The following is a 57,671-nucleotide window of genomic DNA, read 5'->3' as shown; positions in this document are numbered from 1 at the left end:
CTTCTTGATGTCCTGGCACGAGAAATCCGAGAGGCAGGGTGATCCGGATGTCAGCTGTCCTGGGAATGGGCGCAGAGGTTTGGGGTAATCTCTTGGGTGATTAGGAGGTTCCTCTCCCGGCCTCCTTAGAATGCGCGACTCATTTTATTTGGGGTTCTTGTTATTTAGGGTTCTTGGGAAGCGGGTCTGGGGATGATATGTTGCTTCGTTTGGTTGAGCGTTGCTGAATTGCTCTACCTTCCTGAGTGGATAAATGAATGCTCCCATAACATGGGCTCTCGAAGGGGGCTGTTCATGAAGTCGAATGGAACGGGAGAGTTTTTGGTGTGGAATGAAATGGGGCTTTTAAACTAAAGTTTTTTCTTTATTGGAGAATATGAAATGAAAAACGTAAAGATTGGCGTAAAGATTTTTATCGTTGTAATGGTGAGTGCTGTTGGTCTTTTTATTGTTTCGTATTCTGATTCTGTAAACCTAAGACATTCTATGATTGAAGAGCGAAAGAATATGGTTCGGCGGGTTGTCGAGACGGCCGTCAGTGTTGCTGACCATTATTACGAAATGGCTCAAGATAAGAAAATCACTGAAGAAGGCGCCCAAGAGGCAGCGAAGGATATAATAAGGTCCTTGCGATTCGGGGATGGAAATTATTTGTTTGCCTACGATTACGATGGTGTGACGGTGATCCATGGAACCAGGAAAGAGCTGGAGGGGAAGCAACGGCTGGAAGAAAAAGACGCAACGGGTTTCGCTTTTATCAAGCATCAGATTGCCAATGCCCAAGCGGGAGGTGGTTACACCACCTATCGGTTTACAAAAAGCGGTGGTGGCGATGCTTTGTTTGAAAAAACGTCCTATGATGCGCCGTTTACACCCTGGAGGTGGGTCATCGCGGCGGGTGTCTATATGGATGACATTGATGCTGAATTCCGAGAAAAACTTCTGCATTCACTCCTCATCAATGCGAGTGTCGTTGTTGTTCTGGTATTGGTGTCCCTGTATCTTGGGAAGGCGATCACGGGACCCATTTCCCAGATGGTTGTCTCCATGGGGAAACTGGCCGACGGTGAATTGACCGTCGAGGTCGAAGGCGCCGACCGTCGGGACGAAATCGGCGCCATGGCCAAGGCGGTTCAAGTCTTCAAGGACAACGCCATCGCCATGGAACGGCTCCGTCAGGAAACCGAGGCTGCGGCAAAACGCACCGCCCAGGAGCGACGTCAGGCCGTTCTGGAGATGGCCGACGAATTCGAAAATCGCATGAATGGCATCGTGCGGGACGTGAATGACCAAGCCTCGTCATTGCAATCAACTTCGACGGAACTGACGAATTTAGCCGCGGGTGTCGCCGGTCAGTCTGGGCATGTCTCCCATGCGGCGGCCAATGCGAGCGGCGGCATTCAGATCGTTGCTGCGGCCGCCGAAGAATTGGCGTCCTCCATCAAGGAAATCAGCACCGAAGTCACCCGAGCTGCGGACATGAGTGGAAAAGCGGTCGAGGAAACCCGTCGAACCAGCGAGATTGTTGGGGGGTTGACCGCAGCGGCAAGCAAGATTGGGGATGTGGTCAATTTGATCACGGCGATTGCCAGTCAGACAAATCTTCTGGCGCTGAATGCGACCATTGAGGCGGCGCGCGCGGGAGAAGCCGGTAAGGGCTTTGCTGTGGTCGCCAACGAGGTGAAAGCGCTTGCCAATGAAACGGCCAAGGCGACAGAGGAGATCGGTCAGCAGGTCGCGTCCATTCAGGCGGCCACGGGCGAGGTGGTGACGGCGATCGACGGCGTGTCTGGAACCATCTCGGGGATCAATCAGGCCGCGACAACGATTGCTTCGGCGGTTGAGGAACAGGGCGCTGCCACCCATGAAATCGCTCGAAACGTCCAGCAGGCCTCCGATGGAGCCCAGGAGGTGACGGAGGGGATCTCAGGAGTCCAGCGCATGACCGATGATACCCAAAGGGGGGCGGATCAGGTCAGTGTCGCGGCCCGGGACCTTCAAGAACAAGCAAAAAATCTCAATGATCGGATGCACGAGTTCATTCACCGTATCCGCGCGGGGTAAACGCGGATCATGGCTCCTCCCTTGTTTTGGAGATCGGGAACCCCTGCGTCTTTCCGGCATTGAGCTGGCATCGGGCTCGGTCCGCCAAGACTTCGGGTTGGTCCCGCCAAGAAACTCTCTCCATGAACAGGAGTCCGGGAGTCATGAACAGCGTTCCGCAAACCTCCGCCTGCGTCGGCTTATCTAAAGAGGCCGTATCCCAAGAGGCCATCGATCTTTATGATGCCTTTACCCATGACCGCCTCGATCGGCGGAGCTTCATGGAGCGTATGGTCACCCTGGCCGGGGGCACGGTTGCCGCCGCCACCCTCATTTCATTAATCGCGGCGAATCCGGCCAAGGCCGCCATGGTTCCCGAAGGGGACAGCCGTCTGGAAACCGGTCCCCTGTCCATTGAGACCTTCAATGGGCCGCTGCGGGCTTACATGGCCAAGCCAAAGGTCATCGCTGAATCGATCCCCGTGGTTCTCGTTATCCATGAGAACCGGGGGCTGAACCCCCATATCGAGGATGTGGCCCGGCGCTTGGCCCTGGCGGGGTACATCGCCGTCGCTCCGGATTTTCTGTCTCCGCTGGGCGGCACCCCGGGTAATAATCCAGACTTGGCTCGGGACATGATCGGCCAACTCGCTCCCGATACAACCCTGATGAACGCGGCGAGCGCGGTCGGCTTTGCCCAATCCATGGCGGGAGCCAATGGGAAGGTGGGGGCCGTCGGCTTCTGTTGGGGCGGTGGTCTGGTCAACCGCTTGGCCGTCGCTGCGCCGGACCTGGATGCGGCGGTGGTCTATTATGGGCGTCAGCCCGACGTGGCGGATGTTGTGACGATCCGCGCGCGTCTGCTGTTCCACTATGCGGGCCTGGACGAGCGCATTGGCGCGGGTAAGGCGGCCTATGAGACGGCCTTGAAGAACGCAGGAAAGCCCTTCACCTCCTATGTGTACGAGGGGGTGAACCATGCCTTCAACAACGATACCTCCGAAGCCCGCTATGACAAGGCCGCAGCCGAATTGGCCTGGTCCCGCACCCTTGAGTTTTTGGCAGCGAATTTGAAGGGCTAGGGGGAGCCTTAACGGGAACCTGTGAACCTTACGTCCTTGTCACTTGACGGCGACCCGGGAACCTAGCCTAGTTTCCGGGTCTTTATTTTATCGATGGCGGGTGGACATGACGAAGACGCGACAGATTGTCGTGGTGATGGTGCTCCTGGCTGCAGTGGCTGGGGTCTTCTATGGCGAAGGTCTGTTGTTCCCTCAGGGGGACGGCAAGGCCGCGTCCCGGGCAGAACGGCCCATTCCCGTCGAAACGGTGGCGGTGACGACCACGCGTTTGGCCGATCGGGTGGAGGCGGTGGGGACCACCCGCGCCCATCTGGCCGTGGATATCGTGCCGGTGGCCGATGGCCGCGTTACCGAACTGGCTTTTGCTCCGGGAGCCAGGGTCGAAGCCAATCAGGTGCTTGTCCGGTTGGATGATGGGGCCGAGCAGGCCGACCTGGAAGAGGCCGAAGCCGCCTTGTTGCAGGCCAATCAGGCCCTCACCCGGGGCCGGGCCTTGCGGTCGGGGAAGAATATCGCCCAATCCACGGTCGACGAACTGGCCAATGCACAGGCCGGTGCCCTGGCCCGGGTTGATCGGGCACGGAAGGCGCTGTCTGATCGGGTGATCATTGCGCCCTTCTCCGGCGTCGTCGGATTCCACGAGGTGGAAGTGGGGGCCCGCGTCGAGTCCGGCCAGATGATCACCACCCTGGATGATCTGGCGGTGGTTGAGGTGGATTTCTCCGTGCCCGAGATCCATTACGGCGATTTGCACCCGGGTCTCGCGGTTCGGGCGACGACCCAAGCCTATCCGGATCGGGTTTTCGAAGGGGTTGTGGACCGGGTGGATACCCGGGTCGGGGACGTCTCCCGGGCGTTCCGGGTCCGGGCCTCCCTGCCCAACCCGGAGGGGTTGTTGCCTTCGGGCCTGTTTGTGAACGTTGATGTCATTTTGACGGAACGCGATGTGCCCACCATTCCCGAGGAGGCTATCCTGGCCGAAGCAGCGGGCAGTGTGGTTTTCGTGGTCAAGGACGGTCGGGCAAGCCGCCGTCCCATCGTCACCGGAGCGCGCGCCGACGGTCGGGTGGAAGTGCGTGAGGGATTGGAGGAAGGCGAGGACATCGTCCGCCTGGGGATTCACCGCATGCGGGATGGTGTTTTGGTGTCCCGTGTTGGCGAGACGACACCCAAGGGCTAGGCGGCGTCTTGAGGGGCGTGCAGCGACCCGGCGAGAGATACTTTTAAAAAGGCGGTTACCCCGATGGACTTCAGCACGTTCTTCATTCGGCGTCCGGTTTTCGCCACGGTTTTGAGTTTGCTGCTGGTGGTCATGGGCATCGCCGCCATGACTCGATTGCCCATCCGGGAGCTGCCCGATATCGATTCTGCGGTGGTCACCGTGACCACCATGTACACCGGTGCCGCGCCGGAGATCGTTGATACGGATATCACCGAAGTCATCGAAGGGGCCGTGGCGGGGGTCTCCGGCGTGCGGGTCATTACCTCCCAAAGCCGCCGGGGGCGGTCGCGCACGGTGATCGAATTCGAAACCGGTGTACTGGTGGACGATGCCGTCAATGATGTGCGTGACGCCGTGGCCCGGGTGCGCGGCGACCTGCCCGACGACGTGGACGAGCCCACCATTGCCAAAAGCGATACCAACGCCGATCCGGTCATGCGGCTGACCTTGACCAGTGATCGACTCTCCCAACTGGATTTGACCGATTACGCGGACCGTTTTGTTGTGGATCGGCTCGCCACGGTGGATGGTGTCTCCCAGGTGGATCTGTTCGGCGAGCGGGTTCAGGCCATCCGGGTCTGGCTCGACCGCAGGGCCCTGGCCGCCCGCCAGTTGACCGTCCAGGACGTGGAGGACGCGCTGCGCCGGGGCAACGTGGAATTGCCGGCCGGAGAGCTGGAAAGCACCAACCGCCTGTTCACCGTGCGTGCCGATACCCTGCTGAGATCGGCCGACGAATTTGCCGGAATTGTCATCCGAATGGTGGACGGCTATCCGGTGCGTGTGCGCGACGTGGCCAAGGTCGAAGTGGGCGCAGAGAACGAGTCCACCACCGTGCGGGCCGAGGGGCGTCCGGCCGTCGGCCTGTCGATCCTGCGCCAATCCCAGGCCAATACCGTGGCCATTTCCGACAAGGTCCGGGCCGAGGTTGCGGCGATTCAATCCGGCTTGCCCGATGGCATGTCCCTGGAGGTGTCCTCGGACGACGCGATTTTCATCAATCGCTCCATTTCCGAAGTCTTGATGACCCTGGGCGTCGCCGGTCTGGTGGTGGTGCTGGTCAACTTCGCTTTCCTGGGCACGGTGCGCGCCACCCTGGTTCCCAGTGTGACCATCCCCGTGGCCGTGATCGGTACCTTTATTGGCATCTTGGCGCTCGGCTTTTCCATCAATATCCTCACCCTTCTGGCCCTGATCCTGTCCATCGGCATCGTTGTCGATGACGCCATCGTGGTGCTGGAGAATATCCAGCGCCGTATCGAGGGCGGAGAGTCGCGCCTCGCCGCTGCGGCCCTGGGCTCCCGTCAGGTGACCTTCGCGGTGATCGCCACTTCGCTGACTCTGATCGCGGTTTTTGTGCCCATTTCCTTCATGGACGGCACCGTGGGACGGCTGTTTACGGAATTCGGCTTTGTGCTGGCCTGCGCCGTGGCCATCTCCACCCTGGTGGCTCTCACCCTCTGCCCTCCTTTGGCGGCAGGCCTGTTGAAGGAAGGCAAATCCGAGGGATGGTTGGCACGCAAGTTGAACCGGGGCCTGACGAGGCTGACCAATGGCTATCGCCGGGCTTTGGCCTTCTCCCTGGACATGCCTCTGGTGATCCTCACCCTTGGTCTTCTGTTCGGCGGGGCGTCCTGGTGGCTCTATCAGCAACTTCCCCGGGAACTGACCCCCCGGGAGGACAGGGGTGTCTTTTTCGTCAGCCTGTCCGCCCCCCAGGGCAGCACCCTGTCCTATACGGATGCCCAGGTTCGTGAGGTGGAAAAGGCCATTCAGCCCCTGGTGGAGGATGGGGAGGTCCAGCGCCTCTTCGCCCTGGCCGGAAGTTGGAATCGGCCTCACCGGGGGTTCGTCGTGGCCCGTCTGGACGACTGGGAAAACCGGACGCGGAGCGCGTCGGACATCACCACCCAGTTGCGCCGGGATCTTGCGGGCTTAACCGGGGCGCGGGCCACGCCCATCGTGCCTGCGGGCCTGGGCTTGCGGGGAAGCCGCACCCCGCTTAAGGTGGTCGTCGGTGGGCCGGATTATGATCAGGTGTTGGTCTGGGCCGAAGCGATCCTGCGCCGGGCCGAGGCCAATCCGGGTCTGGTGGGGCCGGACATCGATTTCGAGAAGAACCAGCCGCAGTTGTCCGTCCACCTGGATCGGGCAAGGGCCAATGACCTGGGGATCGGCGTGGAAAGCGTGGGTCGCACCCTGCAAACCATGCTGGCCTCGCGCGAGGTGACCCGCTTTGTCGACCGGGGGCGGGAATATCCCGTGATTCTCCAGGCTCGGCCGGAGGACCGGCGGACTCCGTCGGACCTGTCCAATACCTTCGTGCGGGCGGGCCGGTCGGGCGATCTGGCGCCCTTGGACGCCGTGGTGACCTTGACGGAAACGGCCAGCGCGCCGGAACTGAACCGTTACAACCGTATGCCCTCCATCACCATCGAAAGCGCCCTGGCGCCGGGGTACGATCTGGGGACAGCCATTGATTTCATGCGCGGCGTTGCGGCGGAGACTCTGCCGCCGGAGGCCCGCCTGTCCTTGGCCGGCCAGTCCAAGGAGTTCCTGGAGACCTCCAGCGGCGTGGCCTACACATTCCTGTTGGCGGTGGTGATTGTCTATCTGGTGCTGGCCGCCCAGTTTGAAAGCTTCATCCACCCCTTCATCATTCTCCTGTCGGTGCCCCTGGCCGTGTCCGGCGCCCTGTTCGCCCTGTGGATTTCAGGAAATTCACTCAACGTCTATAGCCAGATCGGCATCGTTTTGTTGATTGGTCTGATGGCGAAGAACGGGATCTTGATCGTGGAGTTCGCCAATCAGCTCCGGGACGAGGGCAGGACAACGCGGGAGGCTATCCTGGAGGGCTCGGCCCTGCGCCTGCGTCCGATCCTGATGACGGTGGTCTCCACGGTCCTGGGGGCGGTGCCGCTCGCTTTTGCCACAGGGGCAGGTGCGGAAAGCCGGATCGCCATCGGTATGGTGGTGATCGGCGGATTGGGGCTGGCCTCGATCATGACCCTGTTCCTGACACCGGTGCTCTATGACCTGTTGGCGCCCTATGCCCGCTCCGCCGGGGCGGCGGGGCAGGCCTTGGATCGGGCACTGGCACGCGCAAAGGGCATCGACGAGGTCAAGCCAGCGGAATAAGGGGCGATCGTCGGGTGCTTCATTGGATTGTTTAAATCACATGAGCTGCCCTCACGGTACACGACAGGGGGGGCCGTTACGGGGCTTTGCCCCGTTCCCCACTGGGGCCGAAAGGCCCCAGACCCCAGGTCATAAAAAAAAGGGGGGGGTGGGGGCATTGGCCCCCAAATGGGCTTGGGCAATCGCCCAAAAAAGTCGAATCGATTTAGGGCGGTTTGATCTAGTCCATGTCCTTTGGGCCGTTTAATTCCCCAACCAACCGACGGACTGCTTCGGCCATGGCAAGGGTCGCCTGAGTGGTTGCCCGGTCCCGGGGCCAAGCCAGCGCGATGGAGCGGGTCAGGGGTGGGTTCCCCAAAGGGCGCTGGACAAACCGTCCCTCGGCGAGTTCCCGGGGGAAGGCAGAGGGGGCGTGGATGACCATGCCCAGGCCAAGTTCCGTCAATTCCGCCAGAACCCGCAGGGAGTCCGCCTCGATCCCCACATTGAGCGAAATCCCATGGCGGAAAGCAGTTTGATCCAGGATGGCCCTTAGGCCGTGACGTCGTCCCGGCAGGATGAGCGGTAACTCTGCCAAGCCATGCAAGGGCAGGGGAGGGGCCCCTGGGCCATGGGGTACTGGTCCAGGCGCTGGGGGAACCAGGTCCGGGCGGCCAATAAGGGCAATGTCTTCTCGGAACAGGACCTCCGAACGGAGGGATGGCCCCTCCGTCCCCGCATAAAGGAGGCCAATGTCGATCCATCCGCTCCTGAGGCCGTCTTGTATGACGCCGGACAACTCCTCGACGATGGACAAGGCAACCAGGGGGTATTTCTCCCGGAAGCGAACCACGAGGCGGGCGGTGAGGGCTGTGCCAACGCTGGGTGGCAGGCCCAGAGTGACCCGTCCGGTGACCTGTCCCTTGCGGTTGAGCAGGGCTCGGCGGGCACTGTCCACCTCGTCCAGGATCCGGTGAGCGCGGTCGGCCAGGAGAAGCCCGGCCTCCGTCGGCTCCGCTCCGCGCCCAGTCCGGTGGAGCAGGCGTTCCCCTAAAGACTCTTCCAAGAGGCGCATGCGGCGGGAGAGAGCGGGTTGGGTCACGTTTAACCGCTCCGCTGCGGCGCTGAAGCCGCCGGTTTCCACGATCAACAGAAAGGCCTGCAAGTCCGGAATGTCCATGGGGTAAGACTACCATCGGGATTTACGGGAGAGATATAAGGAAAAAGCATATCTGATAGTTGGGAAGTTTCTTTGCTTTATGGGTGGATCAAAGCCTAGGGTGAACCATCGTTTTTTCCAGGAGCAGTTGTCCATGTCTGCCCAAGAGGGGGCTTCCCCCGTTCTGTCCGCACCCGCTGCCAGCCCTGTGCCCTTCGATTGGGCCCCTTGGATGGTGTTCATCGCAACGGTGACCTTGTCGTTTAAGGGAATCGCGGTGAAATCCGCCTATGGGACGGGGATGGGGATCGCCATGGTGGTGGCGATGCGCTTCGTCTTTTCCGTACCTCTGTTCTGGGCAGGGGAGCGGTTGATCAATCGAGGCAAGGTTTTGGCGCCCCTGAGTTGGGCGGAAATTCGCGCGACCGCAGGGGTTGCCTCCCTTTTCGCCATTGCGACCATCTCGGATCTGAGTGCGTTGAGTTTCATCGATGCCGGGGTGTCCCGGGTGATCCTGTTTACCTTTCCCGCAGTGATTTTGATCGCCAAAGCCATTGAGCGCCGGTCTCTGCCCGAAACCCGACATCTGATCGCGTTCATCGTCACCTATGGCGGGCTGGTTCTGGTGATCTTGCCCGGGCGGTTCGAGATGGCCAAGGGCCTGTCCTGGGAGGGCATTGCGCTTGCCCTGGTTTCGGCCTTGACCTACGGGCTGTTCCTGACCCGCACCCAGTCGCTGACCAAGCGCATGGGGTCGGCCCGGTTCACGGCCTGGTCCAACACCTTTGTCGTTCTCTATGTGTTGCTTGCTGCCCCCTTTCTCGGGGGCGGTTGGGACCTGCCGTTGGCGGGTTTGGGCTGGTCTCTGGTGAATGCCATTTTCTGCACGGTGGTCCCCTTCTTTCTGTTATTCGAGGGCATCAATCGCTGGGGTGCTGAAAAGGCAGGTCTGCTCGCCTTGCTGGGGCCGGTGATCACCATGGTCTTTGCGTGGTGGCTTTTGGGCGAAACCGTCGAGGTGCCGCAGCTCGCGGGCTTTGGGGTGGTTCTCTTGGGGGTAGCCACCCTGCAAGGGACAGACCGGGTGATCCTAAGGGCTTTGCTGGGCAGCCGGGCTTCGGTGTGAAAGCAAGCTGGGCCGGAGGATCTCTCCCCCGGCCCGTCACCTCGTTGTCGTCTTCCGCATTACCCGATCATGCTGCGCAGCATCCAGGCGGTCTTTTCATGGACCTGCATGCGCTGGGTCAGCAAGTCGGCAGTCGGCTCGTCAGCCACCTCATCGGCCAGGGGGAAGATGGAGCGGGCGGTGCGGACAACCGCCTCCTGGTCTTTGGCCAGCTCGCGGATCATGTCCTCAGCCGTAGGGACCCCTGTCGCTTCCTTGATCACGGTCAGTTTGGCGTATTGGGCGTAGCTGCCTGGCGCCGGGTACCCCAAGGCGCGGATTCGCTCGGCCACCAGATCTACGGCCAAGGCCAGTTCTGTATACTGGGTCTCAAACATCAGGTGCAGTGTGTTGAACATTGGTCCTGTGACGTTCCAATGGAAATTGTGAGTCTTCAGGTAGAGGGTATAAGTGTCTGCCAGAAGTCGGGACAGCCCCTCGGCGATGGCTTGTCGCTTTTCATCTGCGATGCCGATATCGATGCTCATGCCGTTCATACCTTTTGATCCTTCCTCTATATCTTCATGCCGAGGGTCGGCTTGTTTGGGACGCCCCTCGTGCTGTCGAAAGACATAGTCTCAAGAAAATAAAGAGTATTCAAACCGATAAAAAAATATTAAAAGTTCGAAAATATCGATTAAACTCTCCTTTGCCTTTAACCATGGCCTCTCCTGCGTTTTGGGATCCACTGGCTTTAAGAGGCGTTGGTCCAAGCACCGGGTTCGAATCCCGGCCTCTATTGTGACCGCTAGATTGGACTCCGGGATGAAAACCTTACCAACACTTCGTCAGCTTCGATATTTGGTAACCGTTGCAGAAACCCATCATTTCGGTCAGGCTGCTGAAATTTGTGCGGTAACCCAGTCCACTCTGTCTGCGGGAATTCAGGAACTGGAGGGGCTTCTGGGAACCCGCCTGATCGAACGTCGCAGCCGTCGGCAGGTGGTCTTTACACTTCTGGGGGAGGATATCGTTGAACGGGCGCGGGCCTTACTCGCTGACGCCGCATCCCTGGTAGACGCGGCCCAGGCTGGGGCCCAACCCCTTGTCGGGGACCTGCGGCTAGGGGTGATTCCCACCATTGGCCCCTATGTGATGCCCCGGCTGGTGCGCCAGCTTCGGGAAGGCTATCCGGACCTGAAGCTGTTTCTGCGGGAGGAGCAATCGGCGACTTTGATGGAGATGCTCAATGCCGGGCGGTTGGATGTTGTCCTGATGGCCTTGCCCTATGCGGTTGGGGAATTGCCCCGGGTCGAGGTCGGCGAGGAGGATGTGGTGGTCGCAATGCCCGATGGTCACCCCTTGACGGAACTGGAGTCCGTGCCCTTGGATCGACTGGACCAGGAAACCATGCTGATGTTGGAAGACGGTCACTGTCTGCGGGATCATGCCATGGAGGCTTGCCGCCTCGCCCGCTCCCGGGGGAACGAGGCCTTTCAGGCGACGAGCTTGTCGACGTTGATCCAAATGGTCGCGGGAGGGATCGGCTTGACCTTGGTGCCGCGCATTGCTGTCCCGGTTGAGGCTCGCCCCGGTTCCGGTGTCACAGTGCGCCCCCTTCAAGGGGCCCGGGCGGCCCGAACTCTGGCCCTGCTCTGGCGACCGGCTTCCCCTCGGGCAAGAGATTACCGTTTGCTTGCCACCGTCATTGAAATTGTCACCGGCGAAGCTTTGGCCGAGGCGGATACTGTGCTGTCGAACCTGCTGGAGCAGGGCGTCTTAATTTAGGTTTACGAATGGGGCTGGCGGGGTGGTGGCGTGATTGGTGGCGTCGCAGGCCGCCGCTCCTGTTGCGCCAACCGCATAGGTCAATTGTCCCCACTTCCACAGTCTGATAAACGTCAACAGGCTCTAGGACGGAGAACAGTCGAGCGTGTTGTCGGTGACGGAGCGGAGTGCCCGGCAGGCGTCGAGCATGGGGCCACTGCTCTCCTGTTTCACCGCTTCCCGAAGAGCCCGTTCGATATCCTTGGGCTTGAGATCCGGGCGCGCCGACAGCAAAAGCGCGGCCACTCCGGTCACATGGGCGGTTGCGACCGAGGAGCCGGAAACATAGTGGTAGTCCTTGTCCGGAGCCGTGCTGATTACGTCGATGGACGGCGCGGGAATACAGTGGTCGTCGCCCAATCCGGCACCGATTACCCCGGACATCGAGGCCGGGAACGCGGCAGTTTCTCCCTCTCCCCGCGCGGCGACGATGAGAATGCCCTTTTTGATGGCCGCGTCCACGAGCTCTGCCAGGAGCGGATCCGGTGGACCACCAAGGCTCATGTTGATAATCGGGATGTCGTTCAGGACGGCGAAATTGAGCGCTCGGGCCAGGGAGAAGCTGTTGCAGCGGCCTGGCTCCCCCGTGTTCTGCCAGCAGGCGCGCAGGCCGATCAATTCGGCCTGCGGCGCGACGCCGACCATGCCAATGGCATTTTCGGCGTCGGCGGCGACGATTCCCGCGATGGCGGTGCCATGGGCCTCGGCTCGTTCCTGCCGACCGTCAGCCACAAAATCGCGAAGGGAGTCCACGCGACCCAGGAGATCCGGATGATCCCGGTCGATGGTGGAATCCACAACGCCAATCTTGACCCCCGATCCCATGGAAAGACGTTGAGCCGCCATGGCGTTGATTTCGGTCAGGGCGGTTTGGGCAGGAAGCAAGGGATCGGAGTAGTGGGGGGCCACGTAGGTCTGGAAATCACGTATCCGCTGTACGGTTCGGATCAGTGTATCGCCTTCCATACGGGTGATCAGGCTATCCACGTTGCTATTGGCGGCCGCCCGGACCACGAAACAATGAACATCAATGGACCGGAGGGGCCATTCCGCAGCGAGTGTGACGCCGAAGCGTTGTTCTATGGTCCTGGCCATGGTCGCGAGGGTGTCGTTGTTCGCCATGGGGACGGTGAGGATCAGATGGGTGGTCGAAACCATCGTTTCTGCCGGGGCAAGAAGCGGATTGTCGGCTCCTTGGGCGCGCGATTGGGGAACCGGTCCCAGGAGGGACAGCAGGGTGAGGAGCAGGGCAAGCAGGCTTCGGGTCATGGTCACTCCTCCGGGGCGGCGAAGAGGATTTCGGGCAGGGCCATGAAGGCTTCTGCAGCCGCTTTCGGGTTCCTGTCGGCCCCAATCCTGGCAGTATAGACACCCGACTGGGAGGGGCCTGCCACAAGTGTCAAGCCGTGTTCCGTCAGAAGTGCCTTCAGGCGATCCGGCGGGAGATCGGGAGTGGTTTGGAACTTGATTGTGTCGCCAGCGGTCGTCGAAGGGCTGGTCAGCGTGCGGAAGCCAGTTTCCACCGGCTCGCGGAAAACAACGAGGACCAGACAGGCCGCTGCGACGGCTCCGGCCAGGGACAGACCACCCCGGACGCCGCCAAACCAGCGGAACCGATCGGGTTGGGGCGTCCGCACGCGTTCATCGGCCTTGATTTGGTCGCTCAGCTTAGCCCAACTCCGGACCATGGCCTCCTCGGACACGTTCTCGGTGGCGACATGTTGGGCCAGACACCGTTGCCGGGTCACTTCGGCGGCGCAGTCCGGGCAGGTCTCGATATGACGCTTGACCGTCTCATGTTCCTCGGGTGACAGAGTGCCGTTTACATACCAGGGGATCAGGCCCCAGACGATGGCGTGCGTGTTGTCCGACAAGGAGCTGTGAGTCTCAGGCAACGGCATTCTCCGAAATTTGGTATGCTTCGTCCGATAGCATTTCCCGTAGACGTCGCCGTGCCGTCATCATACGCGTTTTAACGGTACCCACCGGGCACTCGAGAATCTCGGCTATCTCTGTGTAGAGATAGCCATTGTAGTAGGTTAGTTCAACAACGGCCCGTAGTTCCGGTGTCAACTGATCGAGGGCACGGGCAAGGTCGTTCTGATGCATCACAGCCTGGGCTGTGTCGTGGCCGTCATCAATCAGGCCTTCGTCCAGTTCCACGTCGCCTTTGCGGCGCCCCAGGCTCTGCCGTTGTTTCAATGAAAGCCGATAGGCGATGCCGAAGATCCAGGATGACGCTTTGGAGCGCCCCTCGAACCGGTCGGCGGTCCGCCAAATGATCATCAGGGTATCATTGGCGATTTCCTCGGCCGCTTCGGGACTGCCCGTGATGCGTTTGGCGAAGTGCATCAATTTCGGAAAATACCGCCGATGGATCTGTTCGAAGGCGGCGACATCGCCCCGTGCAACGGTGGCGAGCAACGCCTCTTCCGACTGGGGGGGCGTGTCCTTCTTCCAGGGACGGATCGACTTGAGTATTCGCATCCTGAACGTTTACCTTGCTGTCTTCGTGATTGAGTGTGCCGAAACCAACAAAGGGTTCATCGATCTAGAGTGTCTCCGAGATCAAGTTGGGCCATTTCTTGGGCCAACTTGATCTCGGAGACACTCTAAAATCTATATAACGAGAGTGAAACTGGGCCAGCTTGATTCAAGCTGATCCCGTTTCACTCTAGACTAAATTTTTGAAATGCATCGATCCAGATTGGGAAACCCACCCGGACCGAAGCTCATTATCTGCCTCCCCTGAGATCATCATGGGGGCGGAGGATTCGGCTTGGTAATACCAGTAAATATCATTGGGATCTTCCCATGTCACGGTCCAAGGACAAGGTTTGAAACCATATTTTTGAAATTTGTAAACACCTTGGAAGAAAAGTGTTGGATTTAAGATAATAAAATTTATTGGATGTGATCTGTTGGGAGGTAACGAGTACTATGGGATTTAGTTCTTTTGTCCAGATTGGCGCCATTTGATGAGATGTATGATGTGGGGGATGTCTTCCGTGGCGATTGGACGGGGATCGGGGAGAAGCTCGGCGGCCCGTCTTTCTGGACGGGCTTTGGGGCGGGCATGGGTGGTGTTATACCCAGGTGCGGTGAGTTTGGCTCACCGCACCTGGGAAGCGGCCAAGTGGCCGCCGCGCCTTATGGCGCGTAAATGCCCGCCTGGCGTTTGAACGCAAGAAAAGCGGCGGGGGAGCAACCGGGGCCCCAGAATATCCGTGCGGGATCGACGGAAAAAGGTCCCCCCCCGGTTGGTGGGGTCTCTTTTGAAGCCACGTCGCGCCGTCAGCTACAGGCGCAGGGGGAGCACATATCGAGGTATTCGATGTCCAATCCCTTGCGCAGGGACGCGTTCAGGGCCAGGACCACGTTCAGGAAGGGGGCAATGGCCAGTTTGGGCGGAGAGAAATTTGACCAAGCGAATGCTTTGTTCATGGATCCCACCAACCTCTCCCCAAGCAGGATGTTCTCGAGCGGAGGCAGGGCATCCAGCTTGGCGTATCGAGCCAGAAGAGGCAGGGCGAAGGGGATGGGGATCCGTTTCCACAGGGTCAACATCAGGCTAACCTGATCCAGGGTGGTGGGAGAAAAGGCATCCCCCCCGAAGGCTTCCTCGATGGTCGCCAGGGATTCCAGGACCATGGCGAGTTTGGTCAGGAGCGGCAAGGGGATTTCCAGTCCCGGCGGCGTCAGCTCAGCCAGGGGGAGCAGCCGACTTTGCAGCATGGGCACGATGCCCGGGTCTCCCAGGGGGAGCAGATCCAGAGACTCGGCCATCTCCATGATGGGGGGCAGATCCAGAGTCTCGACCAGCTCCATGATGGGGGGCAGCCCCAGAGTCTCGGCCATCTTCATGATGGGGGGCAGTCCGTTCAGCAGTTTCGCCATGCGGACATGGAGCGGCGACAGCGCGAAATCCATGGTGTGGATCGGCGTGAGGGGTGGCAGGGGTGGTGGATCAAGGGGATCGATGCCAAGCGCTCGCAGGTCGAGGACCAGTCTGGCAAGAATGCTGTACTCGATTAAAGGTTGTATTTTAGGCTTGGTCAGCCAGCCCAGTTTAGGCCAGAGGTTTCGGGTGATACTATCCGCTGCGATCTCCATCTCCATTTCCAGCATGGGGATGTCGTCGAGGGTGAAGGTGCCGCTCATCATGTTGATGGTCATGGCGATGTTCGCCAGTGCCCCGCTGGGGAAGCCGATGTCCGGAAGCATCACCGGATTGAAGCCGCTCTCTATCTTTACGTCCAACTGGTTTTCCAGCGCCGGCAGGGCCACCGCAAGGTGCATGGCCTCGGGAATTTCGGGCAGTAGCGGCGCCGCGCCCGGGAGAAAGTGGGAGCGGGCTGCGTCGAGGGGAACTTCGCAGAAACAGGGCATGCCTTAAACCTCCACGGCGATGACGGAGACGTTGTCCGAGGCTCCGCCATCCAGGGCGACGGCCAACAGGTCGTCGGCCAGGGTCTCTATGGGACGGGAGGACAGATAGGCGCGCAGGGTTTCCGTATTGGCGTAGTGGGTCAGGCCGTCGGAACAGAGCAGGAAGCGGTCTCCGGGGCGGATGTCACCCCGGCGCTTGTCGAGCTCCAGGTCCTCGTCCACGCCGACGGCGCGGGTGATCTGGTTGTTCTGGGGGTGGTTTTCCACCTCGTCCCAGGTCAGATAGCCCTGTTCGACCAATTCTCCCACCACCGAGTGATCGACGCTGATCATGTCCAATACACCGTCGCGCAGGCGGTAGAGGCGACTGTCGCCGGCCCAGAGACACATGAAATGGGCGCTCGACAGAACCAGGAGAACCACCGTGGCGCCGATGACGCCGACGCCGCGTCGGTCGGATTCCTCCAGGATAAGACGGTTCGCTCCGTGGAGGGCCTCCCGGGTCGCGCGGGGAATGTCCTCCGGCGCGAGGGGGTCGGGCAAGCTGTTCAAGGCGCGGACGACGGTTTGGCTGGCGAAGTCGCCTCCGGCGTGACCGCCCATGCCGTCGGACACCACCCAGAGGCCCAGGTCAGGGCGGCAGAGGATGGCATCCTCGTTGATCTTCCGCGCAAGCCCCACATGGGTGACCGCACTGTGGCGTCGTCGCGTCTTTGGCGAGGAGAGGGGCATGTCAGGCATCTCGACGGATCAGGCGTGGAGGTCGAAGAAGGCACGGGCGGTGTCCGGATCTTCGGGCAGGCCCTGGGGGAGGAGAACACGGTCCTCTTCCCCGATGGGCGCGACCCAAAGCGATCGGGTGGCGCTGGCGTCCAGGGCCGCGAAGTTTCGCGTTGAGCCATTGGCGTCGGCGTCGGCGTCGGCATCGGGGCCCGGATCGGATCGCGGAAGGCCCGCGAGTGTTTCCTTGAGCAGGGTCAGGGAGGTTCCGTCTTCCAGCATCATCAGCGCCGCGTCCTCAAGGGCGTCGAAGTCCGGCGAGGCACCGTGGTAGGCCTGTTTGACCGGGATGTTGCCGAGTTCGGCCGCGAGGCAGAGTGGAAAGCGCCGACCGACCCGGTCGACGCTGGGCATCATGATCCCGGCTACCGCATGGGGGCCACAGGCACCCGTCGGGAGGGCAAAACGCCAGATGGGCGCGCTGAGGTAACAGTCGTCCCAACGGTCACCGAGAGTTTCGGCGGCGGTCGCCAGCAGGGTCCGCATCCAGCGGTCCCAGCCGGTCATGAAGGCGGGGGACAGGCCGGAGCGGATGAAATCACCGACGCAAGGAACCTTGCCGTACCAGCCGTAAGAGAGGCCATTGGGCGTCATAGGGACCTCGGGCAGGAAAAGCTCTTCAGCGCCGGAAGGGTGAAGGGGTTCAACGCCGATCCGGCCCGAAGCTGGAAGGAGGCAATCCGTCCCCCCAAGTTGAAGACAATTTCGCTTCGGTCCGAGACATTGGTCCGTCGCGACTCTGCGGCGTCCAGCAGGCGGAACCAGGCCCAGGGACCGTCCCGTTGGATGCTGTTGGCCACGTCGGGGCGCGTTGGCGTCACGGCGACCCGAGTGCGGCCTCCGGTCTTTCCCGGCCAGGTCAGTGGGGTCACTTCCGGCGGCCCATGGGCATAGGTGACCGGTTCGCCATCGACTTCCAGGACCACTTGGTCAACGGTGGCGTCAAGGGAGAGGGGCTTGATGTCGAAGGTGATCGAAGGGGGTCCCGAGGACAGGAAGAAGCTGTCCCGGATGTCCGCGGCTTTCTGGAATTGCGCGATGACGGCGTTAGAGATGCCGATATCGGCGCCGTTCACCTGTTTCAGACGCCAGGGATTGCTGGTGGTATCCACGAAGGGAGCGAGGTTTTCCTTGAAGAAGCTGTCGATCAGTCCGTCAGGAGCGAACAGACGGCCAAAGTCCCGCAGGGTCACGTCCGCTTGGGCTCGCCGGTCAAAGGGATAGCGGCCCGACAACGCCTTTTGGCAGAAGGACTGAACCCCGGTCTGCCACTTGGTGTTCAACTCCGCCCGGGCTCCGCCCACGGTGGCGCCTGAAGAGCTGTCCACCACCTGAGAGGTCCAGCGCCGCAGGGGATTGGGGAGGCGGGTGATGGTGGCTTGCAGTTGATCGGCGGCGCTGGCGCCCTGGCTGACTATGGCCGTGCCCGTGTTCTGTCCCAGGGACAGGCGGTTCAATTGGTTGAAGACGTCGTTCATCTGGCGCAGAACGTCATCCAGTTGGGAGGGCGCGCCTTTGACGCCGTCCACCAGATCGTGGAGCGCCTGGAACCGGGATTCAACGAACTGTCCGGGAGGAGGGGTGTCCTGAGAAGCCAGACTCTCGGCGGGGATGGCCGAGGATAGGGCCTCGACAATGTCCGCTTGCTGGGAGTTGAGTTTTGAGACGGCCTCGTCGCGCAGGATGCCCGTGGCGGCGCCGCCGACATTCTTGGCGACTTCCTGTTCCCCGGGCAACTGGGTCAATTTCGTCTCCTTGGACACCGCCGTCAGAATGTTTCGGATCGGCGAGGCCGGGCCCGAAAGTGTATTGATGGCGTCCCTGGCCTGTCCCAGGCTGTCCATGGGAACGATGTCGAGATCAGCGAGAAGTTGGTCATAGCGGGTGACATAGTCGTTTTCGTAGAGAGCCAGGATGTCCCGCTCCAGACGGTCCAGTGCCTCTGGTGTCGCCGGGGTGGCAGCGGGACCAAGGACCAGGTTTTCCTGCTTGGCCTGATCCTCGACGGTGCTCAGGCGCGGCAGGAAGTAGTCGTGGAACCCCTTGTAGGTATAGACCCCGTCGATCCCGTCGCTCAGCGGTTTGCCCGAGGGGCGCGTCATGACCCGGGCGACTGCGGGGCCACCGACATCCGTTATCCGAAAGGGAGGCAGGGCGCGAGCGGATGGCGCGGTGACGATGCCCTGGTAGATCCGCTCGGCCAGCGGAGTTTCCAGCAGGAGTCCCCGAACCTGGGCGATCAGGGGACCATTCAGGTCGATCCGGCGCATGGGCTGTGTCAGCATCGCGTCCAGGTGTCGGGCGAGATCGGCGCGGAGTTGGTCCTGCTCTCGCCCCGGGAAGGCCAAGCCCCAATCGGTGCGCATCCATTGGGAGACCGTATCGACGTCCATGGGGGCCTGGAGACCGAGTATGAGGTAGACGCGCAAGGCTTCGAACAGGAACGTCTTGTTGTTCAGGTTGGCCTGCATCTGGGTTTCGAGACGGAACAGCAGGCGGGGCAGCAGCATGGCGTTCAGGGCGCCGCGATAGGCCTGGGCTCCCTCCGTGCCGATCACGTCGCCTTGGTACAGGCCATAGGTCAGGGCGAGGGGCGGGGCCGGATCGTCCGCGGACGGGTTGCCGGGCAGGTCGCGCAGGGCGTTCAGGGCGGGCACCACGGCGGGCAGGTTGTCGTCGGCGATGGGGCTGGTCGGGATGTCGCGGGAGAGGGCGCGGAAGGTTTCCACCTGGCTCCGCGCGTCGGCGATCAGGTCAAGATTGCCGAGATAGCTGTTGGTCCACAGCCCCAAGGCGGCTGCGAAGATCAGGACACCGGCGGCGATGGTCCCGCGCTTGATCCAGCGGTAGCGTCGCTCCACGGCGTCATCGGCGGAGACAAGGCCGGATTCCTTGAAGATCACGCCGGTCAACAGGCGGGTCAGGAAGAAGCTCCGCCCCTGCCCCCGGCCCGTGCCGATGGCTTGGCGGCCAATGCCGAAGGTTTTGGACATGCCCATCATCAAGCGGTCGATGGGCGTGCCTTCCTGCGTGCCGGAGGTGAAATAGACCCCGCGGAGAAGCTGGCCTTCCTCGTAGCGATTTTCCTGGAAAATGTCGCTCAGGAGGCTTTCGGCCAGGCCACGCAGTGAGGCAAACTGGGCGGGAAAGCCCGCGATCAGGCTGCGTCGCTGGAAGTCGATCTCCGCTTGCATGCGCTCCAGGCTCAGGCTGGACAACTGGTCGACCAGGGCCGTGAACTCCGTCGAGAAGCTGGCGAGTGGGAGAGCCTCGCCGTTCGACGGATCCGGAGGAAAGGTGAAGCCCCAGACCTGTTGACGCTCCTCCGCGCCCAGGTTCTCGAAGAATTCCTGGAACCCGGCGATCAGATCGGTCTTTGTGAACAAGATATAGACGGGAAAGCGCACGCCCAGCCGCTCGCGCAGTTCGAGGAGGCGGGTCCTGATGGCTTTGGCATGCGCTTGGCGTTCCCGCTCATCCTGGGTGGAGAGATCCGACAGGCTGATGGCGACGACGGCGCCGTTGATCGGCTGACGCCGTCGGTACTTCTTCAATATGTCGAGGAAGCCGGTCCAGGTCTTGGCGTCCACGTCCTTGTTGCTGTCTTGGGTGGTGTAGCGCCCCGCCGTGTCCAGCAGAACGGCTTCGTCGGTGAACCACCAGTCACAGTCGCGGGTGCCACCGACACCGCTGACGGCTGTCTTGCCCATGCGTTCCGCCAGGGGGAAACGCAGGCCCGAATTGATGATCGCGGTGGTTTTTCCGGAGCCGGGCGGGCCGATGATAATGTACCAGGGCAGTTGGTAAAGGGGGCGGGAACCGAAGCGACCGCCGAGCTTGGAGCCGCGCAGAATGCCCAGGGCCTCGGTCATGCGCGCGCTCAGGTCGGACAGTTCCGCTTCCACCATGTCGCTGTCGCGCGTTTCGGGGGATGTCGCCTGGGCTGTCATGGCCTCGGTCATGGTCCGGTCCAGGGAGCGTCGGCGGAGCAGTATGACGAGGATTGCGATGGTCGTGATCGCGGCGATGGCGGCCAGGGCGATCAGCCGCTCCGCGATTTCGTCAAGGGGGCGGACGTCGCCGAAGGCCAGTAAGGGGCCCAGATACCAAAGGGTCCCTGCCAGGATGAGGCTGAACAGGATCAGCAGACTGATGGGGCTGAGCAGTCGGGATCGGATCATGGGAAACATGGGTCAGCCTGCCTTCACTAGAATGACTTCGATGCGGCGGTTCTTGGCCCGCCCTTCGGCTGTATCGTTGGAGGCGATGGGTTCCTTGTCGGCCCGCCCTTCTGCCGAGATCCGGGATTTGTCACTCAGGGACGCGGAGATCCGCTTCATCACCGATTGGGCCCGGGCGAGGGACAGCCGCAGGTTCGAGGGGAAGCGCGCCGTGTTGATGGGGACGTTGTCCGAGTGACCAGCGACGATGATGCGTCCGGGCTCGTCGTTCAGGGCCTGGGCGACCCGATCCATGATGTCCTCGAACCGTGGAGCCAACTGGTCGGAGGCGGAGGGAAACATGCCGCTGCCGGTGATGCGGATGGTCAGGGTGTTGCCCTCGCTTGCGACACTGACCAAGCCTTCCTTGATCTCGGGCTGAAGGAAGGCGGACACCGCTTCCACGGTATCGACCTGGGCGGGCGAGGGTGCCGCAGGTGGCGGAGGCGGAGCCGGACGGTCAAGTTCGATCTGCCCTGCGAAATCCAGTGCGGCGATCTGGTCGCTCAGGCGACCGGACTCTCCGTTCAGCAGGATGGAATAGGTGAAGAAGGCCAGACACAGACCGGCCAGGATAAGGCCACCGGTGACCCAGAGCGGGGTCCAGGCCGAAAGCAGCCGGTGGGCGATGTCCATGCCTTTCCAATGGGGGGACAGGCTGGGTTCGGCGGGGCCGCGATGGGTGCGGATCAGTCGGGCGAGGTTGTCCCGGACGGAGAGATGCTTTTCTGTTCCCCGTTCGGCGACGCGCAGACGTCCTTCAAAGCCGAGGCTGAGGCAGACATAGAGGAATTCGAGCAGGTCCCGGTTCTGGGAAGGGGTCTGCTCCAGACGGGACAGCAGGTCATAGAAGCGGTCGCCGCCATAGGTTTCCTTATGGAAGGTTCCCACCATGCTTTGTTGCGTCCAGATGCTTTGTCCGCCCCAGGGGGTGTTGAGGACGACGTCATCAATCGTGGCGCAGATGGCGTAGCGGGCGACCCGCAGGTTTTCCGCCGGAATGCCGATCCGTAGGGCCTCGTTCACGAAGGCCTGGATCTCGGAGACGACGCTTTGGCGCAGGGCTGCCGGATCGGAATGCTGGGCTCGGTTGCGGATCCGTCCGACCAGGGAGAAGAGGGACGAGGCGGCGGCATTCAGTGGGTTCAGCCCAGCCGTCGCGCTCTCCAGCGGGACCGTGGATTGGCCGGAACGGGTGGATTGGGCTGATGGGGTGCGCGCGGCTGGGGGGGGCGCCGCCGAGGGGGAGGTTGGCGGCGGCATGGGCGGCGTGCTGGAGGAGACCGCTCCGCTCGGGGGAGGCATCGGAGTAGGCACCGAGGAGCGGCGGCCCGCCGGGTTTGGCCGAATGATTGTCTTGTCGGTATCGAAGGGTTCGGCGAATGGATCGTCGGATGACATCGGTCGCTCCCAGGCGGGGCCAGATCGCGGATCAATCACGACAGGCCGGCAGGTCGGTTAAAGGCGTCTACATTTGATGAGTGCGCGTGATCGTGGATTTGGTTCGCCGCGCTCATGCCTTTCTGGGCCTTACTCTCTAGAGTGAAATGGGATCAGCTTGGAACAAGCAGGCCCCATTTCACTCTGATTCTATAAGTTTTAGAGTATCTTCGAGGCCAAGTTTGGTCGCGAAGCGACCCAACTTGATCTCGGAATACTCTAGCGGATGGCCCAGAGCTCCATGGACAGGTCCGGGAAATCGCCGGAAACATGGACAGCCAGGCCGCCGGAGGTGGTCAACTGTTTCCAATGGGGGCTGCTGGTGTCGAGTTCGAAGTAGACGACGCCCGAGTGGTAGGGGACCTGACGGGGAGCCACGGGCAGGGGACGCAGGCCGATGCCCGGCAGGGCTGAGTTGACGAGCTGGCGGATTTCCTCCACCGAGCCCAGTTTGGCTTGGGTAGGGAAGTGGCGTCGCACGTTTTCCAGGGGAACGCTGGCCTTGGCCGCGAGCACAAAGGTGGCGCTGGCCAGCAGCCGCTTGTCGGAGATCATCGCCACAGAGACCCCGTACTTGCGCGGTTCGATGGGGATCGCCACCGCGTTCTGCTCGAGAACGGCGCTCAGGTACTGGCGCAGGGAGCGGAAGACCGGTTGGAACACATTGGTCAGGTCGTGGTGACAGTAGGCCGGGAATTGGGGGACCTGCTTCTCCGGTGTCATGAAGGTGGCGAGTTCGCCCGCCAGACCGACCAGAAACCGGTAAATCTCCTGGGGGTGCGCGTTCTCGATGGCCAGTAGGTGACGGACCACCGGCAGGTTCCGGTTCACGGCGATAAGCAGCAGGAAATCGGAGATCTCGGCAACCCCCTTGGCGGCCCCGCTTTGATTGAGCCGTCCGGCCAGGGCCTCGGCCCGGTGGCTCAGCAGGCCTTCCAGCTCGCGCAGGAAGCCGGAGAGCGCCGGGGCTGCGCGGACATCCGTGCAGGCGGGAATGAAGGCCCGGTCGAGGACCACTTCCTTGTCCTGGCGCACTTCGATAATCCGGGCGATGGGAATGACGATCTGGTCGGACAAATCGTCCAGGTCCAGGGCAAAGCGCAGGCGTAGCTTGCCCACGGCCATCTGGACCGCGCGGCCATCGCGGCCCATGGTGTCGGTCACCTCGATCTCTTCCAGGTGGTATCGCGTGGTGCCCTGGGTGGCGCCGCCCAGGTCGACCTCCACGGCGCCTTGACGGCGGATCGGGATGGCGAGATAGACCACAGTGTTCTTTGCCCCCAGCGGGACGTCGAGCGCGGGTGGATGCTCCTCGGTTTGGGGTACGCGGAAGGTCGCCCCATCCGGGGTCAGACCGGCGCAGGACTTTAGCGCGATTTTGCCGAGCTTGAGGAGCTCCTCATCGAGGGCTAGGTTGCGCAGGCCCCAGACATAGGGCGCGACCACCGCGCTGACACCGGCCACCAGGGATTCGACATAGCGGTCGTGCTGTTGGAAGTGGTGCGGCTGAAGGAACAGGCCTTCCTGCCAGATTACCTTGTTTTCCCAGGACACGCTCGGAATACTCCCCTCGCTGACCGGAGAGGGTCAGCGGTTTCTAGAGAAATGGAGGGGCGCGTCGAAACGCGCCGTGCTCTCGTTAGTGCGGGAAAGGAGGCTTTTGGTTTTCCAGAAAGGACGATTAGGCCAAAAAAGTTCATCCGGGATTTTCTGGGACAGACCGTCGCCTTTCCGGTTCTCTTTTGTCGTCATGCCCGTGAAAACGGGCATCCAGAGGGAGACCACGCGGACTCCTTCTGATCCCGGTTGCCCCCCCAGAAAAAGCGCCGCTGCCCTTCTACTGGATCACCACCCTGTTGCCCGAGAGGGTGACTGTCACCGGATTCCGGGCATTTGGCGTGAGCGGCCGCAGGGCTTTGAAGGTGGCACCGTCGATGGCGCGGAAGGCCGCAACCACGCCCACCGCTGTCGGATTGGTGGTGAATTTCCGGCTGTTGGTGACGGTCCGCTCCGGCGCCAGCTGGAAGGTGTCGACGGCGATCAGATCCGGGCCCAGGGTGGCTTCCGGGGAGTCGAAGAGGGCGAAGAAGTCCCCGGTTCCGAAGCCCGCCGGAGAGGCAAGGTAGTAGACCTTGACCTGGGCGGGCGCGCCGCCGTTCATGTCGCTTCCGCCTGTGATGGTAAGGTTGACGCTGGTGGGCGGAGGAGGCGGCGCGGCGCATGCGACCAGGAGAAGCAGGCTCACGATGGCGCCCGGCAGGGATTTCCAGGACATGGCTTTTCCTTTCAAAGCTTCTTCAATTGGTCTTCGTAGGCCCGCGCGAATTCTCGTCCGAAGGTCGATTGGAAATCATCCTCCGTTTCCCGCGCGATCCGGGCGTAATGGGTCTCGAAGGCTTCCCAGTAGCGGGCCTTTTTGCCGCCCAGCAGGCCACCAAGGGTGGATCCGGTTTCGATCCGGGCCGACAGTTTCCGGGGATCGAGCCGAACCAGAAGGTCCTTCAGCGCGGCTTCCATGCCGGACATCATCGCCACCTCGTGGGCGCGGATGTCGTTCAAGGCTTCGGTCGCGGCCGCCTCGGCGTCGAGGTAGCCGCGGACATTGGGGCGGATCATCATTTCCACTGCCTGTTCCGGGCTGACGGAGAACTTCAGGGGATTGTTGTTGCCTGAAGTGATCATGGTCCGGTCCATGCGCATCTCGCTTTTGATCGAGGCGCGGGCGATGAGGATCTCCCGCATGCCTTCGACCATGGTGGCGAAGACCTTACCCAGGCGGGCCATGGTCGCCTCCATCTCCTCGGGCGGGATGTCCAGATGTCCGGCGCCCGCTGCGGCGAGAAAGGCCCGCGCGGCTCTCTCCGCCGAGGCGGTTGGTCGGGACGGTGGCGTGGGATCGCGGACTGGGGTCGGGGTGTTTTCCTCCGGACGGGGCAGGGGCTCGGGATGGGGGGGAGGCGGAGGAGCCTCGGGCGTGGCGGGAGACAGCAGATCGTCCCAATCGTCCGGGATGATGGATGAATGGACCGAGGGAGCCGAGAAATGGTCCCGTTCGGAGGTGGTGTGGTCCGATGCGGTGGGGGCATCGCGGGTCGGGTCCATGGCGAAGGGATCGTCACCGAAGGGGGGGCCGTTCTCCGGGAACGGGCTCCGGTCCCCGGAAGAGCCCAGGTTTCTGGAAGGGCCCAGGTCGAAGGAAGAGGTTGGCGAGCCGGAGCCGGTCGCGAGGGGGTCGTCCGGAATCGTGGGGCGATCCCAATTGGGGCGTCCGCCGGAGCCCTCCTTGGACGCCCCCATGGGCGTGCCAAGGAGGTCATCCCAGGCGCCGGTCGCGCCGGCAAGGGGGTCGCTCAGGTCCTGATTGTCCGGCGTTCGGGGAGAAAAGGGGCCGACGATCCGCTCCGCCGCCGCGGGGGGGAGCGGTTCTGTGGTCTGGGGGATCGCCGTCTGGGAGGCGATCTGGACGACCAGTTCGAAGGATCCAAGCTGGATCACATCTCCGTTGTTCAGGGGCGTGGGGGTGCCGCCGAGCGGGTCGGATCCGTAGTTGAGATAGGTGCCGTTGGTGCTGGTATCGAGAATGACATAGTCGCCCCCCCGGTCTTCCAGGACGCAATGGCGTTTGGACAGCATCCGATCGGGATCGGGCAGGGTCAGGTCGTTTTCCTCGCCCCGTCCAATGGTCAGGACGCCGTTTCGCATGGGGATCGAAGCGCCGCCAGTGGGCAGGGGACCGGAATTCAAAGGGCGCAGGCTCAGACTCACAGGGTTATCCTCCGACCAAAACGGTGGGGCATCCCATGACGATCAAGCCGCCATGGCCGCAGGTATCGGTCATGCGCGCCTGGGGCTTCTTGCCCGTCAGGACCGTCATGGACCCCTTGGCGACGAGGTCCGGAGGACCGATGCAGACGGCCATGGCCGTTGCGGTGGCTGCGGGCATCTTGCCGATCAGAACGGTGGGAACGGGCGTGATGATGGGCCCGCCCACATGGGGGATGACAGCGGTCACCATGGGGCAAACGTGATTGTCGCCGACGCGGGCGGCAGGAAGGGTCATGGTGGCGTCTCCTGGTTTGGAGAGTCGGATGGGACGGTCTGGGGTGGGGCGACTGCGATCCTGCCGTTGCCGCCCCTGGCGATGTCCAGGGCACGGGCCAAGTATAGCGGGCCGCGCGTCTCCATGGGGTTTTCGTCCTGGGTCTCGTCTCCGCCCGCTTCGTGGAACAGGGCGGTCAGGACCATACCGAACACGGCTCCACCGACGGCGCCCGGGGGGGCCTCGTAGTCGTCCAGTTCCCCAGGACCGAGGGTGCCGTCGGCGAAGGCTGCAGCCATGGCGCAGAGGGTGGTTTCGTCCTCGTTTCCGGCTGCGTCCAGGGCCTCGCGAGCCCGGGCGCGGGTTTCTATGCCAGGACGAAAGACCCAGGCTTCGGCGGCCTGTACCGGCGCGGGGAGGGCTGTGCCCTCGGGCAAGGTGTCGCGCGCCGACAGGCAGGCCCACCAGGTGGCCTGCCGCGGCGGCAGGGCATGGGCGAGCAGCTGGAACATGTCGAGCAGGGCGCCCTGGTCGTCCAAATCCTGGAGAACCTCGGGAATGGAGGCGCTGGCGGGGGCGTTGATGCGAGTCTGAAGCACCACGTTGCCCTTGGCCAGTATCTTGGCTGCGGGTACGTCGGGAAGCTTTTTCAGGCCGCTGAAACGGCTCGTCTCGTTCATCGCGTCCGTTCCTAATTGATCATCGTGATGGCGCCCTTGACCATCAGGACACCGGAGGATTTGACCTCCGTCATGCCGCCGCCCTTGAGGGAAGCCTTGCCCTTACCTTCCAGCGTGAGTTGGCCGTTGGCGGTCAGCTTGGCGCTGGCATTGGCTTTGAACTCGAGCTGGGTGGAGGAAATCGTCACCTTTGTTGGCGTCATCTCGATCTTGGAGCCGCCGCATTTGATCGTGACCTTCGAGCCCGCCGTGATTTCCAGCGTCCGCCCCACGTCGATGTCATAGTTTTGGGAGATCTTGTCCGTCTTGCTGGCCTTTACGGTCAGGCGGTCGTCATCGCCAATCTCCGTTGCACGGCTCTTGGCGATGGATTGGGTTTCCTTGCCCATGGCGACCGTGAAGCTGTGGTCGCCCGCGCGGACGGTCTCGGTTTTGTCGCCGTGGATGGTTTGCTTGAAGGTGCCGCCCTTTTTGTGCTCCAGGCCAACGGTGATTTCGGCGTTGTTCTTGATGATCTGCTTGAAGTCCCGTTCGGATTGCAGGCGGACGAACTCGGCGTCCTTCTTGTCCTCGAAAACCAGTTCGCTGAAGCCGCTCCCCCCCTTGGAACTGTTGGTCTTCAGACCGCTCAGGGTCTGCTCGCGCGGGAGGGGGTAGGGGACCTTGGTGTCCCCGTTGTAAACCATGCCGGTAATCAGCGGGCGGTCGAGATCGCCGTTTTCGAATTGCACGACCACTTCCTGGCCGATCCGAGGGACGCCGATCATGCCCCAGGTCTTGCCGCTCCAAGGGACGGCGGTGCGGATCCAGCAGGAAGATTGGTCGTCGCGTTGCCCTTGCCGGTCCCAATGGAACTGAACCTTCACCCGGCCATATTCGTCGGTCCAGATCTCCTCGCCCTTTTTGCCGACCACGACTGCGGTCTGCACGCCCGTGTGGACAGGGCGTGGCGTGACCTGCGGCGCGCGGAATGGCGCGTCGAAGGGTTGGGTTTCGAAAAAGCAGCGATACATGTCGCGGGTGTTGGATGTGTCGAAATCCAGGGTCGGCCCCAGGATCGCGTTGATGTACTCGCGATCTTCCACGTCCGCGTCGATCTGCACCTGGTGTCGGGCGCCGATCACCAGGTATTCCGCGTTCTCCACTTTGCGTGGATGCTTCTTCATCTTGAATTTGCCGCCGACGGTCATCTGGCGGACATTACATTGCCCCTGTTTGCGCTCGGTTTCCGCCGCGAAGCCCTCGACCATCACACGGGCGTGGTGTTCGCCGATGGAGGTGTCCAGGTGCCGCCCCGGATATTCATAGACCTCGTATGTTTTGTAGGCATGCCGCCCCTGGGGCTTGGCCTTGGCCGAGCGCAGGTCCGATTTCGGCTTCTCGAAGTCGTAGTCCTGCAAGGTGACCTTGCCGGTGCGAATGGTCTCCTGTCCGCGCCATTCGAAGATGTGGTCATCCTGCCGCCGGAAGTGATCTTCGCGGAAATAAAAATCGATCTCCCGGCTATCCTCGATCGCTTCGTGAGCGCTGGAGTCATCTACCAGTACCAGCGTTTCCTTATCCTTTTCATGGCTGTGGTAGTAGTAAATGCCTTCTTCTTCCATCAGGCGGGATAGGAAGGTGAAGTCGGTTTCCTGGTACTGCACGCAATAGGTCCGCTTGGGATATGTGTGCTTTGTCTTGTCCCTGTAATCGGCGAAGCCGTGTTGGCGGAACACCTCCTTGATCACATCGATCACGGATTTGTCCTGGAAAATCCGGCAGTCGGAGGCGCGGGTCAGGAACCAGAACCAGGGACGGACGGTGGCCCGGAAATATCCCCGGCCCGCATGGGACCCCAGGTATTCGGCGGAGACGCAGCGGCCCTGGAAGTACCGGACCTTGTCCTTGGGAGCGTCCACGTCCAGACGAAGGCGTTCTCCCACGACCTTGCGCAAGTCGAGATCCATGTCCGGGGACATGAACTCGATGGTCGTCTCGAAAAGCTGACTCAGGCCATCGTTGACCTGGGCGCGGATCAAGAAGCCTTTCAAGGCATTGGGAAGCTCCAATCGGGCTTGTCGTCCCTTGAGCGTGATGTCGTCGGCCATGAGCGCGTCTCTTTCCTTTAAGCAACTTACGCGATCGCGGGCGGGGGCGCGGGTGCGTCGATGGTGACCAATTCGTCATGCCGCGTCAGCCGTTCAATGATGCCGGGGTGAATACTCCAGAGAGAGCGGATGCCTTGGTTGTCGGGGAGAGCCGCGGTCAGATCGAGCGCCGAGGCGAAGCGGATACAGTGAACCGGTGTGGGATAGGCGGCGTCGGCCGCCAGCAGGGCGTCGAGATGCCGTTCTCCTTCGAGCAGCCAGTGGGAGTCCCCGACTTGGGCGAGAATAATCGCGTCATCGTCCAGCATCACAGACCCTCCAAAAGTGCGGCGAGCTCCGGGTCCATCTCGTCGTCCGATCCGTTCTCATCCTCGTCCTCATCAAGGCTGGCCAACAGGCGGTCCAGAGCGTTGTCCTCGTCGTCGCTATCCGTGTCGTCCGGGTCGAGATCCCCATCCTCATCCTCATCGGTGTCGGTGTCGAAGTCGAGATTGATATCCTCGTCGTCGTCGCCCGAATCGAGGTCGATATCCTCGTCCTCTTCTTCTTCGTCGTCGCTGACGTTCAGGCTCTTCAGGGCCTCGCCGGGCTTGGCTCGGAGTCGATCCCTGTTTTCCGGGTCGGCCAGGCCGAAGCCTACCTGTGTGCCCATGGCCGCCTTGCCCGTTCCAGAGGTCAGGGCCCAGGGACCGGCGAGCATGTCGCCGCTCAAAGCCTGGAAGGAGCCTTGGCGCACCTCGGCCCGCCCCTTGACGGACAGGACCGGCATGAAGCCCCGGGCGACCACGTCGGCGGTGGTTCGGGTGTTCAGCAGGCGTTCGGTGCAGGGCAGGGCGATCTGGTCGCCGTACTGGTCGACCATGGTGTGGATGGGGATGTCCCCCATGCCCATGATCTCGCCCAAGCGCATGTTTTTGCCGTCGCGGACCACGGTCGCGGCCATCAGGGTCGCCGAAAGGATCACGGGATTGGCCCAGAGCATCCCCTTCAGGCCCTCGCGCAGGGTGAATTCCTCGAAATCGAAGGGATCCACCGGTTCGCCCTTGGCGCCGTAGGGTTGACGCAGCAGGAAGCGGGGGGCGACGAGGCCCGCGTAGGCGGCCTCGGGCAGGCGTCGCATGGCATCCCAGGCTTTGGCCACCAGGGGATGGCGTTCGTGCTTGGGTGTCTTCAGGAACTCCGGGGTGATGGCGGCGACGAAGGGGGCGTTCATCCAGTCGGAGATCTTGGCCATCCGCGCCAGGAGTTCGGCGTGGGGAGGTGTTTCCTCCAGCGTGTAGAGGCCGAAGACGGCAGAGAGAGGGCCTTGGGAGTCATCCAGACGAGGCTCCTCGGCGAGCATGCGGAAGAGCCCGCTTTCCACCAAGTCGTCCTGGGCGGCCAGGTCGGCGGCCCATTCCTCCGCCGAGACGTCATAGAGGACGATGTCCATGCCGCCGCTGGTTTCCACGCGGCGCGCCAGGAATTCCAGGGAGCGCCAGGTGGATTCCACCGCCTGGAAGTCGGGGTGGTGCAGGATGGCACGCATGGCGCTGGACAGGGCCTCGTCCAGCGCGGCGAGGAGCGAGCCCTGGTCCGGATCTGCGGCGGCCTGGATATGGGGTCCCACGATCCGGGCGATCAGATCGTCGGTGGCGCCGGGCCGGGCGACCTGTCCCTTGATGTCTCCGATGAGGGTTTGGAAATCGCTCAGCTTGCGGTTGGCGGGGACGGTGCCGCCCTTGGCCCGGTGGCGGGTGGTCTTGCCGGGGTGTGGGTGCATCCCGGCCCAGGCGCGCGTCTCGGCGATGGCGCTCTTGTCGCCGCGGGCGACCCGTTGGCGTAGGGCTGCCAGATCTTCGAACAGCGCCACGTTTTCATACAATTCGTCGGGGTGGAGATCATCCAGGCTGGACAGCTTCACCTCGATACCTTCGCCATCCTCGCCGATGGGCAGGACCAGTGTCGTGGCGAAGCGGGCGATCACGTCGTCGAGGGTGTCGATGTCGAACTTGATCGCCTTGCGCCGGGCCAGCGCGTCGCCGATCTCCAGGTCCCCTCTGCTGGCGCGACCCGTGAAGTCGCCGAGTAGGGCGATGCGGAATTTTTGTCGCGGGGAGTCGCGGTCTTCCGGACGGTCGAGGGTCAGCACGCCGAAGGGCTGGGCGGGAGGCTGCCGGTTTTCGTCCGGATCACTGTCCTCGTCATCGGAGTTGAGGAGGGTGTCGAGGTCGATATCGTCGCTTTCTTCCTCGTCGTCGTCCTCGTCATCGGAGTTGAGGAGGGTGTCGAGGTCGATATCGTCGCTTTCTTCCTCGTCGTCGTCCTCGTCATCGGAGTTGAGGAGGGTGTCGAGGTCGATATCGTCGCTTTCTTCCTCGTCCTCGTCGTCGGAGTTGAGGAGGGTGTCGAGGTCGATATCGTCGCTTTCTTCCTCGTCCTCGTCCTCGGAGTTGAGGAGGGTGTCGAGGTCGATATCGTCGCTTTCTTCCTCGTCCTCGTCGTCGGTGTTGAGGAGGGTGTCCAGGTCCACATCGCCGCTTTCTTCATCCTCCTCGTTGTCGACGGCGAGCTGGGTGTCCGGGACGGTCGTCTCCCCATGTTCGGTTCCGGACGGTCTGTCGTTGACCAGGAGCGCGTGAAGATCCACGTCGCTGCTCTCTTCGGTCGCCTCGGGGATAGGGGTGTTTCTCAGGCTGTCAAGGGCGCCCTGGACGTCCTCGGCTTCGTCCCTGGACTCTTCAACGCGGAGCGCGCGCAGGCTGTCGAGGACCTGAGCATGATCCCCGTCCGCAGGGCCTTGGGATGAAAAGATCCCGGTCAGGGCGGCGAAGGAGGCAGGGTCCTGGATCAGCTTGGCGATCAGATCCTCGGCTCCGGTCTTGCCATCCATATAGGTCGCCAAGTGAGACAGGCGGGTCCGGGCCTCCAGCAGTTTGCGCAGCGGTTCCACCTGCTTGGCGATGGCGGCGGGGGAGAAGTCCTCCAGGCTTTCGAATGTCAGATCGACGGACAGGTTTCCCTCGCCGGTTAGGGTATTGGCGACCGTGAAGGCGGCGCGGGGCCCGATCGACTTCATGCGGTCATCGAAGTTGTCGACGTCGATTTCCAGGAACTTGCGGTCCGCGACCGAGGGAAGCGCGGCCTGCGACTGACCGGAGAGGTCGGCGAGAACCCCCATGACGAAGGGCAGCTCCACTGTCTTCTCGGCCCCGTAAAGCTCCACGTCGTATTCGATCTGAACCCGGGGCGCGCGGTTCCGTGCGACAAATTTCTGACCACTGTTCGCCATGTCGATTGTCCTCGCGCCGACTGAAGGACGCGCCAAGAGGTTTCGCTGCTGTCAACGGTTGGTGCGGCAAACGGGCCGGGAGGTTCACGGCTACGGAAAAAATTCGTCGGGATCCCGGATGGCGGGCCCGCTCCCGCGCCCGGTGTGACGATTTGTATTTTTCGACTGAACCAAACCGGCAGGCACCGGCACTCATCGGTGAAACAAATGAGGCCTAAGGGCGCGAGTGGTCGCGCTTGCGTCGGCAACCGTGAAGGAATGAGACATGAATGAAGTTACTAAAATCACGATTCCTGAACTCTATAAGATGTGGCAGAAGGTTAAGAAAGACGCTCAGGGCGCGGCAAAAAAGAAAAAGAAGGAGGACGCTTTCACCGAGCTCATGAAAGAATTTGGGTCACGTCTGGAAACGCTGCTGAAGGAATTTGCCGAATCGTATCCAAATTCTGGAAAAATGAAAGAGAAGAGGAATAAATCTCTTGATGAAATAAAAAAATACAAGAAAAAGATCGTGGATTATAGTAAAAGTAAAAAACTTGAAAAGGATGTTCTGGTTATTCTTGATGATGGTCTTCGTGATATTGAGTATAAAATGGACGCTTCATTGTCATTGGTCCAATCGGCGGTGGAGAGCGGCGGCGATGTCGCCATGAAACAGGCGATCAAGGCATCGAAAAAAACGAAGTTCTCGCCGTTGATCCTGTTCCAGCATGACGATCTGAGCGACGTGGTCATGAAGATGAAGCCGAAGGCGAAAACTGTTTTCGAGATCGAGAAGCTCGAGATCGAGGCCATTCTTGATGACGAAAAGATTCTGCAGAAGATTGGAGACGGTGATCCCTACATAGCACAGAAGTGCAAGGACGCAGGAAACTTCAAGCAGCTCGTGACCGACATCGCAAATGCCTATGAGAAGGCGGCTAACAGCATCGCCAAGGATCCGACATCGGCTGACAAAGCCAAACAGGTTTTCAGCGACGAGGTTACGCGGGCTACTCAGAATGCGTGTGAGCGGGCGGCTGGTGAGTTGAACCGACTTGAAGGCGTGCGCGTGAACTATCGCAATTACAAGATCGAGAGCCGTGTCAAACTCGGTGCGACGGTCGCAGGCACAGGCATCGGCGTGGCGTCACTGGCTCTCTCGCCGTTCACTGGAGGGGCGTCGGTCGTCGCTGTAATCGGTGTGGCCAAGGGTTTGCGTTCGACATTTGATCAGACTAAGGACCTTCGGTCGGAAGCGGAGCAGGTCGCTAATCGTATCTCCGAAAATCTATACCATCTGAACTCGCAATATGAGAATCTTTCGCGTAATAATATTGGCGCGGACCAAGTCTTGCGCACCACGATCAACGCATTGTTGCCGGGTTCTCTCAACACGATAAAGGGCCTTTCAAAGGACTGTGACCTGCTTGACAAGAAAATCGAGGGCCTGGAGATGGCTGCCAGAAATACGTCTCGCAAACTGGATACGCTTCTCAAGCTTCCAAAGGCCCTGGATAATGAAAACGAAAAATGGACCAAACGGAACGAAGGGAAAATATGGGGGAGGTTGCGCACGAGCCTTAACGCTCTCAAGAAGAAGAACCAGAATACTCCGAATGACGTCAAGGAAATCATAGAACGGATCATGGAGTACAACAGTCGGGTTGAGAAGGCGCGCAAAGAACACGGGGTATTGGCTAAGCAAGTTAAGATCTTGTCCGATCAGGAGCCGACGGGGGCGAAATTCGCCGAGGTATTCGTGGAACTGAGTGCTAGCGTCGCCTTCCTGGCGGTCGGGTGGAAAGGCGCTGTTGGGCTCGAGGAAGCGGCCGACAAGGCTCTCAATTATTCCGGCAACTTGATTGCTACTTTAGAAGGTGTGGAAGCTGCCTGTAACAACGTGCAGGAGGAGTTGGACAATCAGCGCAGATAGAGGGGGGCGAGCGGAAAAGTGGGCGCCGGTTTTTCGGTCTACTCGATGCTCAACTTGTTGACTCTAGAGTGAAATGGGATCATCTTAAGTCAAGGTCGCCCCCTTTCGCTCTCATACTATTAGTTTTAGAGTATATTCGCGACCAAACTTGATCTCGAAGATACTCTAAGCCGCGCAGATCTCGCGATCGTCATGGGCCCGAATGAGGTGTTTGATCCTTGCTCGGGTCCTTTTGGCGTTTGGTGGGTGGAAAAAAAACACCCGCTTGACATCCATCGAGCGGGGCTTCAAGAGACTGGATCAAGAATCTGGAGCGGTGCTACAGCCCTTCGGCAATGGATTGGATGTCGTCCAATTTGCTTTTGATGCCAAGGTATACCCCTTGACCGAGGACTGGTCCCACCATGCCGGAGCCTTTTTGTATGAGCTTCCATTTGTCCGGCTCGGATTTTTTTATCTCCGTGAGTGCCTTTGTGACGGTCTCTTTGTTTTTCTTGCGAATATCCAGGCTGTTTTGAAGAGACTTGTTTTGGTCGATGCCGTCATTTGTTCTGCTTTCCAGGGCCTTCAGGGCCGCCGAGATGATCATGTCCGGTCTGGAGCCACTTTGTTTCCGCAAGTCCTTGGTCCTGTCCAGGATTTTGTCGAGTGTTTTCCCGAAGTCGCGGGATGCTCTGTCCAGTGCCTGAACCTGTTTGTCGTATTCACCGATGTCTTTCATGACGTCATCGATGGTGGCGAAGAAATCTTTACCCAGAATCTTGTTCGGATCAGGTTGTGTGCCGTCCTTGGCGCCGCCCGACATGAGGCTTTTCTTGTTGTCGGCGTAGCGCTTGCGAAGCAGGTCGAGAGATGTTTTGAAGGACTTCTCCAGCGTTTCGGCGGCCCGCGCGGCCTTGTGGATTGCCTCGTACCCCCCTTTGGCATCGCGGATGCTTTTCAGGAGCTGGGTGGTGGAAAGGGCTGGGGCCGCCTCGCCTTCATCCTGTAAGAGGTCCGCGAAGGACTTGGTCGTATCAAGGATGATTTTGGCATCCCGCTCGGCAAGCGTGGTTTGTTCTTTTTTGAACCCGGTCCAAGTGGCGCGGACCGCTTTCTCGGTGTTTCCGGCGACGGCCCTGAACATCTTTTGGTAGTCTTTCTCGAGTTTCTGGATGACGGCCTTCTTCTTGTCTTCCGCCACCCGATCGTATTCGATATCGGCCTTTTGCAGGATGTTGACCAAAGCGGGCACAAGTTTTCCGTATGCGCTGTCCGCGGCGCGGCTCAGGTCGTCTTGTGCGGACTTGTCCGCCGAGAGGACTTGATGGGTCTCCTTGTCGACTTCCAGCGTTACGGAGAAGTCGAGCGCCTTTTCCAGATGAATCTGCTTGGTCTTGGCTTTTTTTCTGACCTGGCTGCTAACGTCTCGTGAAAGGACGGGCCACGTGGGCATAGGTCAAGTCTCCCGCATGCGAAAAGGTTCTAGAGTGAAACTGGATCGGCTTGAGTCAAGCTGGCCCCGTTTCACTCTAGCTGAAGGCGTAGGTGAACTCCCCCGCCGTCACATCGACGGTGATCCGTTCGACGGTGGCGCCATCGAGCATGCGGGTTAGAAACTCCGTGGAAATGGCGGGAAGCATGGTGTTCGTGACAATGGAGTCGATCATGCGGCCACCGCTTTCCAGTTCCTGGCAGCGGGAGACGATGGTTTCGATCACCGCGTCGGAATAGGTGAGGGTCGCGGCGTGGGTGTCGGTGACCCGCTTCTGGATCCGGCCCAGTTGCAGGCGGGCGATCTCGCCGATCATGTCCTCGCTCAGCGGGTAGTAGGGAATGGTGACGAGCCGTCCCAGAAGCGCGGGAGGGAAAACCTTGAGCAGCGGGTCGCGCAGGGCCTTGGCGATCCCTTCGGGGTCGGGCATCAGGTGCGGATCGGCGCAGAGGTCCATGATCACCTCCGACCCCACGTTGGAGGTCAGCAGGATCAGGGTATTGCGGAAATCGATCACACGGCCCTCACCGTCTTCCATGACGCCCTTGTCGAAGACCTGAAAGAAGAGTTCGTGGACGTCCGGATGGGCCTTTTCCACCTCGTCGAGCAGGACCACGGAATAGGGCTTTCGGCGCACGGCCTCGGTCAGGACACCGCCCTCGCCATAGCCCACGTAACCCGGAGGGGCACCCTTCAGGCTGGAGACCGTGTGCGCTTCCTGGTATTCGGACATGTTGATGGTGATGACGTTCTGTTCACCGCCATACAGGGTTTCGGCCAGGGCAAGCGCCGTTTCGGTCTTGCCGACGCCCGACGTTCCCGCCAGTAGGAAGACGCCGACGGGCTTGGAGGGATTGTCGAGCCCAGCACGCGAGGCCTTCACCCGCTTGGCGATCATCTCCATGGCATGGTCCTGGCCGATCACCCGCTTGGCCAGATGGTCGGACAGGGTCAGCACGACGCGGATCTCGTCCTTGACCATGCGGCCCACGGGAATACCGGTCCAATCGGCCACCACGGAACTGACGGCCTGGGCGTCGACGATGGGCAGCATCAAGGGCGTTTCTCCCTGGAGCGCGGCCAGTTCCGCCTGTTTCGCGCGCAGCTCGGCGAGGGTGGCGTCGCGCTCGGGTCCGGACAGAGCTTCCGTTGTGCTGTCGCTGTCCGAGGCGTCGCTGTCCGAGGTGTCGCCTTCCACGGGAGCGCCACCCGCACGCAGTTGGCCGCGCAGCGCGAGGATGTCCTCGACCAGGGCCTTTTCTGCGGTCCAGCGCGCGGTCAATTCATCCAGGCGCTCCGTTTCCGCTGCCAAGTCTGCGGTCACGCGGGCTTGGCGGTCGACCACATCGGTCCCCGCCGTCTCGTCGCGGGCGATGATGTCGCGTTCCGTGTTCAAGGCATCGATGCGGCGCTGGCAATCGTCCACCGGGGCGGGGACGGCGTGCAGACTGATCGCCACCCGGGCGCAAGCGGTGTCAAGCACGCTGACCGACTTGTCGGGGAGCTGGCGCGCGGGAATATAGCGCGCCGATAGCTTCACCGCTGCCTCCAGGGCTTCGTCCAGGATCTGGACCTGGTGGTGGCGCTCCAGCATGCTCGCGGTGCCGCGCATCATCAGGACGGCCTTGGCCTCGTCGGGTTCGGCCACTTGAACCACCTGGAAACGGCGGGTCAGGGCCGGGTCTTTCTCGATGTGCTTCTTGTACTCGGCCCAGGTGGTGGCGCCGATGGTGCGTAGGGTGCCCCGCGCCAGGGCGGGTTTGAGCAGGTTCGCGGCGTCGCCGGTGCCTGCGGCACCTCCCGCGCCGACCAGCGTATGGGTCTCGTCGACGAAAAGGACGATGGGTACGGGGCTGGCCTGGACCTCTTCGATGACGCTTTTCAGGCGATTCTCGAATTCCCCTTTCATGGAGGCGCCCGCCTGCAGCAGGCCCACGTCCAGGGAGAGGAGGCGCACCGCGCGCAGGGCCGGAGGGACGTCGCCGCGGATGATGCGCAGGGCGAAGCCCTCCACCACTGCGGTCTTGCCGACCCCGGCCTCGCCGGTGAGGATCGGGTTGTTCTGGCGCCGACGCATCAGCACGTCGATGATCTGGCGGATTTCCTCGTCCCGTCCGACGATGGGGTCGATCTCGCCCGCCCGCGCCTTTTCGGTCAGGTCCGCACAGAATTGCGCCAGGGCCTGACCGCCGCCCAGTTGGGGCGCCATGGCCGCCGACTCCTCGCCGGGGAGCGATCCGCTCCCCTGGGCGGGCGCGCCCTCCTCGGGCGAGCCGGAGAGGATATCGGTGAAGTTTTCCGACAGATCGTCGACCCGGACCGCGCGGAATTGCTGGGAGATGCCGTCGAGCAGGTGACGCAGGTTGGGTGTTTTCAGCATGCCGAGGATCAAATGGCCGGTCCGCACCTGAGTGGCGCCGAACATCAGGGATCCATAAACCCAGGCCCGTTCCACGGCGTCTTCCAGATGGGAGGACAGGTCCGAAATGGCGCTGGCCCCGCGGGGCAGGGCGTCGAGCCCACGGACCACGTCGGCCGCCACGCGGGCGGGATCCAGGTCATAGTGTCGGATAATCCGGTGCAGGTCGCTGTCCTGGCCTTGCAGGATCTGATGAACCCAATGGACCAGTTCCACGTAAGGGTTGCCGCGCATCTTGCAGAAGACGGTGGCGCTTTCGATCGATTGATAGCCCAGGTGGTTCAGTTTTCCGAACAGGGCGACGCGGCTGATCTCGGACATGGGTTCGTTCCGTTTCCGAGAGTGAACCTGGATCAGCTTGGGTCAAGCTGGCCCCGGGTCACTCTGATTCTTTAAATTTTAGAGGCGCTTCGAGATCAACTTGGGCTAAGACTTGGCCCAAGTTGATCTCGGAGCACTCTCGGGCTCACAAAGGGTGGGCGACGGGTGCCGCGAGGTGGAGGTCGTCGGCGTCCCTGTTCGGACGTCTTCCGATCCAGGTGGTCAGTCCCAGTTGGCCGCCGGATCCCAGAACCGTCGGGGGGACATCGGCGGCGCGCAGGACCAGGTTCGCCTCCCAGTCCAAGGTGTCGCCGACGACGTTGCGAATGATGGCGGTCAGGCGCTTGTGACTTTGGCCACCGGGCAGGAGACGGGTATAGTCGGCGAGCGATAGGGGGCCGATACGGATCCGGAACTTGGCCTGACGGGACCAGACCTTCTCGCCCAGGCTGGCGTTGCTTCCCAGCGTGGCGCCGCCCAGGGTGCCCCGGTCGTGCGGTTCCAGATGGAGCCAGCTTCCCACGAAGCTCTCGATGGAGATCTCGGCGCGGAGGAAGCGGGCGAGGATGGCGCGAAGCCCGGCCTCGCTCCGGGGCGCCGCTGCCAGCAGACCGGCGAAATGGCGCTTGGCGACGTCGGGCATGGCGTCCCGATCCTCGAATTCCTTTCCCGCCACCCCGGCGAGCGCATCCAGCTTGGCGCCGAAGGGGTCGTCATCGGGGCGGTCGAAGGAGGGCGCAGGTTCTCCCGTGGTCCAGGCGCGGTAGAACAGCGACATCATCCTGTGGTGGAAGACATCGGCGAAGGCCGTCAGGGTTGGGTCGCGGTGGTTCCGCTGGCGGTCCCGGGCGTATTCCGTCAGGTGCAGCGGCAGGGCCCCATGGGGGCCGAACAGGCCGAAAACCTGCTGGGTCAGTGTCTTGTGGCCGCTGCGTGGATCCTTGGCGAAGGCGGTGATCGCCGAAGTTGGGAAGGCCAGTTCCGGGGCCTGAGCCAGGCGCACCGGATCTTGGGACGGTCGGGTGGAGCGTCCCAGTCGGGGATGATCGGCGTGGGCCGCCTCGATGATCCGAAGGGCCTGGAAGATGTGATGTTGGCGCGGGCTGTTCTCGAGAGCCTGGAGGTGGCTCAGATCAGAACCCGTCGCCCGCTTTTCGCTGGCCATCGCGCGATGTCCCCTCGGAGTTGGGAGTGAATGACGGTTTCGGTGAAGCTGTTCAGCGCCACGTATTTGGCGAAAAAGGCTTCCAGGACGGCACCCAGCGGATAGCAGCCGGTCCCTTCGAAGAAGCTTTCGTCGAAGCCCACCCGCAGTTCCAGGCCCCGCACAGCGGTCGACAGGACGCCATCGGCCATGCGCCGCACGATGGGGCGGGAGGTGACGGAGACCAGGCCTTCCACCTGTTTGGCCAGGACGGCGTCGCCCTGGGGGGCGTAGAGGCCGATCAACTCCCTCAGGGCAGCGGCGCCGGTGCCGCGATCGGCGTCGGTGATGGACAGGTAATTGAGACTGAGATGGCTGATCAATTGCCAGGCGCGATTGCCCTCGGCCAGTCCTTGACGGGGGCGGGTGGGGGGGACGATGGCGCGGATCTCGGAGACGGGGCCGCCTTCGGGCAGGGTGAAATCCGTCTCTCCGCCGCCGATGGGGATCAGCAGGGGCAGATCCCGGTTGGTGCACAGTGCGGTGACCGCGAGTTGTTTGATCGTGGCGGGGTAAGGGGCCTCGTTTCGATCGCTGAGGGACAGGTGAATCTCCGTGCCGAGATAGGACGTTCGTCCGCCCTTCAGGCGCTGCTTCTCCGACCGTTGTCGCAAGCGGCGGCGGACGCTGTAGTAGGCGTTTCGGGTCTCGCCGAAGGGGGTGAAGTCCTGGGCGCTGTAGAAGGGGTGGAAGGCAATATCGTCCGCCCCGTCCTCGCCGATGCCGATGACCTCCTCCAACTGACAGATCTCGTAGTCCAGCGGCGCGGTGCGGTCCACGGTCACATGGTGGTCGACGGCGGTTGCGGCCACGGGAACGCGGTCACAGCGCTTGCGGAACAGGTTCACCGCTGGCACGGCGTGCAGGTCGAAACTGTGTGTGCCAACGGATTTCAGAGCCGCATATTCCTCCGACAGCAGGATATAGATATCCAGGTCGTTGCCCGCCGCGCGTCGCACGGCCGGTCCCAGACCGGCCAGATCGATGAAGAAGAAGCGCTGGGGCATGGCGAAGTATTCCTGGAGCAGGCGATACCCTTCGAAGGACTGGCCGGGGACGGGCAACAGTGCTTCCTCCGGCTCGAAGCCGCGCGGGTGAATCCCCTTGCCCAGCCTTTCCGACCAGTCCTCACGGCGGTTGGTGGAGCGTCCGGCGAGGCCGACGGACCGGCTCAGGATTGCTTCGTACAGGCGCCAGGGCTCGGCGCCGGTGCCGGATAGGTGAACCGTCAGACGGTCGAGCGACAGGTCGTTGATCGGTCCACCGCCGGACCGGCGCAGACGAAGGCGCAGGGCGGCCTTGGCGGGTGTGTTTCCGACCAATCCGGCGGAAACCAGTTCGTTTCGCCCTTCCAGGTATTCCGCCTCCGCCAGCTCGATGGGCCAAAGGGTGAGATCCTGGGACGTCGTGAACTGGCAGGCGGTCTGTTCGCCGTCCAACAGGCGGCTTCGCAGGGTCGAGCCCCGGGGCAGGGTGAAGCCGTCGTCGATCCCCCCCTGGGCGGAATCCGGTGTCACATGGGCGATGGTCATGGAGGGCGTCGGCGCCAGGAAATGCGGGTAGACAATTTCCAGCAGGTTTTGAGTAAAGACCGGATATTGAAGGTCAAGTTCGAGTTGGACGCGTGCAGAGAGGAAGGCGAAGCCCTCAAGCATGCGCTCCACGTAAGGGTCCTGTACGTCGAGTTGCTTCATGCCCAGGCGCGAGGCGATCTTGGGGTAGGCCTCGGCGAACTCGGCGCCCATTTCACGGACGAAACCCAGCTCTTCCTCGTAAAACTTGAGTAGTCGCGTGTCCATGTCCGTTGGCCCTATCGGTTCACGGTGATCGCGCCCGTGGTCACGTCGAGCGCGGTGCGGAGGTAAAAGTCGACGGGCACGGGGTCGGCCCAGAGCTCGCCGCGGATATCGAAGGAGATGAGCGTGCCCGTGCTCGCCTCGTCGGCTCGTATGGTGACCTCAAGCGTGCCGGGCAGGATACGGGGCTCGAAGGTCTCGATGGCGCTGTGGATCGACCGCTGGATCGCCAGCACCCGACTGCGGGTGCGGATCGAGCCGGACAGACCGGGGAGGCCATAGTTCACCACAGATCGGGCCACGTGGGGATAGAACTCCAGGTCGTGTTCCGTCTCGATGTTGGCAGTGTTCAGCAGCCAGGAGAGGTCCCTTTGGACAATCTCCCTTAGGTGGGCCAGATCGATGGTCCGGCTGGCGGCGCTGTCCGTTCCATTGTCGGGGGCATTGTCGGTCAACCGGTCGAGGAGGGACGGCTGGAGCCGCTCGGCAAGCAGACGGTCGGTCATGGCTGGGCAACCCGTCGTTCGGTGCGCTCCGGTGTGATGGAGGGCGGTTCGGGCGCCGCCAGTGGCAGGCGCCCGGAGGGAAGGACGTTCCGGTCCTATTTGACTTCGTAGATCGCCTTGTTGAGGACGCGGCTCCACTTGGTTTCGCCCTTGTTACCAGGTGCCTTCTGCATGGTTCCCTTGGCGGATTGCATGGAGTACTCGATCTTGATGGCGCCGTACTGGAAGACGATTTCCTCTTCCAGGACGTCGTCGCCATCCGCCCCGCTCCAACTGAAGTCCTGGACCATCAGGAGTTTGAAGTGGAACATCATGAAGGTCTTGCCGGACCCTCCGGAGCCACCGCCGGAGCGACGCAATTCAATGAAGGCCTCGTCGAAGTGCGTGCCCATGCAGAGGTTTTCAAAGATGGCGCAAGAGGCGGTGTCGGTCCGCTTGGTGATCTTGAATTCCTTGAAGGTGGCCTTGCCCGCACCGGCACCGCCGGTGTCGGAACCGATATTGATGGTGTTCTCGGCGCCGAAGTCGAAACTACGGAGCTCGAAGGCGCCCTTCTTCTTCATTGCGTCGTCTTGGGTCTCGCCGGAGATCTTGGACGAGTCGTTGAAGTACATGAAAGCGTCAAAGGCCATGGTGGAAGTCCTTTAGCGGCAGCGTTTGAAACAAAGGTTGGGGAGACAGGGGGACAAGGAGGGCGCGGCGCGATGGTCCGCCCGGCCTCGACCCGCTAGAGGAAAACTGGATCAGCTTGAGTCGAGCCGATCCAGTTTTCCTCATTCCGCTCTAGTTTTGGCCCCTCTGAGAGGGCAGCTTGGAGACGAGGCGAAGGGAAACGGAGAGCCCTTCGAGCTGATAGTGCGGACGGAGGAAGAACTTCGAGGTGTAGTAGCCGGGGTTCCCCTCGACCTCCTCGACGACCACTTCGGCGGCGGCCAGGGGGTGACGGGCCTTGACCTCCTCGGGGGAGGTGTTCGCGTTATAGTCCACGTAGGTGTTGATCCAGTTTTGCAGCCATTCCTGCATCTCGTCGCGTTCCCGGAAAGAGCCGACCTTGTCGCGGACGATGCATTTCAGGTAGTGGGCGAAGCGGCAGGTCGCGAAAAGATAGGGGAGGCGCGCGGCCAGATTGGCGTTCGCCGTGGCGTCCGGGTCGTCGTATTCGGCGGGCTTCTGCAGGGACTGGGCTCCGATGAAGGCCGCCATGTTGGAATTCTTGCGATGAATGAGCGGCATCATGCCGTTTTTCGCCAACTCCGCTTCCCGCCGGTCGGAAATGGCGATTTCGGTCGGGCATTTCATGTCGACCCCGCCGTCGTCGGTGGGGAAGGTATGGGTCGGCAGTTCGTCGACGATGCCACCGGATTCCACGCCGCGGATGCGGGTGCACCAGCCATATTCCTTGAAGGACCGCGTGATGTTGCGCGCCATGCCGTAGGCGGCGTTGACCCAGCAGTACCGGTCGGATCCGGCCCCTTCGGTGTTTTCCTCGAAGGCGAATTCCTCCACCGGGTCGGTCTTCTCGCCATAGGGGTGACGACCCAGGAAGCGGGGCATGGCCAGACCGAGATAGCGGCTGTCCTCGCTCTCCCGCAGGGCGCGCCAGGCGGCGTACTCGGGGGTCTGGAAGATCTTGGTCAGGTCGCGGGGATTGGCCAGTTCCGACCAACTGTCCATTTGGAAGAGAGAGGGATCGGCGCCGGTGATGAAGGGCGCATGGGCGGCCGCAGCCACCTTGGACATTTCGCTCAGCAGTTCCACGTCGCGGGGGCTGTGGTCGAAGTGGTAGTCACCCACCAGGCAACCGTAGGGCTCGCCGCCGAACTGGCCGTATTCCTCTTCGTAAAGTTTCTTGAAGATCGGGGACTGGTCCCAGGCCGTGCCTTTGAACTTGCGCAGGGTCTTGGACAGATCCTTTTTCGAAATGTTGAGGACGCGGATCTTCAGCATTTCGTCGGTTTCGGTGTTGTTCACCAGGAAATGCAGACCGCGCCAGGCGCTTTCAGTCTTCTGGAAGTCGGCGTGGTGCAGGATTTCGTTGACCTGCTCGGTCAGCTTGCGGTCGATTTCGGCGATGATGCCTTCGATCGAGCGCAGGGCGTCGTCCGACACCAGGGTGGCGTTGTCCAGAACCTGTTCGGCCAGGGTCCGGACCGCCTCCTCGACGGCACTCCGGGCCTGATCCGACTTGGGCCGGAACTCCTTCTGGAGCAGCGCGGCGAATTCGCTGGACTGGAACAGGGAGTCGCCCGTGGCGGCGACGGCCTCTGCGGCCTGGGGGGTGGTATCGGCCATGGCTTATTCCTCGGTCTCGGAGGTCTTCTGGGGGGTGGAGGCCAGGGCGCGCAGCAGGCCGGGGTCTTGGATGATCTGGGCAATCAGGTTTTCCGCGCCGGTTTTTCCGTCCATGTAGGTGGTCAAGTTCGAAAGCTGGGTGCGCGCCTCAAGCAGCTTTCTCAGCGGTTCCACCTTTTTGGCGATGGCTGCGGGGGAGAAATCCTCCAGGCTCTCAAAGGTCAGGTCGACCGCCAGATTGCCCTCGTTGGTCAGGGTGTTGGGTACGGTGAAGGCGGCGCGCGGCTTCATGGATTTCATGCGTTCGTCAAAGTTGTCGACGTCGATTTCCAGGAACTTGCGGTCGGCCACGGAGGGAAGCGGTTCCTCGGACTTACCGGACAGGTCGGACATCACGCCCATGACGAACGGAAGTTCGACTTTCTTCTCGGCGCCGTAGAGCTCCACGTCGTATTCGATTTGGACGCGTGGCGCGCGGTTTCGTGCCACGAATTTTTGACTGCTACTGGCCATGGTTCAGTTCCTGTTTTTGTCAGAAAGCCGGTGTTTCGTCTGGCTGTAAGTGTCGCGGGTTAGGGAAAAGGTTCAGGGGGACGGCGATTTTTCGGGCGGGGGGCGCATTAATCGTCCTCGTCTTCCGAAAAGCCGCCGATCAGCGCCACGTTCTCGATGCCCAGGGGGGCCATGTCCCGCATGATTGTGACGAAATCCGCCGAGACGAGGCGTCGGGCACGGGTCAGCAACAGGGGGATCGGACTGGAGGGCTCGTATCGGGCGTAGTAATCGGTAATGTGGTCGATTGCCTTTTTCACGTCGTCCGGTGAAGTGATCGGACCAATGGCCGTTGGCTTTGTCGCAGCTCGGCCAGAGGATACGATGGGTGCTTCCTCGGCGGTGCTGGTCGCCTCCGGGGCTTCCGCGTCGCCCGCCGGGGCCCCGTTGTCCAGATGGGCGGAAAAACGTCTCTTGATGTCGTACAGCATCTTCTCCAGCGGGGTCAGGTCGGGGGCGTCGGACCCAATGTGATCATCGAGGATCCGGGAGATTGCCTTCACGTGCTCGAGGCAGGCGTCGACGGCGCGGGCATTGGTGGCAAGGTCCTCCGGATCCGTGTCCTGGAAGGCTGCGGAGATGGTTTGTTGGGACGGGGGGGCTTCCATATCCGCAGGAAGGCTGGTTTCGCCCTCGGCGACGAGCAGGTCGCGCAGGGAGAAGCGGCCGAAGGCTCGACTTTCCACGAGTGGGGTGACGCGCAGGGCCGCCAGAACCGTCTCCCGGTCGGTCAAGCCCAGGACCGTATTGACCCGCATGGTCGGATCATTGTCGTCTTCCGCGTCCAATTGGGGATGAACGCTGTCCCAGTAGTCCTCCAAGGAGCGCCGCGCGTAGTTCAGTGTTTCTTCGAAGGCGGCCAATCCCTCACTTCGCAAAGCCGCGTTGGCGAGGATCACGGTAATGCGGAGATCCCGGGTCCGGCCAAGCAGGGTGATGGCCGCCTTCGTTACGGCGGCGTAATCCGGCTCCTCCGCCGGAATCACCGAGTTGCCGACCACCCGCTCCTCGCCCGGTTGGCTGGCAAGTTCCAACTCCGTGAACTCTGGATCGTATTCCATATCGGGGCCGCTCGGCTCCTCCTCGTCGAGGGGGCGCGACAGATCATCCAAGTCCAGCATGGTTTGGTCCTTTCAGGTGCGGCGTTGACTCAAGAGCATCGAGCGGAAAAGTGGGCACCGGTTTTCCGCTCCCCTCGATGCTCTAAACATCTGATCTAGAGCGGAATGAGGAAAACTGTGTGCGGTTTTCCGTCTCATTCCGCTCTAACTATATGATTTAGATCACGTTTATGAAATCAGGTCGGACAGACCTGATTTCATAAACGTGATCTAGGGGCAGCGCATCAGGGCGACGTGCGCTTCACAGCGCGCAGGAAGTCCTGGCGGTCGTGATCGTCCGGGATGTGCGCGGCCAGGGTTTGGACAAGGGCATCGGCGCTGGCCGCCGTCTTGGCTTCCCGTCCGGCCAGGACACGGGCGATCGGACCGAGGTGGGGGGTCAGAAGGTCCGCCAAGGTTCGGATGGTGTCCTCCGGTATTCCCGAAGCAGAGACTTGCGAGACCTGGGACCTGTCTCCCGCGAACGCCCGTTCGATGGCCGTGCGCAGACCATCCCGGTCCGTGCCGTCGGCGATTTCCTCGAGCACCGCCTCGATCAGGTCTTCCGGACTGCTGGCACGGGCTGCGGCGCGTCGGACGATGATCTTGCCCATGGGGCCGATGTGACTCATCAGCTGTTTCTCGACCGTGTTCAGGGTCTGGGCGCTCATCCGCTCGATCATGGTGCCCGCGCCGCTTCCCCCGGGTTCTTGTGCCTGGGGGCGGGCGTTGGGCACCAGATTGACCAGACCGGTGTGATCGGCGGAGGGTAGCACGGCGACCAAGGCCGCGCGCATGTCCTGGGCATTGGGGTAGCGATTCACCGCCTCGATGCTCATGGCCTTGGCCACGACCGCGTCGATTTCGGTGGACAGCGAGGGCACGATCTCGCTGGGGTTGGCGATCTGGCCGTCGCGCAGGGCGGTGAACAGGGCCTCCACACCGCCCCCCTTATAGGGCTTTCGACCGGTGAGCAATTCGTACAGGACGACCCCGCAAGCGTAGATGTCGGCCCGGGCATCCACCTCCTGTCCGGTTAGCTGCTCGGGTGCCATGTAGGCAGGGGTTCCGATCATGCCCGCGCCCGTGGCGTCCATGGTGGTGAAGCGGGCCACTCCGAAGTCGGTCAGCTTGACCGTACCATCTTCTGCGAGCATGACGTTCGCCGGTTTCAGGTCGCGGTGGACGATGCCGACGCCATGGATGCAGTGCAGCCCCGCCAGGATCTGGGAGACGATGGCATGGATCTCCTCCGTTGGCAGGGCCTTGCCATCGACCAGGCGGTCCTCAAGCGTGATTGAGCGAACCCGCTCCATGACCAGATAGGGCAGGCCGTCTTCCTGGAGGAAGTCGAAGACCGTGACCAGATTGGGATGGAGCACCCGCCCCGCTGCCCGGGCCTCCCGGGCGAACCGTTCGAGCCAGTCCTGGCTTTCGGAGGCGCTGATCAGATGCTTATGGATTGTCTTGATCGCCACGGGCCGATCAATGTCCGGATCCCGGCCCGCGTAGACCAGTCCCATGGCACCCTCTCCGAGGATCCCCTCGATCCGGTATTTGCCGATGGTTTTCCGACCCGGGCCACGCTTGGGGGCGATGACCGTCTCGTCAGACATCGATCATGCTCATGGCGCGTTCCAGGCTGCGCCGCATCAGGTTGAGGGAGGTCGCAAGCGAGCTGATTTCGTCCTTGCCGGGTTTGCTGTATTCCGGGACTGAGAAGTCGCCGAGACTGACCTTGCGGGCCGTTTCCGAGATGAGGCGGACCGGACGCAGAACAATCCTGCTCAACAACAGGTTGGTCATGATGAAAACCAGCAGGAAGATGACGGCGAAGCCCGCGATCAGGACTGCGACGGTCTCCATGGCCCGCTTGTTGGCGACGGACATGGGGGCGGAGATGACCTGGGCGCCGATGGTTTCGCCCAATCGCCAACCGAACCCATTGTCCGGACCATAGAGGTCGACCATGGTTGGGGGAGCAGCTTCCGGCGTGGAATGGCAGGCCAGACAGCCTTGCTGCGTGATGGTGATCGGAAAGGCGACGGTCAGGAAGCGGCCCTCGTCCGTATCGACGACCTTGGTGACCTTCTCGAGAGACGGATCGTCCCGGAATTGCCCGATCATCTCCGCTTCGAACGCATTGGGCCTGTCGGCGGGGTTGGTCGGGTCCAGGACGGCTTCCTTGTAGCCGAACTCCGGAAACTGCTTCTGGAAAGTGTCGAAGATCGTTCGCGTGGCGAAGGAGACGACGCTTTCGGGCAGGAACAGGATGTCGTTGTCGTCGGACAGCAGGGGCGTGATGTTATCGACCGTGTAGGAACGCACGGCCAGTGCGTTCCCATGGATCAGATCAATGGACTGATGAATGTCCTCGACCGCGGATTTTCGCACGACCACATAAGATAGGGTGGTGGCGCCGACCATGCCCAGCAGGCAGGCCAGCAGCAGGACGATATTGTATTTCAGGCGGAGGCCCATTGGTCCAGGTCCTTCTGTCACGCGCGTTTCTCTTGGTTCAGAGTGTTGATTGTTGCGCGCGATTAGAGAGATGTCGAAAGCGGGGGTCAGGAAGCAAGGTCGAGCAATTGCCGACGGGTCAGAACGCCGGTTCCCTCCTCGGACCGCTTGACCTGAAAAGCCTTGATGGCGGCCCGGGTCTGGGGGCCGAAGATGCCGTCGACCAGCCCCTGGTAAAATCCGAGCCCCCGGAGCGCTCGCTGAATGGACCGTTTGGCGGCCCGGGATAGGGAGCGCTCGAGGAGAGCCAGTTCCTCCGGTGCTGCCTGGGCGCCCTGATCCAGGGTGTCGGACGTTTGGTCCGAGGCGGGAACCGCCTGGGCGATCACGATGGAGTCGGGCTCCGGGGCGGCATCGGCGCTTTTGTTGATCAGAATCGGGTTCGGTGGAAAGTTGGAGATTGTCACCCGGGTATCTCTGGCCATTCGGCGAAGGATGTCGCCAAGGTCGCCCGACCCGCCCTTGGTCTGTCCTTGCAGCGCCGAGAGAATGGGGATGAAAGAGTCCGGCGCCGCGACCAGGATCGGGCTGCTTCCCGGGATGGGGTCCGGGGCCCGTTTGGTCGTGCTCAGTCCTGGAGGCAAGGTCTGGGAAGGCGGCTCGACGATGATCACAACGGCGCCGCCCTGTTTTGCCTGCGCGGCGGATCGGGAAAACGCCTGGACCGGAATCCCTTGGGTGAACAGATCCGTGGCCTGTTCGAGCGCGACGTTGGCTGGCAATACGAAGGAGCGGCCGTCGAAATCGACCACTGAAAGATCAAGGAAGACGAAAGTGGCGCGGGAGTCCTCTGCTTCCCGGGAGAAGCGGATCAGGATGGACCGGAGCTCCGCGTTGCTCGGGTCATTCGACCGCAGGGTCTCCAGTCCCATGAGGTGCAGGCGAGCCTGGATGGCGTCGGCGCGTCGGGCGCCGTCGCCCTCGGATATGACCAGCGCCACGACACGGTCCGATTGGGCAACCGCAGGCAGCGCTCCCATCGTGATCCCGAGGAGCAGCAAAGCCAGGCGCGTGATCGTCTTTGTTCCCATTTTCCCAAGCCTCTTTTCCGAACCCATGGCCTTCGCCCGGTGGGGGAGCCATGACCGTTCCGTCGGGTATGTGCCCGGCAACGGCGATCGGGTTCATGGTCGTGGAAAAAATCCGATGCACGCGCGTGGCGAGAAACGCTCCCCGGCGTGTCTCGGTGGGGTTACGGCGGGATGCCCGGGGCTGCGAATAGGATCTCCGGACCGGCCATAAGGGTTTTAGCCGTGCTTCCAAGGTCGACGTCTTCCCTGGCGATCGCGGTGTACACGCCGGAGCCCGAGGATCCATTGACAAGGGTCAGGCCGCGTGCGGTCAGGATGGCTTCCAGACGCGCGAGCGGGATGCCCGGGGCTGGCTGGAAGCGTATGACGGCTCCGGCATCCAGGGATGGGTCGGTGAGGGTATGGAAGTCGTTTTCCGGAGGATCGAGGAACGCCACTATGAGAAGACTGGCGGCGACAATGGCACCGGACAGGATCCGGCCCCTGTACCGTGTTTTACCGCATTGGTGCTTCGGAAGCCGATGGACCTTATGCCGCTGTCGATTCCGGGGGCGCGCGGACGGGCTGGAGAGGCGATGGGATGGGATTGGTTCGAAGGGATTCCGGCTGGCTATCCATTGGGCCAGATCCTGTTGCCGTGCCAATTCCAGCCTGCATGTGGAGCAAGTCTGAAGATGTCGTCGTACAAGCTCCGCTTCGTTTGGCGGCAGGGTTTTCGTGATATACCAGGGAATGAGTTCCCATACGATGTCGTGGTCGTCCCGTGACATCGATTTCCACCATTGATGCAACGGCTTTCTCCAAGACCCTTTCGGGTCATGCCGGTTCCCAGGATTTGGCGTTTTCAGCATTTTCTTGCTGTTCACGCTTCATGTGTTCGGGAAAGCGGAGAAAAGGTTCATTCCCCGCGACACCAAGGGTGAAAATGGCCGAGAGTGGGACTGGATCAGCTTGCGTCAAGCGGACTCCGTTTCCCTCTTCTCCCATAAATTTTGGAGTCCTTCTGGAGGATAGGAGAAAACCGTCTTCTGGATCGGAAAAACCCGGAACCGGTCACTCGGGTTCGGTTCGCGTGAACCAGTCCTGGAAGGTCGAGACAACGTGGTTCCTTGGCGTGAGCCCGTTCAGGGAAGCGACCCGTACATCGCCGGGAGCGTAGCCGTATCGGTTCTGGAATTGCCTATAGAACGAGGACAGGTTGGTGAAGCCGTGCTGGTAGGCGATCGTGCTGATCAGGTCCTTACCCGTCCCCTTGACCAATGCTGCATGGCATTTTTCCAGACGTTGCTGCGTGATGTATTTCATGACGCCGCCATTTCGTTCGAACAGGTAGTAGAGGTGGCGGCGGGATATTTTCAGACTGGCGCAGATGCCATTCGGCGTCAGGCGCGGGGATGTCAGGTTTTTGTCGATAAATCGTCGGACCATGCTGTACTGGGCCGCCGCGATTGGGGCGGCGGCGTCTCCAAACGCTTCTGTGGTGCCCCGGAACGTGGCACCGAGCAGGGTCACGAAAGCGTCATTCACCGTGTTGGCTTCCGCGAGGGTCAGGCGATCGGCTTGACGCTCCACGGTCGTGATAAACTCGGCGAGGATGCATGCCATGGGATCGGATATCGCGCTTTGGTAGGCACTGTCGAGTTGATGGGCGATGTTCGGTACTTTTTCGCGCGAGAAGAAGAGAGCGGTCGCCGCCACATTGGTCATTTCCGTCCGAAAGGGTTTGGCGAGGGATTTCAAGTGGGGTTCGCCAATGCGGCCCTGGAACTCTCCGTCCGCGCTGGTGTAGCGGATGGATCCCCGCCTGGGGATGGTCAGGAACAAGCAATCCGGATCGAATGTCGCATGATGCAAGAATTCGAGTGTCGGCGTGTGAAAGACCATCAGATTCAAGACCCCCGTGTCGACGACTTGCATGGCGGCGTCGAACCCTTTGTCCATGTCGGGGGTTCGTTTAATGTCTGAGAGGTTGGCGACGAATTGGCTCCAGGCGTCGAACTGTTCGGGCGCCTCGAAGGCGCGGGTCGAAAAGCGCAGTCGCGGAAGACGCAGCGTGTCGACGGACGGTTGCGTTTGCTCGGTCATGTGGTTCTGCCCAGATCCAATTGCATTGGCGAGACCCTTTGTCGGTCGTGATTCGTCTCCCGGATGACAGGCGATGGGAAGTGCCCGGGGTGGAAGACATGATCCGGCCCACGAGGGGCAGACGATGCGAAAATGCCTGTCGTCCCTTGATCGATTAGCGTCTTCGCCCAGACCGCATTGGCCCAAGGGGCATGAAAGCAATCGATTGAATTCCAAGCTTTTAGCTCGAATTAAACGCAATCAACGCAAGATGGAATAAAGAATGGTTTGTTCCATATCCCGGGTGGGTCATGCTTCTGGTTCGTTCCGTCTGATTGTCTTCCTTTCTCTGCACGGAATGGGAAAAATTTGCACGGAGTGGGAAGGGATGTGTGGGAGGACTGTAGGAATATCCTGATACATTTGCTTACTAACGATGGGCGAACGACAGGTCAAGGCTGGTTCGATGTTCTCCAGAAACGATGAAAACCAAAGGTGACGATGGTTTTGTGCCATTTCTTCTAATGCGGGAAACTCGTGGTTTTTTCGTTTCTATTCACGCTCGCTCACCTGAGGGAAAGTTCAAAAAGAGAACGTCTGATTGAGACACCTCCTTGTCGTTCCTCGACGTGAAGTGTCGTGGGCATTACGCTGGGTTTTTGCAATGTACGTTTTTAACGCACGCGCGGGGTCCTCCAAGGGAATGGGGGGCGAGTCGGATGAACGGCTGCTGGCCGCCGTCGCTCGTGGCGACCGGGAAGCCTTCGAGCATATTCATCGCCGCTACTTGCCAAGACTTCGGTGTTTCGCCTTGCGTTTGGCGGACGACCCTCAAGACTGCGAGGAAATCGTCACGGCTTCGCTGCTGAATGTCTGGCGGATGGCGTATCGCTTCCATGGAGGTTCGAAGGCTTCCGTATGGATCTTCGGCATCGTTTACCGATTTTGGCTCGACTACCAGAGACGGCAAGAGGCCACCCGGAAAGAAGGCCTGTGCGGTGCGGAGGATGTCCTTGACGGATCCGAAAGGATGGGGGGGGATTTTAGGGGGAAAGGTCTTGACGACGTATTACGGCAGTTGGCTCCCGAAACGCGTGTGGTTTTCGAGCTGACGTATTGTGATGGCTATCATTATACGGAAATTGCCGAGATTCTCGGATGTTCCGAGGAAACGGTCAAGGCGCGTATGGTGGCGGTACGGCGGATGTTGGACCGATTTCCGCTTTGACCTAGGGTCTGTGGACAATAGTGTTGTGTGCGGTCGTTATTTGTGATTCACCTCCCTTTTGGGGAGGGAAGCATGCGTTCGGAGCGATTTATCTTAAGCGATGCCCAATGGGCCCTCAGTGAACCGCACATTCCCGGAACGTCTCGGACGCGCGGGGTTTCGGGGCGGGATAATCGTCTTTTTCTCGAAGCTGTCTTGTGGCGGGTCCGTGTTGGCGCGCCTTGGCGAGATTTGCCGCCAAGTTTTGGCAACTGGAACAGTATCTTTCGACGCTTCCGGCGCTGGGCGGAAGACGGTGTTTTCGAACGGATTTTCACCGCAGTCTCTGGTGATCCAGACTTCGAGTATGTCTTGATTGATGGAACAATCGTCAGCGTGCACCAAAAGGCAAGCGGCGCAAAAGGGGGACTCAGAATCAGGCCATTGGCCGTTCTAAAGGCGGACTGACAACCAAAATCCTGGCCCTCGTGGATGCGCTGGGCAATTTGATCCGATTTTCCCTATGGCCAGGACAGCGACATGACAGTGTTGGAGCGCCTGACTTGATTTCGGGCCTGACTTTTGGGGCTCTCCTTGCGGATAAGGCCTTTGAGAACGACGCACTCCGCAAAATTCTCAAAGATGCGGAAGCCGAGGCCGTTATCCCATCCAAACGGGATCGGAAAGTCCCGATCCCGCATGATGTCGACAAGTATCGATGGCGACACCTGGTGGAGAACTATTTCTCTAAAATCAAAGACTTCAGAGCAGTGAATACACGATATGACAAAACCGATACCAGCTTTGTCGCAACCGTAAACCTCGCGGCAACCATCATCGCCATGCGATAATTGTCCACAGACTCTAGAGCAAATCCCGAGCAATCTGGAACAGATTGCGACGGGCGGAACGCACGCCGTAGGCGTGACGATTTTCTTCAATATCAGAGGTTTAGAGCATGTTGCGTGAATCACATTTCACGCAACATGCTCTAGTATCGGTTTATACTCTGTGTCCTTGAAAATTCGGAAACCCTGCTTCGCAGTTTCTGGGCTCTGCCCAGACCTGCAAAGGGTCCCGGACCCTTTGATCCCATTGGTCAAAAAACGAATGGGGGTCCGGGGCCTCAGGCCCCGGTTGGGGGCGGGGCAAAGCCCCGCGTTTTTCAGTTTTTCAAGGAGGGTGAACACCTATCCGCTTGCTCACGCGGACTGAAACCCCTCAGCTACCGGGATTGCGTCTTGGGCATCCGGTGAACACCTATCCGGTTGCTCACGCGGACTGAAACGCCACGGCGGAGACGTTTGTATGGGCTTGTTCCTTGTTCGCCAGAAAGGCGGTGAACAGGCCGAAGGGCAGGGCGATGAAGCCCACCTGTCGCTTCCTGGTTCCTCCCCCAGGATCGCCCGGTCATGCTCCCTCGCCGCCCGGGCCGTCCGCCAATCCAGCATTTCGGCGCTTCCCTCCCGGACCAACTGAAATTCCCTGTCCAGCGCCCCCCTGTAGACCTGGGCGATCCGCAACAGCCGCCGGTACAGGCTGTCCGTGTGGGGCGCGAGCAGATCGACCCCGATGGGAGTGGCGTAGGTGATCAGCGCCAGGGCGTGGGAGGTGGCCGCCAGGGTTCTTTCGCAAAGCCAATCTCGAATACATTCGAACAGGCTTGAGCGGTGCTCCGGTACACGAGATCGACGTTCTCGATCAACCCGCCGATGTCTCCCCGCCTTGTCCCTGCTGCGGCGGACGCATGGTGGTTATCGAGGTTTTCGAGTGGGGCTCCGGCCCCTATCGGCGGCCCATCCCGGCGCCCGAAACTCTTCACGGGAGCGGACAGTCCGCTTTCAAAGAATAGCCCATAGAAGCAGACCCCGTGCCCTGCCACGATGTGCATCGTACTTTTGGGGGTGATTGTAACACTGTTGCTCTCTGGTCAGTGCCCAGGCCCCTCATGCATCACTGCGGCGCCTTGTCCTGTCTGATGCATGCGTCCGCTGAGGTCGGTCATGATGTACCAGGTTCCGCCCGCCATGATTGCCAGCAGGCTGACCGAGAACAGCACCAGCAGCAGGTCCTCCCGCGATTGTCTACTGGAGAAGCTCAGATGGAGGAAATTGCGCAGGTGCACCAGGATCTGCAGGAGCGCCGCCACGCAGATCAAGGCGATCTTCCCTGTCGTCGGCAACTCCGACAGCAGCGCGGCAAATGCGACAACGGTCAGGAGCAGGCTGACGACGAAGCCCGTGGCATAGCTTTTGACCTCACGGGCTGCGCTTTCCTGCGGGTCGAGTGCTTCGGTATTCGGCTTGGTCATGCGAGCGGCACCAGAAAGACAAATGAGAAAATTCCGACCCAGATGAGGTCGAGGAAATGCCAGAATACGCCTAGCATCGACAGGCGGACTTTCACCATGTCGTCAACGCCCCTTGTGGCGATTTGCCCGATCATGGCGAAGATCCAGAGAATGCCGGAAAAGACGTGGATGCCGTGTAGCCCCACCAACGTCCAGTAGGAACTGAGCCAGCCGCTCACCTGCGGCGTGCCTCCCTTGCCCGCCTGGGTCATGAAATCTCTCACCTCGAAGAACAGGAAGCCTGCGCCGAGCGCCGCGCATACGAGAAGCCAGGTTAGCAGTTTCCCACGTCCATGGTCGTATTTCACCGCCAGCGAGACGCCAGCATAGGCGACGCCGCCGACAAGGAGGAATGCTGTCTGGATCGCCACGCTGTTGAGGTCGAACAGCTCTTTCGGCCCCGGCCCCCCGGCCATGCCCATCGGATTGAGGTAGGACGCATAGGAGGCAAAGAGGATGCCGAAGATGATGAGATCGCTCATCAGGAATACCCAAAAACCGAATACCGTGGCTTCGGCCTGGACATCCGCCTCGTCATGCATCTCGCCGACGTTCAGTCCGGGATAGAGACTGTTCTCGCTCATCCTGCGAACTCCGAAATGTCAGGGACACCGCGATTGCGCACGGTTTCCTCATCGGCCCGGCTTGCAGGGGCAAGGTTCGCCACCTGCTGACGGAATCTGCGGTCCGCTTCCTCCACCTCCGCTGCCGGAATGATCTTTGGCTCCACCACGCGCATCCCGCGCAGCACAATAAGGCCGGGAATTGCCAGGGCACAAAAGGCCGCGAGCCACCAGATATGCCACACCATGGCGAAGCCGAGCACCGCAGAGGCTCCCGCAATCAGCAGCCCGAGCGCCGTATGGGCAGGCAATTCGATGTCCGTGTAGGTTTCAGGACCCTTCCACGGGTCACCCGCACGCTTCGTCTCTCCCCAGTCGTTGCGTTTGCTGACATGCGGGATGCGCGGGAACGTCCATTCGGGCACCGGCGCGGGGGTCGACCATTCGAGGGTCGAGCCGTTCCAGGGATCGCCCCCGGGAACGGCCAGCGCCACACGGTGGCGATAGCTGCTCCAGAAGGTCCAGCAGAGACTTGCCAGCGCACAAAGCATCAGCACGCCGCCAAACGCGGCAATATACATCCACGGCAAGAAGTCGGGGTTCTGGAAGGTGGGCGAGCGGCGCGGCATACCCATCAGGCCCAGCACGTAAAGTGGCATGAACGTGAAGACGAATCCGCCGACGAACAGAAATGCCGTCCGCCGTCCCCAAGTCTCGCTGAGCCGGAAGCCGAAGGCCTTGGGGAACCAGTAGTGGATGCCCGCCAGCATTCCGTACAGCACGCCGGGAATGATCACATTGTGGAAATGCGCAACCAGGAAGGTCGAATTGTGAACCTGGAAGTCGATGGACGGATTGGCCAGGATGATGCCCGACAACCCTCCGATGACGAACAGCAGGAAGAAGCCGGTCAGATAGACGACTGGCGCGGTGATCCGCAAGCGTCCGCGCCACAAGGTCGCCATCCAGTCGTAGATCTTCACCCCCGTTGGCACGCCGATGATCATCGTCGCGATGCCGAAAGCGATATTGACCCCCGCACTCTGCCCCATGGTGAAGAAGTGGTGCAGCCAGACGGTGAAACTAATGACCGCGATGCTCATGCTGGCGATCACCAGAGAGGTATATCCGTACAGGCGCTTGCCCGAATAGGTCGCACTGATTTCCGAAAAGACGCCGAAGGCGGGCAGGATCAGAATGTAAACCTCCGGATGGCCGAACATCCAGAAGATGTTGGCATAATTCATCAGGTTGCCGCCGGCCTCATTCGTGAAGAAATGGAAACCGGCATAGCGGTCCAGCGCCAGCATTCCACTCGACACCGTTAGCGCCGGCATGGCGTAGATCAGCATGATGGCGACGCATAGGGAGGTCCAGCAGAACAGCGGCATGTGCATCAACTGCATGCCGGGCGCGCGTTTCTTGAAGATGGTGACCGCAAAGTTCATGCCGGTCAGCGTCGATCCCATGCCCGATATCAAGATCGCCCAGATCCAATAATCGACCCCTTCGCCGGGGCTGAACCCCTTGCCGGCATAGGATGGATACATGGTCCACCCTCCAGTGCCGAACTGCCCGACCAGCAGCGAGATCATGACCAGTCCCGCACCCGACGCCGTCAGGCCAAGGCTCACCTGGTTGAGCACAGGAAAGGCCATGTCACGCGCGCCAAGCTGTTGCGGCAGGACGAAATTGATCAGCCCGGTCAGCAGGGGCATGGCGACGAAGAAGATCATGATCGTCCCATGGGTGCTGAACAGCTGGGCGAAATGGTCGGGCGCGACCAAGCCGCTCTCCGGTTGCGCCAGCGTGCCAAGCGCCGTTGCCTGGTGGCTACGGATCACGAACCCTTCGATGATGCCGCGGGCCATCATGACCAACGCGAGCACGACA

At 61.4% G+C, this 57,671-nt stretch carries 45 protein-coding genes (2 of these 45 only partly in view); 10 read left to right on the top strand and 35 right to left on the bottom strand.

What is annotated here, in order from left to right; all coding sequences use genetic code 11:
• From ACLIRY_RS13200 to ACLIRY_RS13180, 5 genes are all read left to right on the top strand, one after another.
• Window positions 1–42, top strand: partial view of a methyl-accepting chemotaxis protein gene (locus tag ACLIRY_RS13200; RefSeq protein WP_413205868.1) — the 3' end only. It extends 1,896 nt beyond the left edge of the window; 42 of the gene's 1,938 nt are visible here — the last part of the coding sequence; its start codon lies off the left edge, out of view; the stop codon is at window positions 40–42.
• A 339-nt stretch (window positions 43–381) separates the two neighbouring features.
• On the top strand, window positions 382–2,064 hold the full coding sequence (locus ACLIRY_RS13195) for a methyl-accepting chemotaxis protein (protein ID WP_413205867.1): 1,683 nt from the start codon (window positions 382–384) through the stop codon (window positions 2,062–2,064).
• A gap of 143 nt (window positions 2,065–2,207) precedes the next feature.
• On the top strand, window positions 2,208–3,125 hold the full coding sequence (locus ACLIRY_RS13190) for a dienelactone hydrolase family protein (protein ID WP_413205866.1): 918 nt from the start codon (window positions 2,208–2,210) through the stop codon (window positions 3,123–3,125).
• Window positions 3,126–3,231: 106 nt separating this feature from the next.
• Window positions 3,232–4,305 (top strand): efflux RND transporter periplasmic adaptor subunit, encoded by a 1,074-nt coding sequence (locus tag ACLIRY_RS13185; protein WP_413205865.1) that lies wholly within the window; start codon window positions 3,232–3,234, stop codon window positions 4,303–4,305.
• A 63-nt stretch (window positions 4,306–4,368) separates the two neighbouring features.
• Window positions 4,369–7,485 carry an efflux RND transporter permease subunit gene (locus ACLIRY_RS13180; RefSeq protein WP_413205864.1) on the top strand — a complete coding sequence of 1,039 codons (3,117 nt, stop codon included), beginning with the start codon at window positions 4,369–4,371 and terminating at the stop codon, window positions 7,483–7,485.
• Between the two features lie 220 nt (window positions 7,486–7,705).
• Here the strand turns inward: ACLIRY_RS13180 and ACLIRY_RS13175 are convergent, their stop codons facing one another.
• Window positions 7,706–8,644 carry a LysR family transcriptional regulator gene (locus ACLIRY_RS13175; RefSeq protein ID WP_413205863.1) on the bottom strand — a complete coding sequence of 313 codons (939 nt, stop codon included), beginning with the start codon at window positions 8,642–8,644 and terminating at the stop codon, window positions 7,706–7,708.
• Between the two features lie 133 nt (window positions 8,645–8,777).
• Between ACLIRY_RS13175 and ACLIRY_RS13170 the strand changes: the two genes are divergently transcribed.
• Window positions 8,778–9,749: a DMT family transporter gene (locus ACLIRY_RS13170; protein WP_413205862.1), complete on the top strand. Its 972-nt coding sequence runs from the start codon at window positions 8,778–8,780 to the stop codon at window positions 9,747–9,749.
• 59 nt (window positions 9,750–9,808) lie between these two features.
• Here ACLIRY_RS13170 and ACLIRY_RS13165 read toward each other — a convergent pair whose 3' ends face one another.
• Window positions 9,809–10,276, bottom strand: a complete 468-nt coding sequence (locus tag ACLIRY_RS13165; protein ID WP_413206095.1) for a Dps family protein — start codon at window positions 10,274–10,276, stop codon at window positions 9,809–9,811.
• A gap of 277 nt (window positions 10,277–10,553) precedes the next feature.
• Between ACLIRY_RS13165 and ACLIRY_RS13160 the strand changes: the two genes are divergently transcribed.
• The gene (locus ACLIRY_RS13160) at window positions 10,554–11,516 is read left to right on the top strand and encodes a hydrogen peroxide-inducible genes activator (RefSeq protein WP_413205861.1); all 963 of its coding nucleotides are present in this window, start codon (window positions 10,554–10,556) and stop codon (window positions 11,514–11,516) included.
• Between the two features lie 123 nt (window positions 11,517–11,639).
• Here the strand turns inward: ACLIRY_RS13160 and ACLIRY_RS13155 are convergent, their stop codons facing one another.
• From ACLIRY_RS13155 to tssB (ACLIRY_RS13080), 16 genes are all read right to left on the bottom strand, one after another.
• On the bottom strand, window positions 11,640–12,824 hold the full coding sequence (locus ACLIRY_RS13155; protein WP_413205860.1) for a S8 family peptidase: 1,185 nt from the start codon (window positions 12,822–12,824) through the stop codon (window positions 11,640–11,642).
• Between the two features lie 2 nt (window positions 12,825–12,826).
• On the bottom strand, window positions 12,827–13,450 hold the full coding sequence (locus ACLIRY_RS13150; RefSeq protein WP_413205859.1) for a zf-HC2 domain-containing protein: 624 nt from the start codon (window positions 13,448–13,450) through the stop codon (window positions 12,827–12,829).
• Window positions 13,443–14,042, bottom strand: coding sequence for an RNA polymerase sigma factor (locus tag ACLIRY_RS13145; RefSeq protein WP_413205858.1), 600 nt, complete (start codon window positions 14,040–14,042; stop codon window positions 13,443–13,445). Before ACLIRY_RS13145 ends, ACLIRY_RS13150 begins: the two co-directional genes overlap by 8 nt.
• A gap of 807 nt (window positions 14,043–14,849) precedes the next feature.
• Window positions 14,850–15,944, bottom strand: coding sequence for a hypothetical protein (locus ACLIRY_RS13140; RefSeq protein ID WP_413205857.1), 1,095 nt, complete (start codon window positions 15,942–15,944; stop codon window positions 14,850–14,852).
• A gap of 3 nt (window positions 15,945–15,947) precedes the next feature.
• Entirely contained in the window at window positions 15,948–16,685 is a 738-nt protein-coding gene (locus tag ACLIRY_RS13135) for a PP2C family protein-serine/threonine phosphatase (protein WP_413205856.1), read from the bottom strand.
• A 9-nt stretch (window positions 16,686–16,694) separates the two neighbouring features.
• The gene (tagF, locus tag ACLIRY_RS13130; protein ID WP_413205855.1) at window positions 16,695–17,318 is read right to left on the bottom strand and encodes a type VI secretion system-associated protein TagF; all 624 of its coding nucleotides are present in this window, start codon (window positions 17,316–17,318) and stop codon (window positions 16,695–16,697) included.
• Window positions 17,315–20,905, bottom strand: coding sequence for a type VI secretion system membrane subunit TssM (gene tssM, locus ACLIRY_RS13125; RefSeq protein ID WP_413205854.1), 3,591 nt, complete (start codon window positions 20,903–20,905; stop codon window positions 17,315–17,317). The genes tagF and tssM overlap by 4 nt, the downstream gene beginning before the upstream one ends.
• Window positions 20,906–20,917: 12 nt before the next feature.
• Window positions 20,918–22,345, bottom strand: a complete 1,428-nt coding sequence (gene tssL / locus ACLIRY_RS13120) for a type VI secretion system protein TssL, long form (RefSeq protein ID WP_413205853.1) — start codon at window positions 22,343–22,345, stop codon at window positions 20,918–20,920.
• Window positions 22,346–22,603: 258 nt separating this feature from the next.
• Window positions 22,604–23,938, bottom strand: a complete 1,335-nt coding sequence (gene tssK / locus ACLIRY_RS13115) for a type VI secretion system baseplate subunit TssK (protein ID WP_413205852.1) — start codon at window positions 23,936–23,938, stop codon at window positions 22,604–22,606.
• 283 nt (window positions 23,939–24,221) lie between these two features.
• Window positions 24,222–24,659: a type VI secretion system lipoprotein TssJ gene (gene tssJ, locus ACLIRY_RS13110; RefSeq protein ID WP_413205851.1), complete on the bottom strand. Its 438-nt coding sequence runs from the start codon at window positions 24,657–24,659 to the stop codon at window positions 24,222–24,224.
• 11 nt (window positions 24,660–24,670) lie between these two features.
• Window positions 24,671–26,149: a type VI secretion system-associated FHA domain protein TagH gene (gene tagH, locus ACLIRY_RS13105; protein ID WP_413205850.1), complete on the bottom strand. Its 1,479-nt coding sequence runs from the start codon at window positions 26,147–26,149 to the stop codon at window positions 24,671–24,673.
• A 4-nt stretch (window positions 26,150–26,153) separates the two neighbouring features.
• The gene (locus ACLIRY_RS13100) at window positions 26,154–26,444 is read right to left on the bottom strand and encodes a PAAR domain-containing protein (protein WP_413205849.1); all 291 of its coding nucleotides are present in this window, start codon (window positions 26,442–26,444) and stop codon (window positions 26,154–26,156) included.
• Window positions 26,441–27,103 carry a DUF6931 family protein gene (locus tag ACLIRY_RS13095; RefSeq protein ID WP_413205848.1) on the bottom strand — a complete coding sequence of 221 codons (663 nt, stop codon included), beginning with the start codon at window positions 27,101–27,103 and terminating at the stop codon, window positions 26,441–26,443. The genes ACLIRY_RS13100 and ACLIRY_RS13095 overlap by 4 nt, the downstream gene beginning before the upstream one ends.
• Window positions 27,104–27,114: 11 nt before the next feature.
• Window positions 27,115–29,193 (bottom strand): type VI secretion system Vgr family protein, encoded by a 2,079-nt coding sequence (locus tag ACLIRY_RS13090; RefSeq protein ID WP_413205847.1) that lies wholly within the window; start codon window positions 29,191–29,193, stop codon window positions 27,115–27,117.
• Window positions 29,194–29,219: 26 nt separating this feature from the next.
• Window positions 29,220–29,501, bottom strand: coding sequence for a hypothetical protein (locus tag ACLIRY_RS13085; protein ID WP_413205846.1), 282 nt, complete (start codon window positions 29,499–29,501; stop codon window positions 29,220–29,222).
• Window positions 29,501–32,464, bottom strand: coding sequence for a type VI secretion system contractile sheath small subunit (gene tssB, locus ACLIRY_RS13080; RefSeq protein WP_413205845.1), 2,964 nt, complete (start codon window positions 32,462–32,464; stop codon window positions 29,501–29,503). Before tssB (ACLIRY_RS13080) ends, ACLIRY_RS13085 begins: the two co-directional genes overlap by 1 nt.
• 265 nt (window positions 32,465–32,729) lie before the next feature.
• On the opposite strand from tssB (ACLIRY_RS13080), the gene ACLIRY_RS13075 reads away from it, so the two are divergent.
• A complete protein-coding gene (locus tag ACLIRY_RS13075; protein ID WP_413205844.1) occupies window positions 32,730–34,379 on the top strand; it encodes a hypothetical protein in 1,650 nt (549 codons plus the stop codon).
• A 319-nt stretch (window positions 34,380–34,698) separates the two neighbouring features.
• Here the strand turns inward: ACLIRY_RS13075 and ACLIRY_RS13070 are convergent, their stop codons facing one another.
• From ACLIRY_RS13070 to ACLIRY_RS13005, 14 genes are all read right to left on the bottom strand, one after another.
• Window positions 34,699–35,814: a hypothetical protein gene (locus ACLIRY_RS13070; protein ID WP_413205843.1), complete on the bottom strand. Its 1,116-nt coding sequence runs from the start codon at window positions 35,812–35,814 to the stop codon at window positions 34,699–34,701.
• 76 nt (window positions 35,815–35,890) lie between these two features.
• Complete coding sequence (gene tssH / locus ACLIRY_RS13065; protein WP_413205842.1) at window positions 35,891–38,593, bottom strand: type VI secretion system ATPase TssH; 2,703 nt, start codon at window positions 38,591–38,593, stop codon at window positions 35,891–35,893.
• A 145-nt stretch (window positions 38,594–38,738) separates the two neighbouring features.
• Window positions 38,739–39,758 (bottom strand): type VI secretion system baseplate subunit TssG, encoded by a 1,020-nt coding sequence (tssG, locus tag ACLIRY_RS13060; protein WP_413205841.1) that lies wholly within the window; start codon window positions 39,756–39,758, stop codon window positions 38,739–38,741.
• Entirely contained in the window at window positions 39,722–41,596 is a 1,875-nt protein-coding gene (gene tssF / locus ACLIRY_RS13055) for a type VI secretion system baseplate subunit TssF (RefSeq protein WP_413205840.1), read from the bottom strand. Before tssF ends, tssG begins: the two co-directional genes overlap by 37 nt.
• Before the next feature lie 11 nt (window positions 41,597–41,607).
• Window positions 41,608–42,099: a type VI secretion system baseplate subunit TssE gene (gene tssE / locus ACLIRY_RS13050; RefSeq protein ID WP_413205839.1), complete on the bottom strand. Its 492-nt coding sequence runs from the start codon at window positions 42,097–42,099 to the stop codon at window positions 41,608–41,610.
• A gap of 95 nt (window positions 42,100–42,194) precedes the next feature.
• Window positions 42,195–42,731, bottom strand: a complete 537-nt coding sequence (locus tag ACLIRY_RS13045) for an Hcp family type VI secretion system effector (protein ID WP_413205838.1) — start codon at window positions 42,729–42,731, stop codon at window positions 42,195–42,197.
• Window positions 42,732–42,882: 151 nt separating this feature from the next.
• Entirely contained in the window at window positions 42,883–44,391 is a 1,509-nt protein-coding gene (tssC, locus tag ACLIRY_RS13040; RefSeq protein WP_413205837.1) for a type VI secretion system contractile sheath large subunit, read from the bottom strand.
• A 3-nt stretch (window positions 44,392–44,394) separates the two neighbouring features.
• A complete protein-coding gene (tssB, locus tag ACLIRY_RS13035; RefSeq protein WP_413205836.1) occupies window positions 44,395–44,904 on the bottom strand; it encodes a type VI secretion system contractile sheath small subunit in 510 nt (169 codons plus the stop codon).
• Window positions 44,905–45,011: 107 nt separating this feature from the next.
• Window positions 45,012–46,064: a type VI secretion system protein TssA gene (gene tssA / locus ACLIRY_RS13030; protein ID WP_413205835.1), complete on the bottom strand. Its 1,053-nt coding sequence runs from the start codon at window positions 46,062–46,064 to the stop codon at window positions 45,012–45,014.
• A 224-nt stretch (window positions 46,065–46,288) separates the two neighbouring features.
• Window positions 46,289–47,659, bottom strand: coding sequence for a serine/threonine-protein kinase (locus ACLIRY_RS13025; RefSeq protein WP_413205834.1), 1,371 nt, complete (start codon window positions 47,657–47,659; stop codon window positions 46,289–46,291).
• A complete protein-coding gene (locus ACLIRY_RS13020) occupies window positions 47,652–48,524 on the bottom strand; it encodes a DUF3365 domain-containing protein (protein ID WP_413205833.1) in 873 nt (290 codons plus the stop codon). Before ACLIRY_RS13020 ends, ACLIRY_RS13025 begins: the two co-directional genes overlap by 8 nt.
• An 86-nt stretch (window positions 48,525–48,610) precedes the next feature.
• Window positions 48,611–49,594, bottom strand: coding sequence for a peptidoglycan-binding domain-containing protein (locus tag ACLIRY_RS13015; RefSeq protein WP_413205832.1), 984 nt, complete (start codon window positions 49,592–49,594; stop codon window positions 48,611–48,613).
• Window positions 49,595–49,755: 161 nt separating this feature from the next.
• Complete coding sequence (locus ACLIRY_RS13010; protein WP_413205831.1) at window positions 49,756–50,364, bottom strand: anti-sigma factor family protein; 609 nt, start codon at window positions 50,362–50,364, stop codon at window positions 49,756–49,758.
• Between the two features lie 283 nt (window positions 50,365–50,647).
• On the bottom strand, window positions 50,648–51,679 hold the full coding sequence (locus ACLIRY_RS13005; RefSeq protein WP_413205830.1) for a helix-turn-helix domain-containing protein: 1,032 nt from the start codon (window positions 51,677–51,679) through the stop codon (window positions 50,648–50,650).
• Window positions 51,680–52,259: 580 nt separating this feature from the next.
• Between ACLIRY_RS13005 and ACLIRY_RS13000 the strand changes: the two genes are divergently transcribed.
• Entirely contained in the window at window positions 52,260–52,886 is a 627-nt protein-coding gene (locus ACLIRY_RS13000; RefSeq protein WP_413205829.1) for an RNA polymerase sigma factor, read from the top strand.
• A 72-nt stretch (window positions 52,887–52,958) separates the two neighbouring features.
• A protein-coding gene (locus tag ACLIRY_RS12995; protein WP_413205828.1) for an IS5 family transposase occupies window positions 52,959–53,716 on the top strand; the annotation gives its coding sequence in 2 pieces (ribosomal slippage) (window positions 52,959–53,295 and window positions 53,295–53,716; 759 coding nt in all).
• A gap of 1,079 nt (window positions 53,717–54,795) precedes the next feature.
• On the opposite strand, the gene ACLIRY_RS12990 is transcribed toward ACLIRY_RS12995, so the two are convergent.
• The 3 genes in view from ACLIRY_RS12990 to ACLIRY_RS12980 are tightly spaced (each overlapping or abutting the next) and all read right to left on the bottom strand, a layout consistent with a single transcriptional unit that may run on beyond the window.
• Window positions 54,796–55,176, bottom strand: coding sequence for a cytochrome o ubiquinol/quinol oxidase subunit IV (locus ACLIRY_RS12990; protein WP_413205827.1), 381 nt, complete (start codon window positions 55,174–55,176; stop codon window positions 54,796–54,798).
• The gene (locus ACLIRY_RS12985) at window positions 55,173–55,799 is read right to left on the bottom strand and encodes a cytochrome c oxidase subunit 3 (protein ID WP_413205826.1); all 627 of its coding nucleotides are present in this window, start codon (window positions 55,797–55,799) and stop codon (window positions 55,173–55,175) included. The genes ACLIRY_RS12990 and ACLIRY_RS12985 overlap by 4 nt, the downstream gene beginning before the upstream one ends.
• Window positions 55,796–57,671 carry the 3' portion of a cbb3-type cytochrome c oxidase subunit I gene (locus ACLIRY_RS12980; protein WP_413205825.1) on the bottom strand. 230 nt of this gene lie beyond the right edge of the window, so the window shows 1,876 of its 2,106 coding nt (coding positions 231–2,106); its start codon lies beyond the right edge, outside the window; its stop codon occupies window positions 55,796–55,798. The genes ACLIRY_RS12985 and ACLIRY_RS12980 overlap by 4 nt, the downstream gene beginning before the upstream one ends.

Origin of the sequence: Rhodospirillum sp. A1_3_36, assembly GCF_047263945.1 — a bacterium.
In the GTDB taxonomy this organism is placed as follows: domain Bacteria; phylum Pseudomonadota; class Alphaproteobacteria; order Rhodospirillales; family Rhodospirillaceae; genus Rhodospirillum.
The sequence above is the reverse complement of the archived record's forward strand: the minus strand, read 5'-3'. Positions and strand labels throughout refer to the sequence as shown.

Coding starts and splice junctions, on each gene's coding strand:
- ACLIRY_RS13075 (WP_413205844.1), top strand. CDS start 32,730: ATGAATGAAGTTACTAAAATCACGATTCCTGAACTCTATAAGATGTGG.
- ACLIRY_RS13180 (WP_413205864.1), top strand. CDS start 4,369: ATGGACTTCAGCACGTTCTTCATTCGGCGTCCGGTTTTCGCCACGGTT.
- ACLIRY_RS12985 (WP_413205826.1), bottom strand. CDS start 55,799: ATGAGCGAGAACAGTCTCTATCCCGGACTGAACGTCGGCGAGATGCAT.
- ACLIRY_RS13185 (WP_413205865.1), top strand. CDS start 3,232: ATGACGAAGACGCGACAGATTGTCGTGGTGATGGTGCTCCTGGCTGCA.
- ACLIRY_RS13165 (WP_413206095.1), bottom strand. CDS start 10,276: ATGAGCATCGATATCGGCATCGCAGATGAAAAGCGACAAGCCATCGCC.
- ACLIRY_RS13170 (WP_413205862.1), top strand. CDS start 8,778: ATGTCTGCCCAAGAGGGGGCTTCCCCCGTTCTGTCCGCACCCGCTGCC.
- tagF (WP_413205855.1), bottom strand. CDS start 17,318: ATGACGCCCAATGGCCTCTCTTACGGCTGGTACGGCAAGGTTCCTTGC.
- tssE (WP_413205839.1), bottom strand. CDS start 42,099: ATGACCGACCGTCTGCTTGCCGAGCGGCTCCAGCCGTCCCTCCTCGAC.
- ACLIRY_RS13020 (WP_413205833.1), bottom strand. CDS start 48,524: ATGGGCCTCCGCCTGAAATACAATATCGTCCTGCTGCTGGCCTGCCTG.
- ACLIRY_RS13025 (WP_413205834.1), bottom strand. CDS start 47,659: ATGTCTGACGAGACGGTCATCGCCCCCAAGCGTGGCCCGGGTCGGAAA.
- ACLIRY_RS13155 (WP_413205860.1), bottom strand. CDS start 12,824: ATGACCCGAAGCCTGCTTGCCCTGCTCCTCACCCTGCTGTCCCTCCTG.
- ACLIRY_RS13145 (WP_413205858.1), bottom strand. CDS start 14,042: ATGCGAATACTCAAGTCGATCCGTCCCTGGAAGAAGGACACGCCCCCC.
- tssC (WP_413205837.1), bottom strand. CDS start 44,391: ATGGCCGATACCACCCCCCAGGCCGCAGAGGCCGTCGCCGCCACGGGC.
- tssB (WP_413205836.1), bottom strand. CDS start 44,904: ATGGCCAGTAGCAGTCAAAAATTCGTGGCACGAAACCGCGCGCCACGC.
- tssL (WP_413205853.1), bottom strand. CDS start 22,345: ATGTCATCCGACGATCCATTCGCCGAACCCTTCGATACCGACAAGACA.
- tssJ (WP_413205851.1), bottom strand. CDS start 24,659: ATGTCCTGGAAATCCCTGCCGGGCGCCATCGTGAGCCTGCTTCTCCTG.
- ACLIRY_RS13195 (WP_413205867.1), top strand. CDS start 382: ATGAAAAACGTAAAGATTGGCGTAAAGATTTTTATCGTTGTAATGGTG.
- tssM (WP_413205854.1), bottom strand. CDS start 20,905: ATGATCCGATCCCGACTGCTCAGCCCCATCAGTCTGCTGATCCTGTTC.
- ACLIRY_RS12990 (WP_413205827.1), bottom strand. CDS start 55,176: ATGACCAAGCCGAATACCGAAGCACTCGACCCGCAGGAAAGCGCAGCC.
- tssB (WP_413205845.1), bottom strand. CDS start 32,464: ATGGCGAACAGTGGTCAGAAATTTGTCGCACGGAACCGCGCGCCCCGG.
- ACLIRY_RS13085 (WP_413205846.1), bottom strand. CDS start 29,501: ATGCTGGACGATGACGCGATTATTCTCGCCCAAGTCGGGGACTCCCAC.
- ACLIRY_RS13175 (WP_413205863.1), bottom strand. CDS start 8,644: ATGGACATTCCGGACTTGCAGGCCTTTCTGTTGATCGTGGAAACCGGC.
- ACLIRY_RS13135 (WP_413205856.1), bottom strand. CDS start 16,685: ATGCCTGACATGCCCCTCTCCTCGCCAAAGACGCGACGACGCCACAGT.
- ACLIRY_RS13090 (WP_413205847.1), bottom strand. CDS start 29,193: ATGGCCGACGACATCACGCTCAAGGGACGACAAGCCCGATTGGAGCTT.
- ACLIRY_RS13140 (WP_413205857.1), bottom strand. CDS start 15,944: ATGCCCTGTTTCTGCGAAGTTCCCCTCGACGCAGCCCGCTCCCACTTT.
- tssG (WP_413205841.1), bottom strand. CDS start 39,758: ATGGCCAGCGAAAAGCGGGCGACGGGTTCTGATCTGAGCCACCTCCAG.
- ACLIRY_RS13100 (WP_413205849.1), bottom strand. CDS start 26,444: ATGACCCTTCCTGCCGCCCGCGTCGGCGACAATCACGTTTGCCCCATG.
- ACLIRY_RS13070 (WP_413205843.1), bottom strand. CDS start 35,814: ATGCCCACGTGGCCCGTCCTTTCACGAGACGTTAGCAGCCAGGTCAGA.
- tssF (WP_413205840.1), bottom strand. CDS start 41,596: ATGGACACGCGACTACTCAAGTTTTACGAGGAAGAGCTGGGTTTCGTC.
- ACLIRY_RS13160 (WP_413205861.1), top strand. CDS start 10,554: ATGAAAACCTTACCAACACTTCGTCAGCTTCGATATTTGGTAACCGTT.
- ACLIRY_RS13005 (WP_413205830.1), bottom strand. CDS start 51,679: ATGACCGAGCAAACGCAACCGTCCGTCGACACGCTGCGTCTTCCGCGA.
- tssA (WP_413205835.1), bottom strand. CDS start 46,064: ATGCTGGACTTGGATGATCTGTCGCGCCCCCTCGACGAGGAGGAGCCG.
- ACLIRY_RS13045 (WP_413205838.1), bottom strand. CDS start 42,731: ATGGCCTTTGACGCTTTCATGTACTTCAACGACTCGTCCAAGATCTCC.
- ACLIRY_RS13095 (WP_413205848.1), bottom strand. CDS start 27,103: ATGAACGAGACGAGCCGTTTCAGCGGCCTGAAAAAGCTTCCCGACGTA.
- ACLIRY_RS13015 (WP_413205832.1), bottom strand. CDS start 49,594: ATGGGAACAAAGACGATCACGCGCCTGGCTTTGCTGCTCCTCGGGATC.
- ACLIRY_RS13010 (WP_413205831.1), bottom strand. CDS start 50,364: ATGTCACGGGACGACCACGACATCGTATGGGAACTCATTCCCTGGTAT.
- tssH (WP_413205842.1), bottom strand. CDS start 38,593: ATGTCCGAGATCAGCCGCGTCGCCCTGTTCGGAAAACTGAACCACCTG.
- ACLIRY_RS13190 (WP_413205866.1), top strand. CDS start 2,208: ATGAACAGCGTTCCGCAAACCTCCGCCTGCGTCGGCTTATCTAAAGAG.